53 protein-coding genes and 2 tRNA genes (1 of these 55 running past the window's edge) are annotated in these 57,671 nt (G+C 56.3%); 27 read left to right on the top strand and 28 right to left on the bottom strand.

Annotation, left to right across the window (positions count from 1 at the left end; all coding sequences use genetic code 11):
- Positions 1 to 212, top strand: a 212-nt coding sequence (locus AB1644_01505) for a hypothetical protein (GenBank protein MEW6049726.1), incomplete at its 5' end; no start/stop codon positions are given.
- A gap of 376 nt (positions 213 to 588) precedes the next feature.
- On the opposite strand, the gene AB1644_01510 is transcribed toward AB1644_01505, so the two are convergent.
- On the bottom strand, positions 589 to 1,035 hold the full coding sequence (locus AB1644_01510) for a VOC family protein (GenBank protein MEW6049727.1): 447 nt from the start codon (positions 1,033 to 1,035) through the stop codon (positions 589 to 591).
- A 317-nt stretch (positions 1,036 to 1,352) separates the two neighbouring features.
- On the opposite strand from AB1644_01510, the gene AB1644_01515 reads away from it, so the two are divergent.
- From AB1644_01515 to AB1644_01545, 7 genes are all read left to right on the top strand, one after another.
- Positions 1,353 to 2,060 carry a hypothetical protein gene (locus AB1644_01515; protein ID MEW6049728.1) on the top strand — a complete coding sequence of 236 codons (708 nt, stop codon included), beginning with the start codon at positions 1,353 to 1,355 and terminating at the stop codon, positions 2,058 to 2,060.
- Positions 2,024 to 2,866 carry a PAS domain-containing protein gene (locus AB1644_01520; GenBank protein ID MEW6049729.1) on the top strand — a complete coding sequence of 281 codons (843 nt, stop codon included), beginning with the start codon at positions 2,024 to 2,026 and terminating at the stop codon, positions 2,864 to 2,866. Before AB1644_01515 ends, AB1644_01520 begins: the two co-directional genes overlap by 37 nt.
- Before the next feature lie 15 nt (positions 2,867 to 2,881).
- On the top strand, positions 2,882 to 3,442 hold the full coding sequence (locus tag AB1644_01525; GenBank protein MEW6049730.1) for an ATP-binding protein: 561 nt from the start codon (positions 2,882 to 2,884) through the stop codon (positions 3,440 to 3,442).
- Complete coding sequence (locus AB1644_01530) at positions 3,408 to 3,854, top strand: response regulator (protein MEW6049731.1); 447 nt, start codon at positions 3,408 to 3,410, stop codon at positions 3,852 to 3,854. Before AB1644_01525 ends, AB1644_01530 begins: the two co-directional genes overlap by 35 nt.
- Positions 3,855 to 3,856: 2 nt before the next feature.
- Positions 3,857 to 4,177: a response regulator gene (locus tag AB1644_01535; protein MEW6049732.1), complete on the top strand. Its 321-nt coding sequence runs from the start codon at positions 3,857 to 3,859 to the stop codon at positions 4,175 to 4,177.
- A gap of 111 nt (positions 4,178 to 4,288) precedes the next feature.
- Positions 4,289 to 5,002 carry a HAMP domain-containing sensor histidine kinase gene (locus AB1644_01540; protein ID MEW6049733.1) on the top strand — a complete coding sequence of 238 codons (714 nt, stop codon included), beginning with the start codon at positions 4,289 to 4,291 and terminating at the stop codon, positions 5,000 to 5,002.
- Positions 5,003 to 5,182: 180 nt separating this feature from the next.
- Positions 5,183 to 6,277, top strand: a complete 1,095-nt coding sequence (locus AB1644_01545; GenBank protein ID MEW6049734.1) for a FlgD immunoglobulin-like domain containing protein — start codon at positions 5,183 to 5,185, stop codon at positions 6,275 to 6,277.
- Positions 6,278 to 6,280: 3 nt separating this feature from the next.
- On the opposite strand, the gene AB1644_01550 is transcribed toward AB1644_01545, so the two are convergent.
- Together AB1644_01550 and AB1644_01555 are read right to left on the bottom strand one after the other, a co-directional pair.
- Complete coding sequence (locus AB1644_01550) at positions 6,281 to 8,305, bottom strand: ATP-binding protein (GenBank protein ID MEW6049735.1); 2,025 nt, start codon at positions 8,303 to 8,305, stop codon at positions 6,281 to 6,283.
- A 426-nt stretch (positions 8,306 to 8,731) separates the two neighbouring features.
- A complete protein-coding gene (locus AB1644_01555) occupies positions 8,732 to 10,159 on the bottom strand; it encodes a hypothetical protein (GenBank protein MEW6049736.1) in 1,428 nt (475 codons plus the stop codon).
- 247 nt (positions 10,160 to 10,406) lie between these two features.
- Between AB1644_01555 and AB1644_01560 the strand changes: the two genes are divergently transcribed.
- From AB1644_01560 to AB1644_01570, 3 genes are all read left to right on the top strand, one after another.
- Positions 10,407 to 12,497 carry a tetratricopeptide repeat protein gene (locus AB1644_01560; GenBank protein ID MEW6049737.1) on the top strand — a complete coding sequence of 697 codons (2,091 nt, stop codon included), beginning with the start codon at positions 10,407 to 10,409 and terminating at the stop codon, positions 12,495 to 12,497.
- A 12-nt stretch (positions 12,498 to 12,509) separates the two neighbouring features.
- Positions 12,510 to 12,794 carry a two-CW domain-containing protein gene (locus AB1644_01565; GenBank protein MEW6049738.1) on the top strand — a complete coding sequence of 95 codons (285 nt, stop codon included), beginning with the start codon at positions 12,510 to 12,512 and terminating at the stop codon, positions 12,792 to 12,794.
- Between the two features lie 154 nt (positions 12,795 to 12,948).
- Positions 12,949 to 14,889: a S9 family peptidase gene (locus AB1644_01570; protein MEW6049739.1), complete on the top strand. Its 1,941-nt coding sequence runs from the start codon at positions 12,949 to 12,951 to the stop codon at positions 14,887 to 14,889.
- 88 nt (positions 14,890 to 14,977) lie between these two features.
- On the opposite strand, the gene AB1644_01575 is transcribed toward AB1644_01570, so the two are convergent.
- A complete protein-coding gene (locus tag AB1644_01575) occupies positions 14,978 to 15,610 on the bottom strand; it encodes an SPOR domain-containing protein (GenBank protein MEW6049740.1) in 633 nt (210 codons plus the stop codon).
- 173 nt (positions 15,611 to 15,783) lie between these two features.
- Here AB1644_01575 and AB1644_01580 point away from each other — a divergent pair, with 173 nt between their 5' ends.
- Positions 15,784 to 16,773, top strand: coding sequence for a cysteine synthase family protein (locus AB1644_01580; protein ID MEW6049741.1), 990 nt, complete (start codon positions 15,784 to 15,786; stop codon positions 16,771 to 16,773).
- Between the two features lies 1 nt (position 16,774).
- Complete coding sequence (locus AB1644_01585) at positions 16,775 to 17,464, top strand: DUF1573 domain-containing protein (GenBank protein MEW6049742.1); 690 nt, start codon at positions 16,775 to 16,777, stop codon at positions 17,462 to 17,464.
- A 261-nt stretch (positions 17,465 to 17,725) separates the two neighbouring features.
- Here AB1644_01585 and AB1644_01590 read toward each other — a convergent pair whose 3' ends face one another.
- Both AB1644_01590 and AB1644_01595 read right to left on the bottom strand, forming a co-directional pair.
- The gene (locus AB1644_01590) at positions 17,726 to 17,911 is read right to left on the bottom strand and encodes a 4Fe-4S binding protein (protein MEW6049743.1); all 186 of its coding nucleotides are present in this window, start codon (positions 17,909 to 17,911) and stop codon (positions 17,726 to 17,728) included.
- Between the two features lie 387 nt (positions 17,912 to 18,298).
- Complete coding sequence (locus AB1644_01595; GenBank protein MEW6049744.1) at positions 18,299 to 21,157, bottom strand: hypothetical protein; 2,859 nt, start codon at positions 21,155 to 21,157, stop codon at positions 18,299 to 18,301.
- 336 nt (positions 21,158 to 21,493) lie between these two features.
- Between AB1644_01595 and AB1644_01600 the strand changes: the two genes are divergently transcribed.
- Positions 21,494 to 21,931 carry a hypothetical protein gene (locus AB1644_01600; GenBank protein MEW6049745.1) on the top strand — a complete coding sequence of 146 codons (438 nt, stop codon included), beginning with the start codon at positions 21,494 to 21,496 and terminating at the stop codon, positions 21,929 to 21,931.
- On the top strand, positions 21,931 to 23,319 hold the full coding sequence (locus AB1644_01605) for a M64 family metallopeptidase (protein ID MEW6049746.1): 1,389 nt from the start codon (positions 21,931 to 21,933) through the stop codon (positions 23,317 to 23,319). Before AB1644_01600 ends, AB1644_01605 begins: the two co-directional genes overlap by 1 nt.
- A 39-nt stretch (positions 23,320 to 23,358) precedes the next feature.
- Here the strand turns inward: AB1644_01605 and AB1644_01610 are convergent.
- The 8 genes from AB1644_01610 to AB1644_01645 form a co-directional block, all read right to left on the bottom strand.
- Positions 23,359 to 23,430, bottom strand: a tRNA-Cys gene (locus AB1644_01610).
- Between the two features lie 11 nt (positions 23,431 to 23,441).
- Positions 23,442 to 23,514 (bottom strand) — tRNA-Gly (locus tag AB1644_01615).
- Between the two features lie 97 nt (positions 23,515 to 23,611).
- Positions 23,612 to 25,495, bottom strand: coding sequence for a hypothetical protein (locus AB1644_01620; protein ID MEW6049747.1), 1,884 nt, complete (start codon positions 25,493 to 25,495; stop codon positions 23,612 to 23,614).
- 120 nt (positions 25,496 to 25,615) lie between these two features.
- Positions 25,616 to 27,520 carry a hypothetical protein gene (locus AB1644_01625; protein ID MEW6049748.1) on the bottom strand — a complete coding sequence of 635 codons (1,905 nt, stop codon included), beginning with the start codon at positions 27,518 to 27,520 and terminating at the stop codon, positions 25,616 to 25,618.
- Positions 27,521 to 27,538: 18 nt separating this feature from the next.
- A complete protein-coding gene (glgA, locus tag AB1644_01630) occupies positions 27,539 to 29,014 on the bottom strand; it encodes a glycogen synthase GlgA (GenBank protein MEW6049749.1) in 1,476 nt (491 codons plus the stop codon).
- Positions 29,007 to 30,053, bottom strand: a complete 1,047-nt coding sequence (gene galT, locus AB1644_01635) for a galactose-1-phosphate uridylyltransferase (protein MEW6049750.1) — start codon at positions 30,051 to 30,053, stop codon at positions 29,007 to 29,009. Before galT ends, glgA begins: the two co-directional genes overlap by 8 nt.
- Before the next feature lie 111 nt (positions 30,054 to 30,164).
- Positions 30,165 to 31,439 (bottom strand): putative sugar nucleotidyl transferase, encoded by a 1,275-nt coding sequence (locus AB1644_01640; GenBank protein ID MEW6049751.1) that lies wholly within the window; start codon positions 31,437 to 31,439, stop codon positions 30,165 to 30,167.
- Between the two features lie 108 nt (positions 31,440 to 31,547).
- The gene (locus tag AB1644_01645) at positions 31,548 to 32,108 is read right to left on the bottom strand and encodes a DJ-1/PfpI family protein (protein MEW6049752.1); all 561 of its coding nucleotides are present in this window, start codon (positions 32,106 to 32,108) and stop codon (positions 31,548 to 31,550) included.
- Between the two features lie 181 nt (positions 32,109 to 32,289).
- Here AB1644_01645 and AB1644_01650 point away from each other — a divergent pair, with 181 nt between their 5' ends.
- On the top strand, positions 32,290 to 32,658 hold the full coding sequence (locus AB1644_01650) for a VOC family protein (GenBank protein ID MEW6049753.1): 369 nt from the start codon (positions 32,290 to 32,292) through the stop codon (positions 32,656 to 32,658).
- 19 nt (positions 32,659 to 32,677) lie between these two features.
- Here the strand turns inward: AB1644_01650 and AB1644_01655 are convergent, their stop codons facing one another.
- The 3 genes from AB1644_01655 to AB1644_01665 form a co-directional block, all read right to left on the bottom strand.
- Complete coding sequence (locus AB1644_01655; protein MEW6049754.1) at positions 32,678 to 32,872, bottom strand: hypothetical protein; 195 nt, start codon at positions 32,870 to 32,872, stop codon at positions 32,678 to 32,680.
- Between the two features lie 103 nt (positions 32,873 to 32,975).
- Positions 32,976 to 33,791 carry a QueT transporter family protein gene (locus AB1644_01660; GenBank protein MEW6049755.1) on the bottom strand — a complete coding sequence of 272 codons (816 nt, stop codon included), beginning with the start codon at positions 33,789 to 33,791 and terminating at the stop codon, positions 32,976 to 32,978.
- A 68-nt stretch (positions 33,792 to 33,859) separates the two neighbouring features.
- A complete protein-coding gene (locus AB1644_01665) occupies positions 33,860 to 34,819 on the bottom strand; it encodes a YafY family protein (protein ID MEW6049756.1) in 960 nt (319 codons plus the stop codon).
- 237 nt (positions 34,820 to 35,056) lie between these two features.
- Here AB1644_01665 and AB1644_01670 point away from each other — a divergent pair, with 237 nt between their 5' ends.
- Genes AB1644_01670 through AB1644_01680 form a run of 3 tightly spaced genes read left to right on the top strand, consistent with a single transcriptional unit; the run spans position 35,057 to position 40,096 of the window.
- A complete protein-coding gene (locus AB1644_01670; GenBank protein ID MEW6049757.1) occupies positions 35,057 to 37,102 on the top strand; it encodes a hypothetical protein in 2,046 nt (681 codons plus the stop codon).
- Between the two features lie 12 nt (positions 37,103 to 37,114).
- Positions 37,115 to 38,359 (top strand): DUF5723 family protein, encoded by a 1,245-nt coding sequence (locus AB1644_01675; GenBank protein ID MEW6049758.1) that lies wholly within the window; start codon positions 37,115 to 37,117, stop codon positions 38,357 to 38,359.
- Between the two features lie 15 nt (positions 38,360 to 38,374).
- Entirely contained in the window at positions 38,375 to 40,096 is a 1,722-nt protein-coding gene (locus AB1644_01680) for a M6 family metalloprotease domain-containing protein (GenBank protein ID MEW6049759.1), read from the top strand.
- A 71-nt stretch (positions 40,097 to 40,167) separates the two neighbouring features.
- Here the strand turns inward: AB1644_01680 and AB1644_01685 are convergent, their stop codons facing one another.
- The 3 genes from AB1644_01685 to AB1644_01695 all read right to left on the bottom strand — a co-directional run bounded on the left by AB1644_01685 (position 40,168) and on the right by AB1644_01695 (position 44,378).
- Entirely contained in the window at positions 40,168 to 40,377 is a 210-nt protein-coding gene (locus tag AB1644_01685) for a zinc-ribbon domain containing protein (protein MEW6049760.1), read from the bottom strand.
- 128 nt (positions 40,378 to 40,505) lie between these two features.
- A complete protein-coding gene (locus tag AB1644_01690) occupies positions 40,506 to 42,515 on the bottom strand; it encodes an MXAN_6640 family putative metalloprotease (protein ID MEW6049761.1) in 2,010 nt (669 codons plus the stop codon).
- 312 nt (positions 42,516 to 42,827) lie between these two features.
- Positions 42,828 to 44,378, bottom strand: a complete 1,551-nt coding sequence (locus AB1644_01695) for a hypothetical protein (protein ID MEW6049762.1) — start codon at positions 44,376 to 44,378, stop codon at positions 42,828 to 42,830.
- A 214-nt stretch (positions 44,379 to 44,592) separates the two neighbouring features.
- Here AB1644_01695 and AB1644_01700 point away from each other — a divergent pair, with 214 nt between their 5' ends.
- The 8 genes from AB1644_01700 (at position 44,593) to AB1644_01735 (ending at position 52,453) form a co-directional block, all read left to right on the top strand.
- The gene (locus AB1644_01700) at positions 44,593 to 46,344 is read left to right on the top strand and encodes an ATPase, T2SS/T4P/T4SS family (GenBank protein ID MEW6049763.1); all 1,752 of its coding nucleotides are present in this window, start codon (positions 44,593 to 44,595) and stop codon (positions 46,342 to 46,344) included.
- The gene (locus AB1644_01705; protein ID MEW6049764.1) at positions 46,328 to 47,542 is read left to right on the top strand and encodes a type II secretion system F family protein; all 1,215 of its coding nucleotides are present in this window, start codon (positions 46,328 to 46,330) and stop codon (positions 47,540 to 47,542) included. The genes AB1644_01700 and AB1644_01705 overlap by 17 nt, the downstream gene beginning before the upstream one ends.
- Positions 47,543 to 47,626: 84 nt before the next feature.
- Entirely contained in the window at positions 47,627 to 48,058 is a 432-nt protein-coding gene (locus tag AB1644_01710; protein ID MEW6049765.1) for a prepilin-type N-terminal cleavage/methylation domain-containing protein, read from the top strand.
- Positions 48,059 to 48,072: 14 nt separating this feature from the next.
- On the top strand, positions 48,073 to 48,543 hold the full coding sequence (locus tag AB1644_01715; GenBank protein MEW6049766.1) for a prepilin-type N-terminal cleavage/methylation domain-containing protein: 471 nt from the start codon (positions 48,073 to 48,075) through the stop codon (positions 48,541 to 48,543).
- A gap of 11 nt (positions 48,544 to 48,554) precedes the next feature.
- Positions 48,555 to 50,153, top strand: coding sequence for a pilus assembly protein PilM (pilM, locus tag AB1644_01720; GenBank protein ID MEW6049767.1), 1,599 nt, complete (start codon positions 48,555 to 48,557; stop codon positions 50,151 to 50,153).
- Positions 50,150 to 50,710: a hypothetical protein gene (locus tag AB1644_01725; GenBank protein MEW6049768.1), complete on the top strand. Its 561-nt coding sequence runs from the start codon at positions 50,150 to 50,152 to the stop codon at positions 50,708 to 50,710. Before pilM ends, AB1644_01725 begins: the two co-directional genes overlap by 4 nt.
- Positions 50,707 to 51,150, top strand: a complete 444-nt coding sequence (locus tag AB1644_01730; GenBank protein MEW6049769.1) for a hypothetical protein — start codon at positions 50,707 to 50,709, stop codon at positions 51,148 to 51,150. Before AB1644_01725 ends, AB1644_01730 begins: the two co-directional genes overlap by 4 nt.
- A 4-nt stretch (positions 51,151 to 51,154) precedes the next feature.
- Positions 51,155 to 52,453, top strand: coding sequence for a secretin and TonB N-terminal domain-containing protein (locus AB1644_01735; protein MEW6049770.1), 1,299 nt, complete (start codon positions 51,155 to 51,157; stop codon positions 52,451 to 52,453).
- Here AB1644_01735 and AB1644_01740 read toward each other — a convergent pair.
- From AB1644_01740 to AB1644_01775, 8 genes are all read right to left on the bottom strand, one after another.
- Positions 52,450 to 52,896: a MauE/DoxX family redox-associated membrane protein gene (locus tag AB1644_01740; protein MEW6049771.1), complete on the bottom strand. Its 447-nt coding sequence runs from the start codon at positions 52,894 to 52,896 to the stop codon at positions 52,450 to 52,452. The two genes, AB1644_01735 and AB1644_01740, sit on opposite strands and share 4 nt — an antisense overlap.
- Positions 52,884 to 53,399, bottom strand: a complete 516-nt coding sequence (locus AB1644_01745) for a rhodanese-like domain-containing protein (protein MEW6049772.1) — start codon at positions 53,397 to 53,399, stop codon at positions 52,884 to 52,886. Before AB1644_01745 ends, AB1644_01740 begins: the two co-directional genes overlap by 13 nt.
- 77 nt (positions 53,400 to 53,476) lie before the next feature.
- A complete protein-coding gene (locus AB1644_01750) occupies positions 53,477 to 54,217 on the bottom strand; it encodes a ZIP family metal transporter (GenBank protein MEW6049773.1) in 741 nt (246 codons plus the stop codon).
- 173 nt (positions 54,218 to 54,390) lie between these two features.
- Entirely contained in the window at positions 54,391 to 54,564 is a 174-nt protein-coding gene (locus AB1644_01755) for a hypothetical protein (protein MEW6049774.1), read from the bottom strand.
- 210 nt (positions 54,565 to 54,774) lie between these two features.
- Complete coding sequence (locus AB1644_01760) at positions 54,775 to 55,092, bottom strand: LuxR C-terminal-related transcriptional regulator (protein MEW6049775.1); 318 nt, start codon at positions 55,090 to 55,092, stop codon at positions 54,775 to 54,777.
- A 16-nt stretch (positions 55,093 to 55,108) separates the two neighbouring features.
- Positions 55,109 to 55,651, bottom strand: coding sequence for a hypothetical protein (locus tag AB1644_01765; GenBank protein MEW6049776.1), 543 nt, complete (start codon positions 55,649 to 55,651; stop codon positions 55,109 to 55,111).
- 180 nt (positions 55,652 to 55,831) lie between these two features.
- Entirely contained in the window at positions 55,832 to 56,872 is a 1,041-nt protein-coding gene (locus tag AB1644_01770; GenBank protein MEW6049777.1) for a hypothetical protein, read from the bottom strand.
- Between the two features lie 111 nt (positions 56,873 to 56,983).
- Positions 56,984 to 57,671 carry the 3' portion of a glycosyltransferase family 2 protein gene (locus AB1644_01775; protein MEW6049778.1) on the bottom strand. 26 nt of this gene lie beyond the right edge of the window, so the window shows 688 of its 714 coding nt (coding positions 27-714); its start codon lies off the right edge, out of view; its stop codon occupies positions 56,984 to 56,986.

The raw sequence follows: 57,671 nt of genomic DNA on the forward strand, positions 1-57,671 counted from the left end.
CGGGAGTTCTTGGCGAAGGTGTAATCTGCCATGTTCCGGCAACCGTAATCCCACCGCAAGCGGTGGGGTACCCCGCTCCTTGGGGCGGGTTGGTGGCCAGAGTGGCACGCAAAGATGTCATGTGTGACGTCGGGCGTCCTCGCCCGACGCTACTTGTTGCTGCCGAGATCATCTGCCTGACCGGCCAGGGCACACATGATTGGGCCTGTTGAAAAACTATGCCGTTCCGAAGTCAGTAGCAATTGTTCGTTGTGGCGGGTCTTGCGGCCGCACGTTATATCATCGCCGCACTTCGACTTCGCTCAGTGCGACGATGACGGTGTATGCTGGCGTTGAAGCGCGGCCGTGTGACCCGCCACTTTTTCAACAGTCCCGATTAGCTGTGTTACCTCATCGTTGGATGCCCTGTCCAATCTGTCCCTCGGCCTATTATGTAAACGATGTTACCGGTTTGTACCAATGTGTAAACGGTAGACGTCCTGACGCCGTCCCATAAGTCGCGAAAATCAGTTGCGTCAGTTTCTGCGACCCCGACGCAATCGGGGTCACGTGAACTGACGCACTTTGTCTCGAAAAAGATATGGCGTATTAAGACTTTTGCTGGGCGAACTGTTCAGCGGCCCGGCGTTCCAGTTCCGCCAGGGGGACTTCCTCGACACGTGTGGCGATCCACCATGAATTGCCGCTCGGGTCGACCACGCCGCAGCAACGGTCACCCCAGAACTGGTTTGCCGGCTCAGCCATGGATGTCCCGCCGGCCTGCAAGGCACGCCTGTAGACGGTATCGACATCGTTCACATAGTGATAGAGGCACGACGGCATCGGCTTGTGAGGCCCTGTGGCATCCGAGAGCATCAGGACCGAATCACCGATCCGGACCTCGGTGTGCCCAACGGTCCCGTCCGGGCGCATCATTTTCTCGGAGACTTTGCCGCCGAACGCACCTTCAAGAAACTCGATCAGTTTGACAGCACCTTTCACGACCAGGTATGGGGTGACGCTGTGGTAGCCATCAGGGATAGGTTTCACTGTCATATGTCTCTCCTTTCTTTGGACCCTTGTGAAAACTTGCGGGTGTAACGCCACTGGCACCAAGCCACACCCTCTCCTGTGCCCGGTGAGTTGAAGATTACACTATCAGGGATGGTGGCGCAATCACTTTCGGAATGCGTTCGATAGCTCCCCTTTGGGTTGCTAACAGTTCAGTGGGGCAGATTACCATACGGCCCTGCTGAAGAAATGGACAGACTTTGCCGATTATTTCTTGTAGAGAATGTAATTCTCGCAGTCCCGATTGACAGTCTCCCAGCTGTCACGATTTGACGCACGCTTGGACGTCATGGGCTGTCGGTATGAGGGAACAAAACAGTATCATGACTGCCGGAAACAGAACTTCAAGAGACATCAGTTGGCTGACGGTCGCTTCCGCTGCCTTCGGTGGCACAGCCGCCGTTATTGGACTGCTGGCGTTGGCTGGTTGGGCATTCGATAATGCCGTGCTCAAGGGTTTCCATCCGAGCTTCGTGACGATGAAACCGAATACCGCAGTCGGTTTAGTGTTCCTGGCAGTTTCCATCGTTCTCTTGAGCCTGGGTCGAGACCGGAGGTTTGCACGGAGGTTGGCGGGCACGTTGTCGTTGCTGGCTGGCGTCCTCGGTGTACTCTCACTTGCCGAGTCTGTATTCGCATTCGACATCGGTATCGATCAGCTTCTGTTCAGAGAATATCCAGATGCCATCGAAACTTGGAGCCCGGGACGCATGGCTTTCATCACAGGCGTCTGCTTCCTGATGGCCGGCCTGGCTATACACGTAATAGCTGCGTCATACAAACGGGTACAGCGTCTTACGGACCTTCTGCTCTCAGCTACTGCCCTGGTCGCAGTTTTTGTATTGGTCGGTTACCTTTTCGATGAATCCGGGATGCGGGACCTGGGGATGCACGGTTCGATGGCCCTCAATACGGCGATGGCTTTTTTCTTTATCTGCCTTGGGGGGTTGCGCTTGAGCCGGACCGGCGAATCATGGCCTCGATGTTCTCCAGTTCTCCGGCCGGCATAATGCTTCGCTGGATTCTTCCCGCGGCGATAGCCGTGCCTATCATGGCCGGCTGGCTGCGCTGGGCAGGGGAGCGGCACGGTTTGTACGGCACGGGTGTTGGAGTAGCTTTATCAGTAGTCACAACCATTACGCTGTTGGTAGTACTCATTCGCATGGGAGCAGGTGCGATAGACCGCGCACAGTCTCAACTCGACCGTCTGGAGAGATCGGCGCGCGAGAACGACCAGCGCTTGCGAGCGCTGCTCGACGCCGCTCAGACCTCGATATACATCTTCGATCGAGATGGAAAATTCGTCTACACGAACCGGCAGGTTGACGATCTCTACCAGGTAGGCACGGGCGGACTGATCGGCAAGACATTATTCGATCTGTTTCCGGCCGATCGGGCTGTCATCTATCACAACCACAATGAGCGTGTATGGAATTCCGGGGCAGCGATTGAAGTGGAAGAGACGGCACAGATTCCGTCCGGTTCCAAAACGTACCTCTCGCACAAGTTTCCCATCTGTGACGAAAGCGGGAGTATGGTTGCCCTGGGGGGAATCTCGTACGACATTACGGAGCGAAAACGAATGGAGGAGGAGCTGCGCCAAAGCGATGAGAATGTCCAGGCTCTGTACGATGATTTGTTGCGACAGAATGTACGACTGCAGTCAACCAATGCTGAGCTTGAGTCATTCAGTTACTCGGTCAGCCACGACCTGCGGGCGCCTCTTAGAGCTATTGACGGGTTCAGTCTCGCCCTGATGGAAGACTACGGCGACAAGCTGGACGGAGCAGCGAAGGACTATCTCAAGCGGGTGTGAGGCGGCGCTCAGAGGATGGCTCAACTCATCGACGATCTTCTCCGACTGTCGCGAGTCTCTCGCGCCGAACTGGTGGTCAATGAAGTAGATATCAGTTCTCTCGCGCGGAGGACTGTCGAGCAATTACGAACCAGCGAGCCAAACCGGCAGGTTGAAGTCCATATCGAAGATGGATTGTATGTACAGGGGGATCAACAACTGTTGGCGGTACTGCTTGAGAATCTGCTCGGGAATGCCTGGAAATTTACCGCGCGCAAGGCACGGCCCGTGATCCGACTTGGATCGATGATACAGGATGGCGAACGAGTGTTGTACGTGCGGGACAATGGCGCCGGTTTCGACATGACGTATGTCGACAAGCTGTTCAATGCCTTCCAGCGCCTGCACACGGAAGGCGAGTTTGCGGGTACCGGGATCGGCCTGGCGACAGTCCGACGAATTATTCGGCGACATGGCGGCGATGTCTGGGCGGAGGGAGCGATAAACGAGGGCGCGACTTTCTTTTTCACATTGGAATCAATCAATTGTCAGGGAGGTGTTTATGCACCACAAGGTCATACTGTTAGTCGAGGATAACGACGACGACCTGCAGCTTACGCTGCGGGCACTCAAGCAGAACAATATCACGAACGAAACAGTGGTGACGCGTGACGGCGCCGAGGCGCTTGATTACCTGTTCGGCGGCGGAAAGTACGCCGGTCGATATCCGGCTGAACTGCCCCAGGTAGTACTTCTGGATCTGAAGTTGCCGAAGATTGATGGGCTGGAGGTACTTCGACGCATCAGGGCGAATGAGCGGACGAAACTGCTGCCGGTGGTCATTCTCACCTCATCGAACGAGGAAGTGGACCTGCTCAACGGCTATGGGTTAGGCGCCAACAGTTATGTCCGCAAACCGGTGGACTTCAACCAATTCACTGAGGCGGTGCGCTCTTTGGGGTTGTACTGGCTTCTCTTGAACGAGGTCCCTGCCCTGCAAGTGAGGTAGCCATGTCTGTTCCTCTTCGCGTTCTCATAGTAGAAGATTCAGAAGCGGATACGCTTCTGCTGCTCCGGCAGTTGACGCTCGGCGGCTTCCAACCCACCCATTCTCGCGTGGAAACAGCAGGCGCTTTCAGAGAGGCGCTCAATGACGAGGCCTGGGATATTGTCATAGCGGACTACCTCATGCCAAAATTCACGGGGATCATGGCATTTGATATTCTCCGGGAGAGCGGCAAGGATATCCCGTTCATCATCGTGTCCGGTTCCATCGGCGAGGAGATCGCAGTCTCGGCCATGAAGGCAGGGGTCCAGGACTACGTCATGTAAGGATACCTGGCTCGCCTGGTTCCCGCGGTTCAGCGAGAACTGCGTGACGCGGCCGAGAGGAAAGCACGACGCGCAGCCGAAGAAGAAGCTCGCAAATCCGAACGGTTGCGCATGGTTGGAGAGCTCACGACATCACTCATCCATGATCTCAAAAACCCGTTGTTGGTCGTGCAATTGGCCGCCGACCTGTTACGCAAGCCCAACCTCGGATTGTCCGATCACGAGAAATACTGTACCGTCATCGAGCAGCAAATCCGCCGGATCACCGGGATGAGCCAGGAGATCATGGAATTCGTGCGCGGCGATTCCAATCTGTCGGTGCAGGAAACCAACCTTCGGGAACTCATCTTGGACCTGATCGGCACATACGCCGAACCATTCGCCAACGACGGTATAACGTTGTCGCTGGATATCGGGAATTCTAAAGATGACGATCTGATAGTGCCGGTCGACGCCGACAAGTTGGCTCGTGCACTGCTGAATCTTGTCAACAACGCGCGCGACGCCGTGACCGCCGGGGGCAAGATCAGCGTTTCTATCAAGTCACTCAACGATCAGGTCAAGATTGCCGTTTCGGACACCGGCGCGGGGATTCCCGATGAGATTAAGGAAACGATCTTCGAGCCGTTCGTCACGCACGGCAAATCATGCGGTACCGGCCTCGGCCTGGCCATAGTGAAGCGAATCATCGACGCTCATGGCGGGGGGATCAGTTTTGAATCCACCTTGTCTGTTGGGACCACGTTCAACATCACGCTGCCGCGCAGGTCGCCCGTGCAGCCGGCAACAGCGGACCTGGGCAAATCGCACGCCATGATGGCCTGAGATCGCTTCTGGCGACCATTTCCAACCCTCTTCGACTCCTTTCACGACGGCAGGCTGTTACTGGACCGTGACGCCACAGCCCTGAGAATCGGACAGGCGCATCACCCGTATCTTTTTTCTTCAGTCCGGCCCTTTCCTTACCGATATTATGGACATATCAAACCATATCCGGGAGCATATATGCGCAAAGTAATCCTGTTTATTGCTGTGGCCGCAGCCGTGCTGGCGTCCTGCTCGTCGAGCACGGGGCCGAGTCCGGTACAGGCAGCCGCAATTGTCGCCGAACACCAGATCGTCAACTCGTTTGGAAATATCCCGGCGGCAACGATCAACCAGATCAAAGCCAACTATCATATTTTCTATGGGCACACCTCCCACGGCAGCCAGGTGGTCACCGGCAAGAACATGCTGGCCACCGAAGACACGCTATACACATTCAACGGGTTCGTCGAATACGGTGATGATCTGGGGACACAAGGTGACACGAGCTGGGTGCCTATCACCCGCCAGAGACTGAACGAAGCCGGTAACAACTTCAACGTCGTCATGTGGTCCTGGTGCACCGGTGTGTCGGACAACACGGAGGCGGGGATTAACATCTACCTTCAGGCCATGGCGCAACTCGAACTGGATTACTCCAATGTAATCTTCGTCTACATGACCGGCCACCTGGACGGCGGCGGTCCGACCGGAAATCTGTATGTTCGCAACAACCAGATCCGGCAGTACTGCCTGGCCAATAACAAGGTGTTGTTCGATTTTGCGGATATCGAAAGCTACGATCCGTCCGGGACCTACTACCCGGATGAAACCGATGCCTGCGCCTGGTGCAGCGCCTGGTGCGGGACGCATACCTGTCCGAGTTGTGCATCATGTGCCCACTCGCACTGTTTCAATTGTTATCAGAAGGGGAAGGCATGGTGGTGGCTGATGGCCCGACTGGCGGGCTGGAATGACCCTACCGGGTTCAGCGGAGGTGTCGAAACGCCGCTGCCTGTCGGGGTCGAGCTTGAACACAATTATCCCAACCCATTTAACCCGAGCACCACTATCAGGTACACGCTGACACAAAACACCGATGTAGTGCTGGCAATATTCAACACGCTCGGACAACACGTTCGCACGTTGGTCGATGGCCGGTCGACAGCCGGGGAATATAGCGTGGAATGGGACGGACGCGATGGCCACGGGCATCAGGTGTCATCGGGGATCTACTATTATTGTTTGACGGCCGGGAATCGCACGGTGAGCCGAAAAATGGTGCTTTTGAAGTAACTGTCAGATCGAAGGCAGTGATATCACAAAGGCGGCGCCGCCGAGCGGGCTCTCCCCTATCGCGACTGTGCCGCCAAGGTCGCTGATTATTCGATGAACGGTGGGAAGTCCCAGACCGGTTCCGACCTCTTTGGTTGTGAAGTAGGGCGTAAACACTTTTTCCCTCAGTTCGACCGGAATGCCGGGGCCGCTGTCATCGAATGAAAGCAGTACCCGATCGCCGTCGCGGCGAGCAGCAAGTGACATCCGGCCGGGGTGTCCGCCAAGCGCTTCTTTGGCATTGTTGTACAGATTCAATAGCACCTGATGCAGGGAGTCCGCAGCTCCAGCGACATGCAGATCAGTATCGACGGAGAGATCAATTCGGATATCCAGTTTTTCAGCCTCGGCTTTGACCAGCGCTGCAAATGATGCGATGACGGCCGACAGATCGACGGCACCACTTCGTTTTTTCTCCTCGCGCGCCAGCGCCAGGAAGCGAGTGATGATGTCGTTGAGCCGTTTGGTCTCGGTGCGAATCTTCTCCGTGAACGCCGCATATTCCTCGCTGCGCTCAGATGGAGAAAACTCCGAGGCCAGGCGCTGAGCGGCGATAGAGATCGTGTTGAGGGGATTGCGTATCTCATGGGCAACGCCGGCCGCCAGGTTGCCCATCTCGGACAGCCGTTCCCGTCGCGCCGCCTCCTGCTCGTACTCGCGATAGCGCGTGATGTCATAGGTCACGGCCACAACGCCTGTACGGCGGCTATCTTCGTAGATGACCTTTGAGCGGGCCACAAGGAGCGTCCGTCGGCTGTTGTTAACGGTGATATGGGTCTCGAACTCATCGGCTCCGAGCTGCCCGGTCATAAACGAATCGAACTGAAGAGGATTCAGTCCGGCAATCTCCTGGCGCGGTCGTCCAACCGCCTGAGAAATTCCCATCGTAGCCACAAACGAGTCATTGGCCAGGCGAACGATGCCGTCCTCGTCACAGGCAACCACGCCAACTTTCATCTGTTCAAATATTCGATCGGTGAGGGTCTTGATATCACTGAACTGACGGCTGATCTCACGACGTCGGTGGCGGCTGTTGATGTAGAGCATCGCCACGACAACCAGCGCGAACAGTATGGCGGACATGACGATCATCTGGCGGTCATAGCCGCGCGACACGCGATAGAAACCATCGAGAGACATACCGATCCGGAACAGCCCGAACGGATACCGCCGGGTGGCAAAAGGACGGACCAGCTCAAGCACCCTGGTCCCCTGAAAATCATAGAGTCGATTCATGATTGTATCGCTGTCGAGGGCGCTTTTCAAAAAGGGGTCAGATTCGATCGCGAGCAGATCGCCGACCTTCCGCGAAGAGAAGATGATCCCTCTGGTGGACTGGTAGATGATGTACTCTACGCCTTTCTCCTGGGCCATCCGCTGGGCCAGGAATCCGATACCGGTCTGGCTGAGCGCTTCGTTGTACGAGCGGGCATCGCTCGAAAACACGATCACCCGGTCGAGTTCGTTGGCGATCTCGAGATAGTACTGGACATTTTCACCCGTCTCCTCATTGGCTTCATTCAGGAGAACCGAACGCGTCACCGGATGAGCGATAAGCGAGCGAACTTCTTGGTCGATCCATTCGGGCGGTTTCAGGCGTTCTCCGCGAGCGGTGCCGGCAGCAGTCAGTATCGAGTCGGCGCCATAGAGGTAAATGCCATTGAGGTCATGGGCGCGGGCATAACTGGCCAGCATGGCATTGGACGGGGGCCGGGTATCAAGCGCGAACAGCTCGCCGGCAAGGTCCATATAGCGGCGCTGCGCCAGGCGATCATAATACATTTCGGCGGCGATGGCATTCTCAGAGGCCTCGGCCAACGCCTCGGTAAACGCGGTCCCTTGAAGCACCAGCAGTCGGAAACTGTCGTTGCGGCTCTCGCGGATACCGATCCACGTGACCGCCAGCACGGCCGCCGCGATAATCAGGAAAATGACAACCAGCGATCTCTGGCCGAGGCGGGTTTCGATTGTAGAGGCGCGGCTCGACATGTCCGAAAATTATCGGCGCGAGCGGGCTGCGGCAAGGTAAAGATGAGGGTCGGATCCGCCGGGGAACAAAGTAGGGAGTGGTGGAGGGGGGATGCCCGACTCTAACGTCAGGTGGCTGGCGAACCAGCACACACCACTCCCTATATTTGTATACGCTTCGGCCACCCGCGAATTTGGGGCCGTTGGAGATTCAGTGCAACCGCTGTGCCGGCCGGTGGCAGCGCCAGGCCGGGCGCCTTAAAGGCTGAAAACGGGCGAGGCAGGCTCAGCAGACCCCGTGAACGTCAAGCGAAGAGGGCGTTGGTCCGCAAGAGGTTTACCGGATACGCAACTACGTGCACAAACCCGCTTGTGATCAGCCAGTTCGCAAGACAGACCAAGGCCGGCACTACAACGTGCCGGCCCGATTCAAATCGTCATAGCAGATCAGAAACGATCAATGCCAACGGAAACTATTGGCAAGCCTTGTAAATCTCCACGCAGATGCGAAGACTTATTGAACATATTCAGCGACACGGTATTAGTGTCAGAAATGACCGACCGGTCGGTAGGTAACGACCGCAACATGACAATTAGCGGGAAATTGGTGGTTGTGTCCGGATTGTTGATCGGTTCCAGGCTTATAAATGCCGTGCCGGGGGCACCAATGAAGTCGATCGAACTTATACCGAATCTCGCGCTCATGGCAGCAGAGTTGATAAAGTCGCCGCCCGGATACGGCGGAGTAACCGGGTACATGGATGACGCAGGTTTCGGAAAACCGAAGGGGTTGCCATCATCATCGGGCAGGTCGATATGGGAGAAGGTCCCGGTTGACATCAGACCTCCGTCGTCGCCAGGAATATAGTTGAAACTGACCCCTTTGTATACCCAGGCAGGCGGTGAGAAGGGTCCGACGGCTGTTTTCGGTATCGCGTTTGACACTACCCAGCCCTTGTATTTCCAGCCCCACGGGGTGAAGTCAGGCAGGGCAAAATTGTCCTGCGTGAAAATATGCAGCTCGGCCAAAACCGGAGTTGTTTGATACACAAAATCGTAGTCCGGCCGCTGATACGGCGGAGCGGGCACACACAAATCAAAATCGTAGCGAACGGCAACCTTCTTCAGCGTGTCGCTGCTGTAATATAAAGTATCCGGCCCGAATGCGACCAGAGTCGTTTCAACGCGAATGTTCCGGAGGTTGCACACGTAGAGACTCTCCGGCTTCTGTGCCGCAGGAGGGATTTCGACCATCGTGGATGAGGTGTCCAGATCTATGGAATCGAGATACTCGTGGATCGTGTCACGGTAGATCGAGAACCAGATACCACTGCCATCCCCCACATTCCCGTCCCGGTCGGACACCGTTTCCATATTCATGCGCACTGTCGACAGCCACATGGTGTCGCTTTCCGGAAACACCAAGTCGAGCGGATCGATTCCTGGGTCCGTTATATCATCAATGAGCATAATCGGGCCGTGCGGTGCGGCATCCGTGGGATAGGTCTCCACGGAAATAAACAGTGACTTGTACTTGAGCGATTTGTTGCCGTTGGTGACCATGTATTTGAGGATATCATCTTCAAAAAGAAAAACGTTCGAACGGGTCATCCAGGTGCCACCCGTCCCCGGCGTTGCGAATCGCGCATTCCTGTTATCCCAAAAGAATTTCCCGAGGGAAATAGTGTCGCTCGTACCGGCGACCCAGAGCTCATAGATCATGCCGTCCGGCGTGGTGGGCAGACGCTCCACCGAGAGAGTAAGGGTAGTCGATGTAATTGATGTCACGACATCTTCGGGCTGTGAGCAGCCCAGACTCAGGGCCAGCATGGCGGCTAAGACTAAGAAAGGCAGGTGGTTAATTCGCCTCAGCATCTATTCCTTCCTCCTCCCGGACGAAGCCGGAACGGGTCTTTAGAATCTTCCCAACAACAGACGGCCAGTATATAGGGCCAGGCAAGGGGTGTCAAGCCCATATTTGCAATGGAGTTGACCGAGTGGAGACGAATGGCCGGACCGGTTTATTTAAAGAAATATAGCCCTAAGTCGATATTCTGATTAAAACGGATTCACCAGCTTGTGAAGGGGAAACGTGTCGCTAAACAGGTGTCCAAACTGCAAGGTGGAACTCCTCTTTGAGGGTTCTGAATTTTGCGAGCATTGCGGCGTCAAGCTCGACCGCGAAGCTCTCAAAGCGAGTGAACCGCCCGCCGGCGATGATGACCTGGATTTTGTCGTCACGGAAGGGCATGAAGATTATTCACAGCATGTGGTCGGGAACAAGAAAGAGAAGTCCGAGGATCTGGGCCTGCAATCCAGCGCCGAGATCATGGAGCATATTTCTGACACGGACCAGCGAACCGCGCCGACCTCTCCCTCAGTTCCGTCGGCCTCTGGGACACAACCGATCCAGATAACACCCGGGTCCGTCCCAGCCACTAGTGGTACCGCCGTCAAACAACCGGGGCCGGACGATACGGGCGGACTGCGACGGTTATCAGTCGACGAAGTCAAGGCGATCGAGAAGAATCTTTACAGCGGTTCGTCATCGTACTTGAGTGAGGATGAGAAGCGGAATTTGCTTAAGAACATGTCTTCAATTGAACAAGCGGCCAAAGCGCCCGATAGCGCCGCCATAGCCCGGAAACAGGCAGTCAGCGCAGCCCTGAACGGCGGTGTTTCGCCGACGAGCAAGGAAGCGACTGGTGAATTCCCTAAAGCGCCGGTGGCCAAGCGTGGACGCGGAGTAGCGTTCTTTTTCAAGAACTATATCAGGCTTCAGGGACATCTGGAACTTCACGACCACGATGAGCTACTGATAAACGAGCGGGTGTTTGTTCTGCGCAAGAAGAACTTCAGCCCCAAAGTGACGTTCAGTGTGGCAGCGGGAGTTTTCACGCTGGTACTCCTCGTCCTGGCCAGCCAGTTTCTGACCGGCAAAGGGAGCGGCAAAGGCGAAGTGGTGGGGTTTATCCTCGACGAGCAGATGCAGCCGTATTTGTCGGGTGCCACGGTTCGTTTTCCGGATCTGGGCAAAAAATACACCAGCAATTCGCAGGGGTTCTTCAAAACCGATCCCCTGCCACCTGGAAGCCATAAGATCGAATATGCTCTGCCGGATGGACGGGTGGCGGTTGATTACGCCACGGTAGTGGGTGGCGATATCACCACGCTGGTACTTCGTTCCGAGCCGGCCGGGGAACAGGAAATAGCGGCAGAGATTGAACCGACACAAAGTGCGCCGGTGACGACACGGCCAGCCCGCGAGCGAGACCGCCAGACGGAAGCTCCGCCTCAGCAACCGGCGAATGTGGTGCCCGAAGTGACGAGAGCGAACGCCCGGGTGACACTGGCAGCGAATGTCGAGGGGGCACGCTTGGTGATCGATAATACAGTCCTGGGGGCCGGCAATCTCACCTACGGGCGTCTGAAACCCGGGAACCATCAGTACAGTGTCTCGAAAGAAGGGTACCAGACAGCTACGGGCACAATCGACCTGACCGGAGGTGAGACTGCTGTTCTGGCGGTGACACTCAGCCCGTCACAACAGAAACCGGCAGCGCCACAGTTGAATCCATCGGAGCAGGCATACAACGACGGCCAAACCGCCATGAACGCACAGAACTACGCAGCGGCGATCGGCAGTTTTTCAACGGCGATAGAGCAGAACGCCAATTATATCGCGGCCTATATGGCAAGGGCAAAGGCATATGCTGCTACCGGACAGAAGCAGGCGGCCCACGACGACTTTCTCAAGTCGGCGGAAATGTACCGAATGAAAAAGAACTACGATCAGGCGGTGCAGGCCTACAACAAGGCTATCGAGGCGAATCCCAAGTCCGGTGCAGCGTACCTAGGCCGGGCCGACTTATATCTCGACAAAGGCGAAGAGATCGCCGCTATTGCAGATTACGAAACGGTGACGCGTCTGGACCGCCGCAACCCCCAAGCCTACATGGGACTGGGGGAAGCCAGGTTCAACCAGGGGAATTTCGAGAAGGCGATCAAGTACTTCAAGGATGCCAAGGACCTCGATCCCAACAACGCCGAGGTGTACGAGCATCTGATGCTGAGCTATCTGGCGAACGGTGACATCAAGGATGTAAAAAAGACCTACGAGAAGTACAAATCAATCGCCAGTCCGGAAGCGCAGAACCGTCTGGCGCGAGACAATCGCTTCAGCGCGGTGATGAGTCTGGTCGGCAACGAGTAGCGGTGGGGGCCGATGGACGGGAAGTTGAACTGCTGGCAGTACAAGAACTGCGGTCGCGAAAAAGGGGGACTTCTGGCAGAGATTCTGGGGGAGTGCCCGGTTTCGTCGGAAATGAAATATGACGGTGTGAACGGCGGACGCGGCGCCGGACGGGTTTGCTGGGCGGTGGTCAACGCCGGTTGCTGCGACCCGCGTGGCGGCACCCCTATTAGTTGTCATACCTGCGACTTCTATCGACGAGTCGTGTTCGAACAGGCCGACGCTGTGAGTTGCAAGTACTTCTCAGTCACGGCGTAAGGCAGACGCGCCGCCGCCGGTGAATGCCAAGGCCCCTCCCCTGCCGCCGGCAGGTGAGCGGGTCTTTTTGCTGTTGCCCCCACAACCTTTGATCTCTATAATCGTCCAAGAAATGATGACTTGAAATCTCAGCCGTCTGGAGGCCGATGTGCATATGCGAGTCTTTCGAAGCACCGCACAGCTTGCGGTAATGTTGGCATTGACTACCGGGGCTATTGCCCAAACTGCGACAATCGAGCAAAGGGTCCTGCGAAAGCAGAAATATATTCCGGATATCGCCACGTTTCTCCAGATTGGCGGATCATCGGCGGCGGGATTGAGCTGGGACGGGAAACAGGTGTTCTTTACTTCCTCCATGTCGGGGGCCAACCAAGTGTACCGGTTGACTGAGGCCGGCTGGCCGTATCAACTGAGCATGTTCGAGGATGGCATCGATTTCTTCACATTGTCATACGGCAGTGATATGGCGATCGTGGGAGCATCGGTGGGAGGGTCGGAGCAGTCACAGCTTTTCTTGATGGACACGCAAACCGGCCAGGTCACCCGGCTGACCAATCTGCCGAAAGTACAGTTCGGGTCGGTGACGTGGGCGAAAGACGACCGGTCGATATACTACCGTTCCAACGAAGAGAATCTCAAGGACTTTTTCATCTACCGGATGAGCCTGGCCGATGGTCAGTCGGTCAAGGTCTTCGGAGACACTGCCGGCGTGCGGGGTAGCAACTCCATCGCCGATATTTCGCAGGATGGAAACAAGCTTATCGTTTCGAACTATCGGTCGACTGTCGACAACGACCTGTATCTGGTTGACCTGAAGACTGGCGGTCATCAGAAGTTGACCTCGGATACGCTCGATGTCATGTACTCCTCTCCCACGCTGATGCCCGACAACACGACGATATGGGTGCTCTGCAACGACAACCCGGATGGTATTTCGCGGCTGGCGAAGATGCGGGTTGGCTCGCCGGAGGTGGAATTTGTCACCGACGGTTGGGTCGACCCGAAATGGGAGGTGGAAGGGCTGGGGTTCTCGCGCGACTACAAATACCAGGCGGTGTCGATCAACGAAGACGGTTATATGCGCCTGAAGATACGGGAAGTTGAGTCCCGCACTGAACTGCCGTCTCCCCCGCTGGCCGGGATGCTGGGGGGTCCGCTTTTCGATCAGAGTGGTGCTTGCATCGTATCGTTCAACGGCCCGACCCATGCACCGGATGTATGGCGGTGGAACCCTGCCACGAAAGAACTCAAACAGCTTACCTTTGCTCCGTATGCGGGTATCGACCGCGAGTTGTTTGGTGAACCGGCGCTTGTTCATTATCGGAGTTTCGACAGTCTCGAAATCCCCGCACTCCTCTACCTTCCCAAGAACTATCAAAAAGGGACGCCGATCCCATTCCTGGTGGATGCCCACGGAGGGCCGGAGGGGCAGTCACGCCCATATTTCACGCGGAATATCCAGTATCTGATTCTCAACGGTTTCGGCATTATTCAGCCGAACGTGCGGGGCTCGGAGGGGTACGGGCGCGAGTACATCAACCTGGACAACTACAAGAACCGCAAAAATTCACTTAAGGACTACAAGGTGGCGGTCGACTACCTGATCGCCAACGGATATTCCAAAGCGGGTCAGATCGGCATTCGCGGCGGATCGTACGGAGGCTATGTGGTGCTGGGGATGATCACGGAGTATCCGGACCTGTTCGCCGCGGCAGTGGACGAAGTGGGAATCGCCAACTTCGTGACGTTCTTGCAGAACACCGCGGCTTATCGGCGGGCGCTCCGCGAAGCAGAGTATGGCCCGCTGTCCGATAGCGCGTTCCTGCGGGAGATCTCCCCTATCTGGAAGGCAGACCGGATCAAGACGCCGCTGCTCGTAGTGCATGGCGCCAACGATCCCAGAGTGCCTATATCGGAGGCGCGGCAGATCATCAAGGCGATCCAGGACAACGGCGGCGTTGTCGATTCGCTGATCTTCGCGGATGAAGGACATGGTTCGTCAAAGCGCGTAAATATCATTGCCGAGTATCGGAAGCAGGTGGAGTTCTTCGGCAAGCATCTGCGCAAGGACGAGTCGGCCCAGACCGGTCAGTAGTCCGCTTCATATCGCAGACTGATATGCGTAAGCGGCCGGAGGAGTTCCCCGGCCGCTTTTCTATATGGCCTGTCTTCTAAGTTACCTGTTATTCGGAGATCTTGTCGATCCAGGGCTCTATGGCGTATTTCGTTGCCAGCTCGTCTTTCAGGCGCATAGCTTCATCGGACGTGGGTAAGCGTCCGACGCGAATGCGGTAATGGTCACGATCATTGACAGTCACCGTGGCAATATACGGCTGGTAGCCATCGTTCTCGAGCTTAGTGACCAACGCCCGCGCCTCCACCAATGTCACGGCACTCCCAACTTGTACAGTGAAACTCTCCCCTACTGGACGACGAGGCATGGTGGGACGGGAGACAGCGGCTTCCTCCGGGATAGCGTTGATATCCGGGACCGTATCTGGTGGCACGTCCGCTGCCATCGGCTCGACAGTGACCTGGTCGATAAGGGTGACGGCGGTCTGTTCTGTCGCGGTTCTGTCGACGCCGGTATCTGCCCCGATAGGGGCTTCCATGGCGCTGTCGGTCAGGTACTCTGCATATTGGACTACTGGGGAGCTGTCCTGCAAGATGGTCGAGTATGAACTGTCGATTTGGGCGACCGTATCGCCGGACAACATTCTCTCCAGACGGGCCGCCTCCCGCTTCCGTTCCTCCGAGCAGGAAATGAGACCAACCGCCATAACACCTGTGAAAATCACCAAAACTCGTGTCGTCATCGTCATGTTACTCCGTATTCATCGAGACCCGGCCGAACCCGGCTCGGCACAGCGACAAAAACTATTGGGCGTCGACGGCAGTGTCAATGTAAAACGGCAGATTGTGGCGGAAATGAAAAATCTTGAATTCGCGAAAGCTGGTGTATAACATATGGAGGACACAAGGAGAATGAATGCGCGCATATGAAAGCATACTGGACCTTATTGGTCGGACCCCCTTATTGCGCCTGCAGACCGGAATTCCGGTCCCCGGCCCACAGGCGTACGTCAAGCTCGAGTTTTTCAACCCGACAGGATCCATCAAGGACAGGATGACGCTTCACATAATCCGGAAAGCCATGTCGGAAGGGCGCCTGAGACCGGGGGACACGGTGATCGATAATACTTCGGGCAATACCGGGTCGGCGCTGGCGATGGTGGCATCGGTACTCGGTTTGAAGGCGATCCTGGTGACGCCCGAGAAGACCAGTCAGGAAAAAGTCGACCTGATCAGATCATACGGGGCGGAAGTCATTGTCACCCCCACGGAGGCGGCTCATCATGATCCGGCGGGGTGCTACATGGTGGCCCGTCGGTTGGCCAAAGAAAAGGGATATTTCGACCTGGATCAGTACGACAGCCAGGACAACGTGGAGGCCCACTACTTGTCGACCGGGCCGGAGGTCTGGGACGATACCAGCGGCAGGATAACGCATTTCGTGGCGGGAATCGGGACTGGTGGGACGTTTTCGGGTATGGCGCGATTCTTGAAGGAGAGAAACCCCCGCATACAGGCAATCGCGGTTGACCCCGAGGGCTCCATTTTCGCGGATTATATTCGCGACCGGAAGGAGACCACCGGGTACACGTACAAGGTCGAGGGGATCGGTTCCGATGTCATCACCAAAGCGTTTCACCCGCAGTACGTGGATGCGGTGATCACGGTGTCGGACAAGGACTCGTTCAATAGAGCCCGCCAGATCGCGCGCAAGGAAGGGATCTCGGCCGGTGGATCCTCAGGTGCGGTGGCGGTGGCGATGGAACAGGTGGCGGCGAAAGCGGGGTCGGGCGCGATCATAGTAGGGATCTTCGCCGATGCCGGTATACGTTATCTCAGCAAGTGTTACAACGATTCCTGGATGCGCCAGCAGGGGTACCTGCCGATGTCAGAGGAGAAGCGCTGACATGTTGCGCTGCTGGATCATGGCCGGTGCCGGGGCAATCCTGATCCTCGCGTCATCGATTGGCGCCCAAGAGGGGCTTCGCTGCGACGAGCAGATCTATGATTTCGGGCATATCGGAGTTGATTACCAAGTCTACCATGACTACAAGCTTCATAATCCCGGCAGCCGACCGGTCAGGATCGATTCCATGAAGGTCCCCTGTGACTGTTCGACTGCTCAGTTGTCGGACTCCACAGTACGCCCGGGAGACTCGGTGACGGTCCATGTGACGTTCAGCACCCGGGATTACTATGGCCCGACGAGCAAATCTATCACGCTGTATACCGACGGCCCAGGATCGCCGAAAATCGAGCTGTTTTATCTGTCGAATGTGGGTCGATGGATAGCCGGCCTGAAACCGGAGCCGATCTCTCTATTTTTCTTGCCGGGTCACAAGGCCAAGAAAGTAACACTGACCAACACGCAATTCGAGTCGTACGGGCTCGAGCCGGCCGGCACAGCCGACAACCTGCTGACAGTGTCGCTGGCGAAGTCCGAAGTACGGAAAGGGCAGTCGTCCACGTTCGATGTCAGCGTGTCAGACAAGGTTGGGGCCGGGACGGTGAACACCTGTTTTCGATTGAAGGCGGTGGTGCCGGACATCAAAGACCCGGTATTCTTGACCATTCCGGTCAAAATTGTCCGCTATTAGATCGCCTGCGAACGTAACACTTTCGAGCCGAATGCCTAAATGTTGGCGGCAAATGGCTTGACAAAAATTCCGATGCGGGCGATTATATACGAACCGAGGGTGACTCTCTGCTGTCCCTGGGTAGTTTCCTAGCCCCCTCTACCCAACCAGATGAGCACCCTCTTTTAATGTCTCTGCTCCGCAAACTCCCACGATTCGCGAACACACCCAGCCAAAAAAAAACCGCCGGTCAGACCGACGGTTCGTTTTGATGAATCGACGTCAGGCTTTCACGATGCAGTCAACCGGGCAGACCGCCACACAATGCTGCCCATCGTCTTGATCCTCGCATTCGTTGCATGTATCCGGGCTGATAACATAGATGTCCCCCTCCGATATCGAACTGGTAGGACACTCGGGAAGACACAGGCCACAGGCCGTGCATTCTTCGGTTATTTTCATCGCCATATACAACCACCTCCGCAAATGAGTTTCGTGTTGTCACTCTCGTTCATGCGGCGGACAATATACCTAAGGGGAATACGCAGGGACAAGGGCTACTTTGAAGATTTTGAGAGCGCGGGATATCCGTCCTTGAATTCAATACAAGTTGGTAAGAATTGCGCGCCATACGAACGGACCGCCTCTTGCACGACGAAGCGGCCCTTTTACATAAAATACGCGCGGAATGAAGGTGCTACGAACACAATGGCAACGCGCCAAAGAAAAAGAATAAGAGGTAGCCAATCGGCATGATCTGCAACGCACTGCCAGACTCACCGCCTGACTGAGAGCAGGGACCGAGAGGGTCCCTGCTTTACGCAAGTGATCGCACTGTCTGTTCTTCGAACTATCTTACGGACAGCTCGGCAGCGCGACGCCGAAGAACAGGAAATCAACCAGTGCGCTCAGATCGGAAATATCGACGGTGCCATCTTTGGTCACGTCATTCTCGGTCGGGCATCCCGAAATGGAGCCGCCTGAGAACAAATAGTCAACCATGGCGGACAGATCGGAGATATCGACCAGGTCGGCGGGATCGCCATCGCAGTTGCCGGTGACGTTGATGCAGCAGCAGCTGTCGCCGATACCGTCACCGTCGGTGTCCTCCTGCAGGGGGTTGTAGTCGTACGGGCAGTTGTCACAAACATCACCGACTCCATCCAGGTCACCATCCTCCTGACCCGGATTGTAGTCAAACGGACAGTTATCCTGATCATCGGGAATTCCGTCGCCATCGGTGTCCGGCACAACCGGACAGATGACGATGGCATACTCGATGAGCGTGTGCATTGGTCCGCCTTGATACTGGTGCTGCGCACCGGTCGGGTCAAATGCATTCTGGCCATAGAAATTGACCGGATCGACCGGATAGTTGGCCAGCTCGCAGCTAAACGGAGGCGCCTGCAGCGGCATGCAGCCCGCGGGGATGACGTTGTAGCGGTCGTGATGCATGGTTCCGTGCGGACCGGAAACGTACTGGGCATCATTGTGCACGTTGGGGGCGTGCCCGACCCCTTCGTTGTTGTCGAAGTACGGATCGGAGATACAGAGCGCGGAATCGAGCGGGTTGGTGCATACACCCGCGACGGTCACAAAGTGGCCGCCGACGCGCTCACAGACCATGGTGGTCATCTCTTCCCAATAGCCCAGAAGCAAGATGACGTTCTGGCTGAGCAGCACCTGCTCCTTGATGAATCTGAATCCAAACGCCGGATCGATCGGCACAACCTGAATATTGTACTTGGGAGTCAGACCACAGCTGTCAATCCACTGCTGTGCGGCTGTTGCCAGATCGAACACGTTGGTACCTGTCTTCCCACCCTGATTGGTCAGGGCGTACTTGGCCAGAGTGTCTACGAATGGCAGGACGTTTACGGGATCGTGGTCATCCAGAACCGGCGGCATTGTCGAGAACCACCGTACCAACGGATAATGATCGTTGACTGTCGGCGGCGGGATCGGAACTGTCTCGAACTTGGAGTCAAACCACCAGAAGCAATTGGCGAGGGCCAGCGGACCGCAATGCGTCCACTGCTGCACTGGCGGCTGACCGACCATCACAAACCAATTGTCTTGTTTCTGGTCGAAATCGGGCACTCCTGCCGGTGCATAATCGACATAGGCCGGCTTGTAATATTCGCAGGTGTCCAGAGCGTGCTCGCCGGTCACGACGACTGTGGCGCTGAATTCCGATGTATTGACATTCAGATCAGTTGCTGTTGCCGTCACCGAATCACCAACTACCAGACCGAGTACGGTAAGGCTCCAGTTTCCGAGGGCATCGGGGTTGGTGGAACCCAGGTAGGTCTTCCCTTCGCCGAAGCCTGTTGGGTCAAGTGCCGCCTTGAAAACTTCGACCGTGGCCTGCGTGGGGTCAGTGTCAATGCCGAGCGTGCCGATTATTGGCGTACCTGCAGCGGCATAGACGGCAGAGGTGATGACCGGGTAATTCAGTTCTTCGTTAGGGCCGGTATCCAGATCGCCGAGATCGTTTATGCCCACACCGTTGTGCTGATGGTCTATGCCGATTGAGGCGTTATCGTAGAGCGAGTTCTGTGTAATCCGGTTCTTGTCGGCATTCGTGGCGTTGACGGGGTCCTCCCAGACCACGACTCCTACGCAACCGTTGGTGGCGATTTTGTTGTCCGGGCCAATCCGATTTCGATCAGCGCATCCCCAGAATGCTGGTCCGTACATGCCCACAGCCACGCCGTGCGTACTGTTCGGCAGAGTCGCGAGGGTGATGGTGAGCCCTATGATATTCGAGTCGACTATATTGTTGTAGGTCTGGATTGGTGGTGCCTGGTACTGGACGTTATTAAAGCCGTTGATAGAGACGCCGTCGTAGTCGTTACCGGAGCTCAGGTTTCCGCGAATGAGGTTGTCATGGGTCCCCTCGGCCAGAGTGACGCCGCAGTGATCGTTGCCGAGATCGACCGTGCCGGTGATGTCGGTACCGAGATAGTTGTAGGTTACCCGGTTGTTCCAGACATCGCCGGGCTGCATCGGACCGATGATAGCGACACCGTCGGCCCAGTTGCCTGATATCAGGTTCTTATTGACGATGTTGTCGCAGGTGTAGGTGCCGGGGAGGTTTTTGATCATGACGCCAGCCCAGAGAGTCGGCACACTGAGGCCGTTCCCACGGTCAATTGTGCCGGTCATATCGGTGCCGATAAAATTGCAGTAGATGATGTTATAGCAGGCCTCGCCCTGCGGTGCCTCGATGCGAATGCCGTCCTCCTGGAAATCGTTTATGATCAGTCCCTGAATCACGTTGAAGTTGGACTGGATCCATAGGCCGCAGGCGGCTCCGGCAAGACTGCCGTCGATCTCCATTACCAGAGTGGCCGTAGACGGAGGATTTGCACCGGGCGCGGCACCGGCCTGGCTCAGGCCGTCAATAGTGACACCTGAGGGATCGGTCAGGGGCGGGAGCTGGGACAGCGGCATAATGGTATATGGGGGTATTCCCGGAGGCATTATGGCGAAATTGATGAGGTCGTTTCCCGGGCTGCCGTTGGCGGCCTGGATGGCCGCTCGAAGCGTGCCGGGACCGGCGTCGGCAAGACTGGTAACAGTGAAGATGAGCCCAGGTCGTGCCGGCGAGATGTTCTGCGCCGACGGCGGGCCTGCGCCGTCGAAGAAAACTGCGAGCAGAACCAGCAAGAGCCCTCCCACTAACGCTGGCATTAGCGTGTGTCGTTTCATACGACCTCCCGGACAAAGGTTTTGTCAATGAGCAACGACATCCTTGCATTCGCTGCCGATGGACTGTACTGATATATCGTCGGGCCGAGCTGACAAGCGCGGAGTTGGACCAGCCCGTTGTGGATGAATCTGTCTATAAATTATCTCATTTGGTGCTATCTGTCAAGAACTTCCGTCATTCTCACCTCAAATTGTTGTTGCGAGAGGTAAGTGTCGGGCCTATATTAGTCGTGAGAGTTCCCCAACTCGTCCCACCTTCTACCGCCGCGCATGAAAGGAGCAAGGTTTACGCGCCCTCGATTCCACACACTCGCCTCTGCCCTTCTTCTGATACTGATGCTCGTTGGCTCGACGCTGGGTGCCGACAATGCAGCCACCCGCGTCGCTTTCCTCCAGATACATGTTGATTCCTCCGGAGTGAGGCTTGAAAGCGCGAAGGTGGTCAAGGGAGCGTTCAAGCAGCCAAGGGGTGAATCGAACCGTTCCGGTATTCTCTACGAGGTCGTTCTCGACGATGGCTCTGTCTTAACATCGGGCATTGTAGCAGATCCGCTCATTAAGAGATTCGAATACGAAGATCCGGATCAGCCCAGTCGACTCAGGTCGAAGGTGGTTGCATTGGATGAAGCAGTGTTTACCGTTCGCATTCCATACAACGATGCTGTTGATCAGGTCGTATTTTCTCGTGTAGCCCTGTCAACTGATGTTTCGCGCAAACAAGTGGTACGGCGGCTCGGTGCTATCCGCCTTGACGACCTGCATGGGGATAAGTGATGAGACGGGTCACGGCCTTATTCATGTTATTCTTCGTCACCATCAGCGTCTCCCCGGCGCTGTGTCAGGTCGTTTTCAAGCAGCTTGTCGATAACGGTCCGCGCGAAAAGCGCATCAATTTCGTGATGCTGGCCGATGGGTACACGAGTGCGGAACAGAACAAGTTCGATGCCGACGCGGCCGTGCTCCAAAGCTATCTGTTGTCATTCTCACCGTTTTCCGACTATGCCGAGTACTACAATGTCTTCACTATTTACGTTCCATCGGTTGAATCCGGGTCTGACCATCCGTTCTCAGGAATCTATCGCAACACCTATTTCAGCAGTTCGTTTGATTGCTACGGTATCCAACGGCTGGTAACGATCCCACCGAACGACTGGGATCCGGATTACAGTCATGGGGCCGGGAAAGTGTATTCGTTGCTTGGCACCTGGCTTCCCGAGTATGATATAATAGCCGTAATAGTCAACGATCCGGAGTATGGCGGCTCTGGTGGAGACATTGCGGTACTGTCCAACCATTCGGCGGCACCGGAGGTAGTTGTGCATGAGCTTGGGCACACGCTGGCGGGGCTGGGGGATGAATACGAGGACGCGTATCCGGGCTACCCGGATATCGAAGAACCGAACACTACGCAACAGACCGTCCGCGAGTTGATAAAATGGAATCCCTGGATACTTCCGAGCACTCCAATCCCGACTCCGGAGAATTCGGGCTATAGCGGCGTAGTGGGTCTGTTCGAGGGGGCACATTATCACACAACCGGATGGTACCGCCCGCGCCTGAACTGCGAGATGCGCTCCCTCTATCAGCAGTTTTGCGATATTTGCAAGGAGCAGTTGATTTTGGCGAAATACGCAAGAGTGGCGCCGATCCAGGGGTTCTCCCCCACCGCGCCGGCTCTGACCATGACGACGGTCGAATCGCAGAATCTCGGAGTTACGACCATGATGCCAAATGGTCTCCCGCTATCCTGCCAGTGGCATCTGGACAGTATTCCGATACCAGGGGCTACGGACACGAGTCTTGTTGCTATAGGTTATCAACTTGGTTTGGGCACACATCGCATTCAGGCAAAAGTATGGGACAACAGCAGCTCTGTTCGGATGGACCCACAAGGATTGCTCGACGAATGGCACGGCTGGACGGTGACGGTAACGGGCTGCTGCCGGGATCGAACGGGGAATATCGATGGTGACATTGATGACCTAACGGATATTTCGGATCTGACGGCGCTGGTCGAGTACCTGTTCAACAGCGGAACGATCTCCCCTTGCGATCCGGAGAATGATATTGACGGCTCCAGTGCGATCGATATCAGCGATCTGACGCTGCTGGTGGATTACCTGTTTTTCGCAGTGCCGCTGCCGGTGTGTCCGTTGCCGTGACGGCGTTTCCCGACGTCCGAGATGTCCCGCAGAAGAAAGAGGCGCCACCCGGATTCGAACCGGGGAATAAAGGTTTTGCAGACCTCTGCCTTACCACTTGGCTATGGCGCCCGAATAATAAAAGCGGGAAACGAGACTCGAACTCGCGACAGCCACCTTGGCAAGGTGGTGCTCTACCAACTGAGCTATTCCCGCTTACATATCATTGTATGGCGGTCAAAAATATATACGGTATCGTATAGGCTGTCAACTTCTTTTGAGACACTATCCGATGGCTCGTCGCTCCGGTCTCTCAGCCCGATTCTCCCTGCCTGATATCGGCTTGCGCGGCCACGGAATCCAGTCGCGGCAAATACCACGGGCCATATTTTGCCAGCCATTCCCGGTGCGGGCTGGCGCCGGTTGTATCATGGTTGAGCATCCGGTACAAATACAAATCGGCATGAGCTCCGAAAACCAGCGAATCCCGCGCCAGGACACTGTCCATGAGCTGCTGAGCCAGCGGACCCTGATTAAGGCCGCCATAACAATAGGCCATGAGATACAACATTTCCGGGTACGGCGGGCATCCGGGCACCGCCAGCGCCAGATTAAATGCATTGATCGCCACCGCAAACTTGCGTGCAGTAAGCGCCTCGCATCCCGCCTTGTAATACTCCACCCATTTCAACGGATACGTGCGGGTTATCGGCCCGCGGATCGGCCGCATTTTTTTGAACGCGCTGATCAGACGACCCGATTTCGGATTCGATACCGACTGATAGTACCAGCCGACGCTCCGATACGACTCCACGAATTGAGGGTACAACAGGAGCGCTTGTTCGGCCGGTGCGGTTGGTTTCATACCGGTCGAGAAAACTATGTAATCGGGAGCGCGCTGCAACAGGTACGGCGTATTGTAGTTACTCTCTTTCCAGGTGATGGTCATGCCGGGGACCGGTTCTTCCGGATGGCGCGCTATGGTCGAATCGGTGAGTCCCACCATATCTATCAAATCGTGGCCGAGCAGTTCGTAGCCGATGATCCCGATCGTGGGAACAGATAACGAGAAAGACGTGGAATCCGTCAGTTTCATCGCGCTTGCGGTCGCCGACATGGTCTCGGTGAGACCGGTTCCGAAATAATTCGCTGAGTGGACCTCTTTCCGAGGGAGGTAGTAGGTCAGAGCCATGAGTGCGAGGCCGCATATTCCCAGCACGACATGACGTGCCGTTGTGGGTAACCACTGGGTCGTGAGGATCACTGACGCTGTGATCAGGATCGCCGAGGCGCCGAACAACGGCAGAAAGAATCGGTACAGTTTCAGACCGTCGCCGCCCACAACGACGATGTATGCCGTATAGAGTATCGTGAATAACCAGACAGCTATCAGGTCCCTGGTCAGTTTCCGCGCAAACAGCAGGGGAACGACCAAACCGAGTCCAACGAACCCCAGACGAAGAAAATAGTCTCCCGCGTATGCAAGACCGCTCTGGAGCTGTTCGATAGTGAATCCGGTCTTGGCGTAGAATGGGTTTGGAAAGATGGATCCATAGTAGAGGTACTTGAAGACGACATATGGCAGTGAGAGCACAAATGCCACAGCCGAGCATCTCAAAGTGAAAAGCGGCAGCCGTCGTTCGACAAGTGCCTCCACCGCGATGAGCACAGCCGCCGCCAATCCCCCCTCGGGACGCATCCACACCCCCAGCAGCAACGAGGCAATGAGCAGGTGATTTCGCTTTAGATAAAGATACAACGAGAGCACTGCAAAGAATGCGAATGCCGCTGTCTCCAGGCCGGCGGGGGCCCAGTAGGCCAGCGGGAAATTGACGGCCAACACATACACGGGGACGACCGCGTACCATTCATGATGACCGGAAAGAAGACGACGGGCGGTCAGAAAGGTAACAATGATGGCCCCGGCCCCAAACAGCAGACCAACGATCTTGGAAATAAGAATGTAGTCAAGACCGAACTCGCCCCAGAGAATGCAGAAAATGACCCATCCGAAATTGGTGAATCCTTCAACGCGTTCACCAATATTGAACACCAGTCCGTGCCCGTCCAGAAAGTTGGCTACATAACGGTAAGAGATGTAAGAGTCATCCTGGGTGTAATTCAGGTAGTAGCAGATTACCGTGTAGATCACCAAGGCAGGGAGGATCGGAAGCAAGAACTTGGTCAGATTTCTCAACTGTCTCTCCATAGGCTCTCAGTGATCCACAGGCCGACTACGGTGTCTGTGACTATCACAGCGTTCAATCTTAATATACTGTCGATTTCAGGCTGTCAACCGCTTTCGCCCCGAATCAGTCTATCGAATCGGTTGCACTGATTGACCGGCTCGATGCTGTGTCTCAAGTGCTTGAGAAATGAGATAATCTGCCCGCGAAAGATACCACGGAACGAGCCTGCGAAGCCATTCGCGATGGTACTGGCCGCGCTCATGGTTACCGGTGACGCTGTAGTACAGATAGAGGTCGCGGTGGGTCATATATGTTGCGGAATCAACCGCCAGCGCGCGGTTCATGGCCGTCAGTGCGGGCTCTTCCTGTTTGAGACGCATGTAGCTGAATCCCAGCGAATTCAGAAGTTCCGGGTAGTTGGGGCTCGAGGGTGCGGCCAAGGCGCGTTCGAAGCAACTGACGGCCCGGCGGAAGTCCTGCGAAGAGACCGCTTCTTCCCCAGCCTTGAACTGCTGCACCCACTCAAGCGAATACGCAGGCACCGCGGAATGCGGCAGGTCTTTCATTCGCTTGAACGCACCCACCATCATGCCCCGAGGCGAATATGTGACATCCTGGTAGAACCAGCCGGTCTGGCGGTATCCCATCACGAATTCCGAGTAAAGCATGAGCGCCTGTTCGGCGGGAGCGGACGGTTTGACACCGGTTGAAAACACGACGTAGTCCGGTTTCCGTGATAGCAGATACGGGGTATTGTGATTGCGTTCTTTCCAGGTTGCTTTCAAATCCGGGATCGGTGCCTCAGGGTGACGGGCTATTGTTGAGTCGGTCAGGCCGACCATATCGATGATCTGATGACCAAGAAGCTCGTATCCAAAGATGCCGATCGTGGGGAGAGCCGCGGAAAACGGGCGGTCGTCTGATGATCTCATGAAATTCGCCAGTGCCGCCATCTTATGGGTGAAGCCCCGCTCGTTCCGGTTGAACCGGATCACGGTGTCGTACGGCAGATAGACAGTCAGACCTGTCATGATGAGTCCCGCAATAACTCCTGCCACCAGTGTTGCCTTCGGAGTCCGCCTCCGAATCACGGTGCTTATGCTCCAGGCCGCCAGTATTGCGAATGCCCCGGCGACCGGCAGGAAGAACCTGTGGACTTTGAGCACATCACCGCCTATCACCACGATGTACAACGTGTATAGGACGGCAAGCCACCAGACGGCCTGGATTTCTTTGGAGAGCTGTTTGATGAAAACGAGCGGAAGAATCAGGCCGAGACCAACAAATCCGTAATGCTGTGCGAATTCAGCCGCGTATTCGAGGCCGGAGACCAGTTGATCCAGCGACCAGCCGGTCTTGGCGTAGAACGGGTTCGGAAAAATCGAGCCGTAATACAGGAGTTTGAACAGAGCAAGCGGAACGGAGACAATCGATGCGCCGATCGCGCAGAGGAGAGTGAAGCGAGGGAACCGCCGTTCGGTGAGCGACTCGATGATCACGAACAATCCGGCCAGGAGTGCCCCCTCGGGTCTGACCCACGCTGAGATAGCCAGACCGGCCATCAGCAACCAATTGTGCGTCACGTACCAGTGAAGACACAGTACAGCCAGGAAAACGAAGGCTGCAGTCTCCAGACCGGCAGGGGACCAATAGGCCAGCGAGAGATTGGCGGCAAGGAGATATGGCGGCAAGAGGGAAAACCAGCGCTGGTCATCCGGGAATATTCTGCGCGCTGTCAGATACGTTACCACGATCGCCCCTGCGCCCAGAAATGCGCCAGTGATCTTTGATATGGTGATAAGATCGATGTGAAGCGCGCCCCATACGAGCAAGTAAACGAGCCACCCGAAATTGGTGAATCCCTCCACCCTCTCCCCTATGTTGTACACCAAACCATGCCCGTTCAGATAATTGGCGGCGTAGCGGTAGGTGATATAGGCATCGTCCTGGGTGAAATTCAACCAGGCGGCCAGCATGCCGTACAGCAGAAGCGCCGGCAGTACCGGCGCGATGAGACGTAATGCGCTCTTCACAAAGTCCCTGACGTGAGTCTATTCCCTGGCCGAGAGGTCTTTGAACAATGACGAGTACTGTCGGGCGGAGGTGGTCCAGGAAAAATCCTGTTTCATGCCGGCTTTCATGAGGCTCATCCAGGTCCGCTTGCGAGCAAACAATTTCACCGCTCGTTGAATCGCCTCCAGCAATGCCTCAGGTTCGTACTTCTCGAATACAAATCCGGTACCGGTGCCGGTGTTAAAGTCATAATCATCGACCGTGTTCGCCAGGCCGCCGGTGGCACGGACCACCGGCACAGTTCCGTATTTGAGAGAGTACATCTGGTTCAGGCCGCACGGTTCCCAGCGAGACGGCATGAGAAAAATGTCGGCGGCAGCTTCGATCCGGTGCGCCATAGTGTCATCGAAACCCAGGTACACTTTCACTTTATCCGGGAATTCGGATTCCAGTGACGTGAACAGCTCATGATATTTCTCGTCTCCCGTACCCAGCACGACGAACTGAATGTTCATAGCCAGCAGTTTTTCAGAGATCGCTTCGACCAGGTCGAGCCCCTTCTGGTCCGTGAGCCGCGTGATCATGCCGATGAGAGGGGCGGATTCGCGAATCGGCAACCCTGCCGACCTGAGCAACTCAATCTTGCTTTCGCGCTTACCGGACAGGTTGGGGATCGTGTAGCGATGTGGGATAAGCTTGTCGCGCGACGGAGACCAGACCGTGTAATCGACACCGTTGAGTATGCCAACCAGATCGGTCGCGCGTTCCTTGAGCACTCCTTGCAGGCCGCAGCCGAACTCCTCGCCGGACTGGATTTCCTCGGCATACCGCGGCGAGACAGTGGTCAGCTTGTCGGCGAGGCGGATCGCCCCTTTGAGAAAATTCACTTTGCCGAAAAATTCAAAAGGTCCGGTCATGGCGTAGAACAGCTTTTCCGGCAGCCCAAGCCTGGGGTACCGGTCACCGGCAAACAGCCCCTGGTATCCGAGATTGTGTACGGTCAGTACTGTTCGGGTGTCTGCAAAGAAGCGGTCGGCTGCGTAGATCGTTTTCAGGTAGGCGGGAATCAACCCCGCCTGCCAATCATGGACATGGATGATATCCGGTCGCCAGTCGAGCTGTTTTACCGTCTCCAGAACCGCGCGACAGAAGAAGGCAAAGCGATCATCGTTATCGGGATAGTCTTCCTCGGTAGACGGGTCGCGATAGAAATCCGGACGGGAGAACAGATCCTCGTTACCGATGAACAGGTGCTCTATCCGTCGACGTGAATCACGCACGCTGGACACCCGCAGCGCGGCTTTGGTCTCGCCTGCCGGAGCTGAAGAACTCCAGTCCAGCGGAGTAAGACGGTCCTGTTGTTTCAGGAAGCCATAATGCGGGAGACAGACTTTGACCTCATGGCCAAGCGCCGCGAGCGCCTTGGGCAGCGCGCCGAGAACATCTCCCAATCCTCCGGTACGGGCATACGGAGCGACCTCGGAGGCAACTTCGAGAATGCGGAGTTTAGGCATCGGTGCCGGCGGCTTCCGGCCGGATCAGGCGCCGCGAGCCGTTCAGGTCGATCCCGCGGAGAAACGTGGCAGCTTCTTCCGGCGACGTGGGATTGATATAAAAGCCGGACCCCCATTCGAAACCGGCCACTTTGGTCAGTTTAGGCATGACTTCCACGTGCCAGTGGAAAAAGTGGGAGGAGTCCGGTGAGATCGGCCGGGTATGCAGGATGAAATTGAAGGCCGGGTCGTTCAGCGCCAGTTTAAGGCGGAGCAGGGTATCTTTCATCGCTGACGCCAGATTGAGATATTCGGCATCGCTCATTTCCAGATAGCTCGATTGATGTGTCTTAGGGATAATCCAGGTCTCGAACGGAAAGCGCGAGGCGAACGGCTGGAACGAGATGAAGGCATCGTGATCCTTCACGATGCGCTCGTTTTCCATGATCTCCTGGCGTATGATATCGCAAAAGATGCAGCGCTCTTTGAATTCGTAATACCGTTTGGCTCCCTCGAGCTCCTCGGTAACCCGTTTGGGAATAATGGGCGTGGCGATCAACTGGCTGTGCGCATGTTCCAGCGAAGCGCCGGCGGCCTCGCCGTGATTCTTGAACACCAGAACATATTTGAAACGGCTGTCTCGTGCCAGGTCGAGCATTCGCTCGCGATAAGCCCAGAGAATGTCCCGGATCTCTTCATCGGCCATATCCACCCAGTCGCGCATGTGGTCGGCGGTCTCGATGATCACCTCATGGGCGCCGATGCCATTCATGCGGTCATAGAGACCTTTGGCCTCGCGATTCAGACCGCCCTCGATAACCAGGGCCGGGTATTTGTTGGAAATGACTCGAAGGCGCCAGCCGGGCCGGTTCCGCTCCGTCTGCGGTTGGCGATATGCCATGATCTCGGGCGGAGTGGCGCTCTCATTGCCGGGACAGAAGGGGCACATGGTGGCCTCGGAACGACGAGAAACAGAACTGAACGAGGTAGGACGCTTGCCCCGTTCCGTGGAGATGATCACCCAGCGCCCGATGATAGGGTCTTTGCGAAGTTCAGGCATGCAGTCAATCTCAATCGCCGTTGTATGAATACGGCGCATCTACTGGTTTGTCAAGGGCAGGCCGCGGTTTCTTCATTTCTGCCGAACTGAGCATGGTCCGATCACCACATTTCACAGGTCAATGACTCCCGTGCGGTCGACCCGACCTTCGTGGATCGCTTTCAGAAGGTCCGCCTCACGTCCGGAAAGCGAAGTGTTTCGCCGTTCCGCCACGACGCGCACGGTTTCGAGCGCCTTATCGAGCGCGAACTTGCGGTAGCTGCCGGTGTTGCCCCAACTGAACGAAGCGATCTCTTTGTCGCTTGTCAGACCGCCGCCGAATATATTGCAGCATGCGCCAATATTGATCCCAGTGTTCAACAATGTCCCGATGCCGAACTTCGTATGATCGCCAATGAACGATCCGACCTTCTGTGAACCGGTGTTGAGAGACTCGCCGTTGACGGTCGATCGAATTGTCGAATAGTTATTTTTGAGATCGGAGTTAGTGGTCATCGCGCCAAAATTGACCCAGGGACCGACATAGCTGTGGCCGATGAAACCGGCGTGGTATTTATTTACGTAAGCATGGAACACCGATTCTTCTACCTCTCCCCCAACCCGACACGTGTGCCCTATTGACGAGGCCTTGATCTTGCCGGCCAGCACGACAGAATTAGCGCCGATGAAACAGGGGCCATAAATGGCCGCATGGGCTTCTACTCGGACATTGGCACCGATATAGACCGGTCCTTTGGAAGCATCGACGAGCGCAAGCGGCGCGATCTCGACATCGTTGCCCATAAGGATATTCTCATTATTGACCAGGTAGGCGCCTTGATACACACGGATGTTCTCGCCGGGCGGGGCAGTGGTTTTCATCCGGCCGAAATCGGCGACAATCTCCGATTCAACGTCGGCAACAATCTCCCATAAGTAATTGTAAAGGGTTGCCGACGTGCTCAGGTCCGGAAATTCTGATGCTTCATTCTGGTAGGCGGCCATGTAGATCTCCGGAGTGGCCAGCGCCGAGACAGTACTCATCGACTCAGGTTTGAAGAGGATAGCCACGGTTTCGCCGTCATGCTTGAAAACGGTGGAGAGACGCGCCTCTTTGACGAGATTCGGGAGGTCACCGAAACTACGTACCCGACCATTCAGAAAGAGAACGTCACTCCCCTTCTCCCGCTTGATGATATTGACCGGATAGTCTTTGAACTGCTCGGCCAACAGGGCAGCAACCTGTTCGCGCGAGACCAGACAGAGTTCGGAATCAACGAACATCCGTCCCGCCCGCCTGAAGAGCGGCATTATGCCGGCCCGAAGCGTATAGACAGGGCGGGTGAGTGTCAGCGGATTGAACTGCGTGAATTTCGTATCTTCGTAGACACAGATTCTCAACGCCATAGCCCAGACACCTTCAGAGACAATACGATTCCATTCGTTCCCCTGTTATCGGCAGGGACCGACCGTCGGTTAATGCCGTGGCAGGAAGCCGTTGAATGCACTGGTGTGTTATCGTGGTATGCCCCATTTGACCGCAAAACTGTCGGCGACTTCATTGCTCACCAGGTACTCGGCGAGAGCGAGAGAAAATGGGATGGCCGCACCCGGACCCATTCCCGTAATGATGTTATTGTCACGCGTCACCGGTTGACCGGTAACGATAGCCCCGGCGGCAGCCAGGCGATCGTTAAACGCGGGATCACCGGTAGCACGTTTCCCTTTGAGAAGGCCGGCGGCCTCGGCCAGAACATGGCTTGGCGCCGCACAGATGGCCGCCACCAGTTTTCGTTCGCCAAAGTGGCGGCGGGCTGACTCGACCACCCGGCGGTCGACGGCCAAGGCAGCGGCATTCCTGCGACCGCCCGGAAACACGATGGCGTCAAACAGTCTCCCCTCCCAGGCCACACCGGCATCGGTCATAAGGGTAGTCCCGTACGCCCCTTTTGTTGGACGATCGGTGAGTCCGACCACGGTTACCTCCACGCCCGCGCGAGTAAGAACATCGATCGGCGCAACTGCCTCGATATCTTCAAATCCCTCAGCGAGAACCATGAGCGCCTGTTTAGACATTGTGCACTCCTTCGTGACCGGCCTGTCCGAACCTACGTGCCGACATTAGCGACGCGCCTGTCGCAAGTCAACAGAAAAGAACCGGCCGCCGAGGCAGGTGGTCAAGCGTTGACAATTATAGTCTACATTTGTACATTGCCAGCAGTCATCACGCAACAATTGAAATCGTCAGGAGGCAGTCATGTTTCGCCCCATGCACTTTGAAATTCACGCCGATCAGCCGGAGCGGGCGGTTCGGTTCTACAGCGAGGTCTTTGGCTGGCTGTTCAGCAAATGGAGCGGTCCCCAGGATTACTGGCTCATCACCACCGGCGCGGTCGACCAGCCGGGCATCAACGGCGGCCTTATGCAGAGGCGTGACCCCGGCGGCGCTACGTACAATACCGTCGATGTTCCTTCGGTCGACGAGTTCCTGATCAAGATCACGTCGCACGGCGGGACGATTGCGTTGCCCAAGATGGCCATACCGGGTGTCGGCTGGCTGGCGTACTGCAAAGACACTGAAGGGAACATCTTCGGGATCCACGAGGCGGACCCTAGCGCTAAGTAGAAAGTAACGTCAGCGGTTATCAGAGAAATGTCGGTTGGTAATCGGCCCAGTTCTCGCGGTCTATCTTGTAATCGTACTTGTAGCGGCATTCGCCGGACCGACAGGTTCGAGGGCGCGAACGAGAGAGGTGCTGAAACGAACGCCCACAGACCGGACAGGTGTTTCGCTTCCACGGGAGGTCAGGGAGCTTGATATTGGCGGGCGGTGTTTTCATACAGCAGGCTCGTTCATCGCTGCGCCAGTGTAGGGGATTCATAAGCCGCGGTCAATGATTTCCTGCGATGATATTCTACGCGTCTGCCCGAGAAATTGACGGGCTACAGCACAAAAAGATCAGAGCGGCGCTGCAGGAGCGCCAGGAGCGGTAATCCTATCAGATAACAGGCGATTAGCTCCCCCACACCGATCATCTGCACCGCGAACCAGTAACTCACGCCCATGAGGGGAGCCAGGTACAGAGCGACGCCGAAAGCGTTCAATATGACCGGTGGAAGCGGCGCTAACAGGATGTTCGGTGGCAGGTCACGGGCCCAGATGACGCTCAGGCCCCAGGTCACCACCCAAGCGGCCAGAAGCGACAGTCCGCCGAGCAGGAAGAATCTCCCCTGCGCCTTTCCCGAGACCAGATACAACAGAAGCAGAGCCAGTGCGAAGGACAGAATCCGCACTGCCAGCACCGTCAGATCGCGCCGCGGTGAGCGGCTGCCCCACTTCACCGAGAACACCAGCAAGCCAACCGAAAGCACGACGCAAACGAGTGTCCAGGGGGACGGATGTTTACTGTCCAAAAGGAAGATGGCGGCCCCCCACAGGAGCAGAACTGGTATGGCCATCAGCGATATGGTCCAGGGACGGCTCGGCAATTTTGCGGTGAGATGGGTCAGGAAGGCCGCCGCAAGAGTCAGGAGCGAGCCGAAGACCACATCCTGCCAGCCCATGCCGCCAAAAATATTGGCCAAGAGGCAGCCGACGAACAGGCCAGGGATGGCCGCCCGACTGAGGAACGGGAGTACGGTCAGGGCCTCCGCTACGCGAACCTGATAGACGCCAAATGAGATTGGTAAGAACGCCAGAGTGGCGACGACATACACTGCCGCCACCAGGCCTGCTACCGCCAGCTCTTTTAGCCTCAATGGGTTCACGCCAAGAGAGCTAAGCGTGTAATAGTGGGCCTGTCAACTCTTAATTTTGCGCGAATCGGCTATTCGCCCTCAGTGACGACGTACCGAGCGGCCGTTTCCCGAGAAATCTGCCCGATACTTTCCCGCAACCGCGACGGCGACACAACGAGCGCTTCGGGTCCAAATCCCAAGAGCCATCGCCGGATCTCCTCAAGACCTCTGACCGTGACGGTGTAACGGACCAGTCCTCCCTTGAGCGGCTCGACCCGCTCTCCTACGTGATGAGTGCCGGAGGCGATCACGCGTGCTGCGGCTCCGGTGAATTCGACCACCACGGTGAGGGATTCGCCGCTATAGACCTCCCAACTCCCCTCGAAATATGACTGCGCGGTAATCCCCTGTTTCGGACGGAATTTCTCTCTCAATGGTGTCACGGCCAGCACCCGATCCATCCGGAACGTGCGGAAATCCTGACGCGAGCGGCAATAGGCCACAAAATAGAACGCCCGCCCGCGAAACACGATGAAGTATGGTTCCACGACGCGGGTGGTTCGACCGGATTGTATAGAATCATAGTCTATTTGAAGACAGGTCAAATTTCGCACCGCTTCCTCGATAAGCCCATAATACAGCTCGGCGCGTTCTCGTTCGAGCGACACGGCGATATCGATATAGGTCGACTCGACGGCCGTTTTCTTCTTCTCCCTGACGATATCAGACAATCCTGCCTCGATCTTCGCGCGTATGCGCTTGAGTGTTTTCGTATATGTGCCGGTCTTCTGCAGCGGCGTCGACTCGATCGCCATCTTCAGGCACGAATATTCCTCGAAATCAAGATTCAACGGCGGCAGAAAATTGTCGGATGCGAGTTTATAGCCGTTGTCGAAGTAGATTGGAACGTTTGCCTCCGACAGACTGATGATATCCCTGTAAATCGATCGTTCGGTGACGCCGCATTCCAGTGCCAGCCGAGCCGCGTTGAGATTGCGGCGCGTGCGCAGCAGATTAAGGATATAGAGCAGCCGGTCATACTTGGTCATGCCCATCACAATACCTCCGCCAGTTTGCATCAGCATATGCGGTTTTTTTGAACGGAAATCAATATGGTGTTTGCCCCATAGTCCGGTCAAAAAGCCTGTTCGGCTTAATCAGGCGGCGTCTCATCTTTCCCTATAATCTATTGTGACGCAAACACTTGGCAAAGCCTGACGGCTCGGCACCCGCTTTGCGAATAAGTCGGCAGCGAACACGGGGAAACACTGAAATGAGGAGGTCATATGGCCCGCAGACGCACGAGCAGACGTCCCGCCGAGCCGACCAACTTCTGGGACTCGCTCTTCTTTCGATTCGGTTCCAAGCTGTTGTTTGCGGTGGCGGTGATCGTCGTGGTGCTGACCCTGGCTCAGTGCACGATAAAGAAGCCGGAGGCTCCCACCTGGGAGACCCAATTAACCGTTCCGCTCATCAACCGCACCTATCCGATGGCAGAGTTGATCCGGCGCGCCGACCAGGATGGGATCGAGATGATCGGAGACACGATCCAGTACTCGATCACCTACGGTCTGGACACGTTTCGGTTGGACCAGAGCAATCTGACCACGCCGGACCTGACATATAATTTCTCCAAGCAGGTCGGGGTAATTGAACTGACGCCGCCAAGCTCCACACCGGTCACGGTGGCGGCTTCGAGCATTCCCGGCCTTTCCGCTTTCATTCCCGGCAGCGTGCCGCCGGTATCGTTCACGGTAACCAATGCCGTGCCGGCCATCGCGTCGTTCACGAGTGTCAGCGTGAGCAACGGGCAAGTGTACGGCATTGTCACGAACACCCTTGGGATCGATCTCGACACGGTGAGAGTCATCGTGATCGATGTCATCGCAGGTGCACCAATCGACACCGCCTGGATCATTGGCGGTCTGCCTGATGGCACCAGCGATTCAGCGTTGATCGACCTGAATGGCAAGACCATCTTCAACCAGTTCCAGGTCGATCTGGCCTGCCACACGCCCGGCGGAACGGTGTTGTCATCTTCCGGGAAGGAGATCGTGACCGCCATGCGGTTTGCGTCACCGTTCACGGCGAACAGCGCCGTAGCGCAGGTGCCGTCGCTGTCGCGAACAGACTCGCAACAGGTCACACTGAACGAGCTGGATCCCATAAGCGATGCCGTTATCAGCGGCGGCTCACTCAACGTGACGATCAGTAACAACACGGCGCTTTCTGCCGACGTCCAGATCTCGATGCCGCAGCTTTTGCTGTCCGGCGTGCCGCTCGCGATTACGAGTCCGGTGATGGCCAATGCCACGACTCCGATTTCAATTAACCTTACCGGATATCGACTGCAACCGATGGGCGCAGGCGTGCCGCAGGCGGTAGCTGTCATCGCGGACCTGGCTTCCCCCGGTAGTGGTGTCCAAACAGTAAGCATTGACCAGAGCAATTCGTTCTCGGTCGATGCCATGCTTTCAAATCTGGTGTTCAATTCAGTAACCGGTGTTTTCGCCAACACGGCAGCAACGTTCACGCCGGTGGTCGAAAACATCGATGTGCCGCTGGGATTCGAGGGGATCCATCTATCGCACGTCGTCCTGAGTCTTGAAATTACCAACGGCGTCAATCTGCCGGGTCAACTGGATGTCACTCTCGACGGCAACAACGGGCGAACGCTTCAGTTGCAGGATGCCGTCGCAGCCGCGACACTGAGTACGGCGGCAACGACATTCATAGTTGATACCGGCGCGGCAGCTTTCCTTGATCCGATCCCATCGCAGATCACCATCTCCGGCCAGGCGGCGTTCGGCGACGGCATAACACCGGGAACTATCCGGTCCGGCGATTTTGTCACGGGTACAGTCAGTCTGACGGCCCCCTTGGAGATGATCCTCGATCGGACGCCGGTTGAAACAGACATCGAGCGTCAGGAGGTCAAGCAAGATGATATCGACAAGATCACCGATCACGTACTTGAAGCATCGTTTATCTACAACGTGGTCAGCCGCCTGCCGATAGGCGCTACTCTGAATATCTATCTGGGGGCTGATTCGGCGACCCTCTATACCAATCCGCAACTGTTGATCGACAGCATTCAGGTTCCGGCGGCACCGACTGTCGGTGGCATCGCCAGCGATACTATCTCGACCGGAGACCAGAATGTGGTACTCGATAGCGCGGATATCCAGATCCTGAAAAACCCCATCCTGTTTGTTGGTCAGGAACTGGTACTGGAAGGGTCTGGTGGTCAGGTGATTCGGTTAACGCCAAGCGATGCCATCACCCTCACGGGACGAATCGAAGTCAACTACCGCTTTGACGGTGAGTTTTGAGGAGGTGCAACCATGAGACGCACAAAAATAATCGCAGGAGTGCTGCTTGCCGCGCTCGTCGCCTCTTCGGCACTGGCGGGCGGGCAATCTTCGGCGCGAAGTGTCGCCATGGGCGGCGCACATCTGGGGCTGGCCCGTGGAGTGGAAGCGGGGCGTTACAATCCCGCCAACCTTGGGTTGACCGGCTACAACCGTTCCGGTCTGGAAATCGTGGGCGTGGGCGCCAATGTCGCCAACAACAGTTTCACCCTCTCGGACTATAACAGGTATAGCGGTGCGTTTTTGACCGACCAGGACAAGGCGGACATCCTGGACAAGATCCCTGTTGAGGGGCTGAAGTTATCGGCTGATGTCGAAGCCACCGCACTGTCGACAGCGATCGGTGCGTTCGCGTTCAATGTTACCGGCGTCGGCCTGGCCGACGTGAACATGAGCCGCGACATATTCGAGCTGGTATTCAACGGCAACACCTATGCGGATACGATTGATGTCACCGGCTCGTACTCAGATGCGGTCAGCTATGTGTCAGCCGGACTTTCGTACGGCCATTCGCTGTACCGCTCCGGTTCCCGTGAACTCGCGGTCGGCGCCACCGCCAAGTACCTGCGCGGCGTGGCGATGGAGCGGGTGACGGAGCTTGAAGGCATGATGGCCACTTATGCCACGGGTTTTGCCGGGGAGGGCCACATGGTGGCGCGAACGGCAACCGGCGGATCCGGCTACGCACTTGATCTGGGCGCTTCACTGCGACTTAACAACGATTACATCGCCGGCGTGGCGATCCAGAACTTCATCAGCCGACTCTCCTGGAATCGCGAGACCCAGGAGCACGGATATAATTTCTCGTTTGATACCATGACGGTCGCCAACATGGGAGACGATTACATCGTCTCTGACGACTACAGTGTCGATATCCCGAGCTTCTCCACGAACCTGCCGTCGACCATGACATTCGGCCTGGCCAACACAACCGGCAAGTTTGTCTGGGCGATAGACTACCTGCAGGGGTTCAGGCAGGCGGCAGGCGCATCCAAGAATCCCCGGCTGGCGTTCGGCGCTGAATGGACCGGATTGCCGGTCGTGCCGCTTCGCGCGGGCTATGCAACGGGTGGGGGCAAAAACAGCTCATTCTCATTTGGTTCCGGTCTGAGCTTCTCGGTCTACTATCTCGACCTGGCTGTCGTGACCGGCTCCAGTTTCTCCGGATATTCATCCAAGGGTTTGAATTTCGCGGTGTCCACCGGGCTTCACTTCTAAGCAGAGGGCAGTACCATGAAACGGATCATTTCGCAAGCACGAATTGTCGTCAGCAGCCTGATAGCTCTGACGTGCGGCCTGACGTCCGGATACGCCATGCCGCCACACCCTGGCGGCTCCGGTTCGGACGCCGCTCCCAAGGTACAGGAATCATATTACGTTCAGCACCTGGACGAACTGCACGCCCGCGGCGTGTGCAGCGCGGACGATTTCTTTCTGAACAATACGGCCGCCAAGCTGACCGACGGCAAGGCGCCGGCGATCACCGGACCGTTCCGCGTGCTGGCCATATTGGTCGAGTTCTCGGATGACACCAACAAGGTGGCAGCAACGTATTTCGACTCGCTGGTTTTTGGAACCACCGGCAGCACGGTGAAAAACTACTTCAGCGAAGTATCGTACACGCAACTTGACCTGCTCACGGTCAATTTGCCAAGTGCTCTCGGCTGGCGGACGGCGCCACAGACGTACGCGTATTATGTTGGTGGTGCGCAGGGGTTGGGGAGCTATCCCAACAATTCACAAAAGCTCGTGGAAGACCTGGTGGATCAGGTTGACCCGGTGGTGAATTTCGCGAACTACGACAATGATGGTGACGGCTACGTCGATGTGCTTTTGGTCATCCACGCCGGCACCGGCGCGGAGTTCAGCGGCAGCGCCAACGATATATGGTCACACAAATGGGCTATATCACCGCGCTCGAAAGACGGCAAGTTCATCAGCGACTATACCGTTCAGCCGGAGTACTGGCAGAACCCCGGCGACATGACGATCGGCGTCTATTCGCACGAACTGTCGCACGGTTTCGGGCTGCCGGATCTGTACGACACCGACAACTCGTCCTACGGCGTTGGCCGCTGGTGTATCATGGGATATGGTAGTTGGAACGGACCCGGCGGCATGGGCGGGTCGCCATCGCACCCATGCGCGTGGAGCCGCGCCCAGATGGGGTTTGTAACCCCGACCAACGTAGCTGCCAATATAACCGGACAGTCGATTGCCAGTGTGGAATCGGGCGGACCGATCTTCCGGCTATGGACGTCAGGAGCGCTGGGAACGGAATATTTCCTCGTGGAAAACCGGCAGCGTACCGGCTATGACACCTACCTTCCGTCCGCCGGATTGCTGATTTGGCATATCGATGATCTTAAGACCGGCAACGCCCAGGAGTGGTATCCGGGGCAGCCGGGTGCAAACCACTCGCTGGTGGCGTTGGAGCAGGCGGACGGTTTGTTCGAACTGGAACATAAGACCGATATCGGTGATGCAGCGGATCCATTTCCGGGTTCCGGCAGTGTCACGGCGTTCAACGCGGTCTCAACGCCGAACAGCAATTCATATCTGAGTGGCAATTCGTTCGTGGCCGTGAGCAATATTTCGGCTTCGGCACCGACAATGCAGGCTGACTTGATCGTCGGTCTGGCGGCCGGAGCGAATGATCCGCCGGACCAGCTGCCGATCAGCATCGACCTGTCACAAAACTACCCCAATCCGTTCAACCCATCGACGCAGATCGAATTCTCGCTGTCGGACAGCGGACCGGCAAGGCTTGAGATATTCAACCTGCTTGGTCAGAAAGTACGCACGCTCGTCGACGGACGCGAGTTATCCGGTGGAAGCACAGTGGTTTGGGACGGCACGACCGATGCGGGTACCGAAGTGTCTTCAGGCGTATATATGTACCGCCTGACGGTTGGTGATCGCTCGATGGTTCGGAAGATGATGCTTGTCCGTTAGGGACAATGGTACTCCTCACCCCCGTCCAAGAGAAAACCCCAGTCCGCACTGGGGTTTTTTCATTGTGCCGCTCAGTCAGGCTGCTTCACGCCGTCGTGAAGGGTCGCGTGACCATGCGGTTGACGCTGCATTCGTTTGTGCTGGGTGTGGCAGGACCTGCATCGCTTGGGATCTTCCGTGTACCCACGCTCCGCGAAGTACTGCTGTGCTTCCGCCGTAAACGCGAACTCCTCACCACACTCACTACAGATCAGAACCCTTGGTTGGAACCGATGGTCCATTCGGGTTCCCCCTCTCTATGTTCGGTTCAGCATCCCTGTGCGCCGAACACAGGCTAAAGTTCATGTGACGGACCATCTATAGCGGAGCTATGTGATGGTGTCAAGAAAAAACTTGTGAATGGACCGTTTTAGAACGGATTGCAGACCGGCCCGCTGCCGGATGCAAACAGGTACTCCACTATCTGCGTTAGATCGCTGATATCCACCGACTCAACGCAGTCGAAATTGCCCGACTGAAGTACGGGAAGCGGCGCCGGACCGGACGCGAACAGGTACTCCACGAGGTAGGAAAGGTCGGAGATGTCAATGTACCCGTTGTAATCAGTATCCCCCACCTGCAGCACAGTTATCGCGCTGACATTCTGCATGGTCTGGACGGTGGTATCATTCTGCGAGATGCCGCGGAACGTGAGTATTGATTGCGAGCCGAGAGGTATCCCCGCCGGCGCCTGCGCTGGGAAGGTGACAGTAGTGCTATCACCCGGATACAGTAACACAGCAACCGTGTCCGGGACTATCCAACCATGATCGTCACGAGCGATGATATTGACAACGTCGCCGAGCGCAGACGTGTTGTTCACCTGATAGAGATATGTCCTCGGCGCGCCGCCATAAAGCAGGCTGTCGGTGAGCACGTTGGATGACAATGAATACGGCCGCCGGACCAACGCCGAATAGGTAAACGATGCTGAGGTCGAGAACTCGGTCACGTTGGCGGCAACCATCGTGATTTTAGTATAAGTCTGGAAATCAGGTATTTCGATCGTATCGATGTAACTAACCGGGTCAAGTGTCAGCTTCTCGATCTGATACGAAGTCGAACCCTGTGTCTTGATGAGAAACACTGCCCACTGACGGGCGTTGTCGCCATCAAACGTCAGTTTGAAATTGCCGTTGGAACTGCCGGGGAAGAAATCGATGTACACTGAGCCGTAGCCGGCCGGGCTCTTGGGCCCGGTAGTGGAGTTCACGGGATATGCGTTGTGGGTGCGGTCAACCATGATCAGCGGATACGATATCCCTTCGCCATAGTGCAAGCCATCGTCACGGCCCGAAGTCATATAATTCCAGGTGACAAATTCACCAAAGGCGGAATCCTGAGACCAGCCATAGCGGCCGAGGAGCGTATCGGACGTGGTGTTGAATACGGTGGCGCTGTAGCGGGCGCCCTCCCAGACCGCGCGCAGCAGCGACGTATCGAACTTCTCGGCCAGGAACATGCCCCAGATGAAGCTGGCGTACATGTGGATGCTGTTGGTCATGAGTGAAAGCTCCGGATCGTTCATGAAATCCGGCAGATAATTGTAATTGTCATTCACCTGGTCGTAGACAATATCTTCCATGTATGTCGCATCCAGTTCCATAAACCAGCTCGCCTCATTGGCATCATAGGCGAATTGCACGCAGTGATGAAACTCATGCGCCGCGGTAGCCTTGGCGGCGCCCGCTTGATTCCCCTCGGGGTCGTAATTGGGCGGGAAACCAATGAAGTTGCGATGCATCACCAGATAGCTATAATAGTCGTTCCAGGCTTGCGACCCGGCTCCTTCAGGCACAGCATACCCGTAGTAGCCCATCTCTTCAAAATAGACGTCGAACATGCTGTCACCGCCCCGGGTACCGTCGGATGGAGGCGCCAGATAGCCGAGCGTAAGATGCATGTCGAGTGATGTATCACAATAGGCCGCGACTTTCTCAACATAATCGGGCACACCGTCGACATCCAAATCGGCCGTGGGGACCGCGTTCGTACCGGTAATGTCATAGTGCATCTTGAAGAAGCCGCCCGGAGAATTGAACGTGTACACGGTGCTCCACCGAGTGAGCGCTTCGTTCACCGAGGCCTGAGTCTCCGGGGTCAGCAGGTCGAAATTGAGCTTGATATCCCTGATAGCTAGCGTCGCGCTCCGCGAGGCCGACCGCCCGGTGACCGGATCGAGCAACTGGTATTGGGCTGGAAGTTCAGTCGGGTGCTTAATCGCTTTGATCACCATCAAAGCTCGTTCGTCAGGAGTAAGGTGTCCCTGTGCATAATCGCTTTCGATGGCGCTGATCGGGTCAGCCGGCCGAGCGGTGGTATTGCCGGCTGCCGAGAGCTGTCCGGCGGTGAGAAGAGCCCCGAGGAAAAGTGTTGTCACTAACAGGCGATTCCAACGCAGCATATGACTCCCTATGTCGTACCTTCAGGCAGGCTGTTCATTCACTCTTATCGGCCCGGCCGCACGATTTTGTGAGACGATCTCGGGCGTGATCACTCAAACCATTTGGCCCGCGAGCGGGTCAAGCAGTGGCCCCAATGTGAAAAAGGGCGGACTTGGCCGCCGGGCGCATATTCTGTTGAAGTAACCTGTCGAACGGGTAACTAAGTCCAAGTTGTGACCAGTCAATATCATAGAATCCGGTTCGACCAAATCTAATTTATTGATTTCCAATGAATTGTCAAGAGCAAATCAGAAGTACTGGCCGGTACCAAAGCCGAGCTCGGCCGGTCCCTCATCAGGCTTGATCACGTCAATGCGAATGAGGTCCGTCTTGGTGATATTCTTGAACGCGATGCGTAGCCCCGCACCTGCTGCGCTGTGCCATCCCTTGAGTTTCCAGACCTCCTTCGGCTCCCAGGCGCGGGCGATATCTGCGAACAGCACCCCGCCCACCATCGCCGACATAATGTCGATACCCGGGAAGAAACGTGCCTCGAAGTTGACAACCGTGGCCCGGTCCCCTGTGTCCGCAAAGCGGTCGTGCCCGCGGAGGCCGTTTTCACCATCGACCACCAGCGCCATCGCGCCGTCTCGTCTCCAATCCGAGCGGTACAGACAGCGAAACGCAAACGTAAGAAAGCTGATGCGGTTGTTATAGAATCGGAGGGAGACGGTGCTCGTGCGACGGACGTCTATGCCATTCGCTACCCAGAACATCGGCGAATAACCGAGTTGCACTATGGAAGCGCCCCGTCGAAATCCAAACGAAGACTGAAACGAATAGCGGTCATAGACAGCTTGGTCGAAACCAGGCCGGAGTGCACGGGCATATCCGAGCGTGATATCGGCTCCCAGGGTGAAGTCCTCGGTGTAGTCGAAACCGTTGATACGAAGCGCCGTGATGAATACCGGGTGGACGAATGATACGCTCAGGCCCAATTCATGATAGACGGAGTCCCGGGAGGTAGTTACCCGGCCAGAATCGACCGGGCTCAGAATCACCGGGTTGGAGTTAGACTCATACACGTATCGATAGGAACCGCCCAATCCGATCTTCTCGTCGTACCGCCCAAAGCGATATTCGGCGCCAAAGTCCACCTTTTGTCCCGAATATCCGGATTCGGCGATTCGTACCGTATCCCGATACTGATCTCGCCGACCTTTGGTACTGCCGACGGTGGCGAATGTCGAGAACCGTTGCGACAAGTTGTAGAACGGACGCGAAACGCCGATCGACCGTCGGTCATCCAGCGGATTATTGGTGTAGGCCAAGTCGAGCCGCACCGGGGCCCCCATCAGGCGCGAATCCCGAAAGGCGGTGCTCCAGTAGCTATCGCGGTTTCCTGGAACATAGCGATACACGGACACGAACTGGTTATAGCCAAGGAAATTCAACTCTTCCAGACCAAAATGGTAATCGGTGACGTTGGCGTCGCGCTTGATTCGGAACCCACCGCGCAGACTCCACTGGTCGATCGTGGTCACGCGGAGCACGGCATGACCGCTGTCCGTCTCAAAGGCCTCGATCCAGGCGTCGTACAGGGCGTATCGCAGGCGAAGGTTGCGCGCCGTCTCCTCTACCAACTCGTGAGAATACTCGTCCCCGACTTTGAAGAGCAACTCGCGCCGGATCATGCCCAGTCGTGTCCGTACCCGCAGCTTATTGGCGGTCCGAAACAGGAAGTTGTTGTACCGGGGTATGGCGGTATCATAGACATTGCGGTTGTCGATAATGATGCTGTCGATTATCCGGCCCTGAAACGCCGCCGCCTGCGCTATGCTGTCGGGTTGTAGCCCCAAAGCGCTCTCAGCCGCGCGACCAGGTGCAGGGGCAAACCACGCCACAATCAGAAAACCTATCAGTCCACGGGCGAGGGTCGTTGTTCCGGGGGGCCAATGGGATGACTTCTCAGGACGGCGCGGTAAGACCATTGGTACAAGGATAGCTCCGGGCGCCGGGATCGCAAAGTTAAAAAAGCGATTGCGCCGCCGATACAAGAAAGAGCGGCCTAACATGAGCACAAGACAATCGGTTACACGCAAGAAGATCGGCGATCTGCTGGTCGACAAGGGGTACATTACCCCTGCCATCCTGCATGACGCGCTGCGCGAACAGGCCACCAGCGGCAAGCGCCTCGGAGCGCTGCTGGTCGAGCGCGGGTTGATCACCGAAGACCAGCTTCTGGACACGATTTCGGAGCGACTGGCCATCCCCAGAGTAACCGTGACGTCGATGGTCCTCGACCCCAATGTCGTACAGTTGATCCCGGTGGAGGTAGCGCGCCGGTACCTCCTCATCCCCATCTTCGCCATCGGCAACACGCTGACGCTCGCCATGTCCGACCCGCTGAACATTATCGCCATCGACGAGATCAAGTACCTGACCGGCCGCGACGTCAAGCGTGCGGTTGCCAAGACCTCGGAGATTAAGGAGGCGATCGACCAGTATTATTCGGTGGCGGATTCGCTGCACGAGATCATGGGGACACGCCGCGAGCCAAGCGAGGTGGCCGAGCTGGCAGCGATCGAGGTAAAGACGGGCGAAGCGGAAAGTCCGATCATCAAGCTGGTCAACCTGATTATCGCCAAGGCGGTCCGGGACAGGGCCAGCGATATACACATCGAGCCGGATGAGACCACCCTGCGCATTCGGTACCGCATCAGCGGCGTCATGCGCGAGGAAGCGGCCCCGCCGAAAAGCATGCAGAACGAGCTGATCTCGCGCACGAAAATCGCCGCCGATCTCGACGTATCCGAGAAACGGCTCCCTCAGGATGGGAGATTCGCGGTGAAGGTGGATGGCGCGCCGGTCGATTTGCGAGTCTCTACCCTACCCACGATCCATGGCGAGAAGATCGTCATCCGGATACTCGACCGCCGCAATCTCCTTTCGTCGTTCCGTCAGCTCGGGTTTCGGGAGCAGCTTCAGGATCGGTGGAGCAACATCATTCGCAAGCCGGAGGGTCTGGTCCTGATTTCAGGCCCGACCTCAAGCGGCAAGACCTCCACGCTCTACGCGACGCTTCAGGAGATCAACTCCATCGAGAAGAACATCATCACGGTAGAGGACCCGGTTGAGTATTCGCTGCCGCTTATCAACCAGATACAGATCAATGAGAAGGCCGGGCTGTCGTTCCCGACCACGCTGCGGTCGATGCTCCGTCAGAACCCCGACATCATCATGATCGGTGAGATCCGGGATCGCGAGACGGCTCAGATGGCCATCCGCTCGGCGCTGACAGGTCATCTCGTGTTCTCCACCATTCACACCAACGACGCACCCTCTGCGATTACCCGGCTGATCGACATGGGGATCGAAAACTACCTCGTGGCGGCTGCGATAAAAGGCGTCCTGGCGCAACGGCTAGTGCGCTTGAATTGCCAGAACTGTCTTGAGACCTACCGTCCAACCGAGGCGATGTTGCGTCGGGCCGGATTGATGGAGTTGGCCGACGTGGTCGAATTCAAGCATGGCGTCGGGTGTCCTCAGTGTCGGAACACCGGCTTTCACAAGTTAACCGGCGTGTTCGAATTCGTGGAGATCACGCCGGCGATCGCCGATCTCATCATCGCCAACGCATCACTCAACCGGATCCGGGAGGAATCACGACAGTCCGGTTACGTGCCGCTGTTCGAGGCCGGCCTCGAGAAACTCACGCAAGGGTTGATCTGCCTCGAGGAACTGCTCAAAGAGACCAGCAGTATTGAGGAATATATCCCCGAGACGCGGTTGAGAGAGGCTACACTGCATGCAGGCACAGTATAGATATAAGGCTGCTTCTCAGGACGGCGCCGTCAGGCAGGGGACCATCACCGCACACAGCGAGGAGGCGGCCGAAGAGTTTCTGGCCGGTCAGGGGCTCATTCCGCTTGAAGTCCGTTCGCTCGAAGGCCGCCAGGCACTGACCCTGTTTGGTCTGCTCAAAGGGACTGATTATGAACAACTGATCATGTTCACCAGCCAGCTTGCGACCCTTCACCGGGCTGGTGTGCCGCTGTTACGGGCACTGTCAATCATTCGCATCGGCAAACCGGGTGGCCGGTTCAACCAGGTTATCGACCAGATCCGCCTCGCGGTCCAATCCGGCAAATCGCTCTCCGAAGCAATGAGCGACCATACCGATGTCTTTTCCCGCGTGTACACATCAAGTGTCGCTGCCGGCGAGGAATCCGGCAAACTCGAACATACGCTCGATGAACTCTCGGCCATGCTCGAACGGGAGATGGAACTGGGTCGACAGATCAAGACCGCGACCCGGTATCCGTTGATCGTGCTTGGCGTGATCGTCCTGGCGATTATCGTAGTTATGACCTTCGTCATCCCACGTTTCATCGCGTTCTACGATGCGTTCGGCGCCCAGCTTCCGCTCCCGACCAGAATCCTGATCGGTATCAGTCGGTTCATGACCCATTACTGGCCGATCCTGCTTGGGTTGGCGGTTGTAGGCGGGTTCGGCATCCGGAAGATCCTCGGAACAACCGGTGGTCGACACTGGCTGGACCGCCAACTACTTCGCCTGCCGATATTCGGAGACTTGATTGTCAAAAGCAACGTTGCCCGATTCACCCTACTCTTTCGCATGATGTTTCGTGCCGGACTGCCAATAATCAGATCGCTTGAGATCCTGTCGACGGCGATCCGTAACACGGCGATCTCTGCGGAGATTCGCAGACTCGAAGAGCTGTTCAGACGCGGGCGGGACCTATCGGGATCAGAAGGAGAGTTCCGGTTCTTCCCGGACCTGGCCCTTCAGCTCATGTCCATAGGGTTCGAGTCCGGATCGCTTGACAACATGCTTCAGGAAATCGGCAGTCATTACATCAAGGAAGTCAATTATCGCGCGCGTCAACTGACCGCCGTGATCGAGCCTATCCTGACTCTGGTTCTGGGCTGTTTCGTGCTGCTTCTGGCCCTGGCTATGTTCCTGCCAATGTGGAACTTGATCAAGGTTTTCCGCGGCTGAGGCTGGTCAAGATTTGGACCATCTGGCCGATAATTATTCAAAAAAGGACTTCGTCACCTTTTTCACTAAACCAGGAGGACAGAGATGCATTTGAGCGCTCTCAAAAGCAACCGAGGGTTTACCCTCATCGAGTTGGTGATCATCATCGTGATTCTGGGAATTCTTGCGGCCGTCGCTATTCCCAAGTATCAGGACATGTCGGCGCAGGCGAAAGATGCTGCCTGCCGCGGCTCGCTGGGCTCACTGCGGTCCGGTATCACCATATTCTATGCCAACCAAGCGGTAACGACAGGCACGGCTACATGGCCGACTCTCGTGCAACTCGGCACCGTAGGTACCGTCATGGCTCAGGCCATACCCAAGAATCCGTACCAGACATCTACCAACGCCCCTGACTCGATCGTCACCGGCGTGACCAAGGGCGTGATTGTCGGTACGCGCGGTGGCTGGGCGTACAACGCCACCACCGGCGAAGTCTGGCCGAACACCAACACAGTCGGCGAGAACAATCTTTAAGATCGGACAGCCCAATGGACACTGGGTTGACGCAAACCCGGCATGAGCTCGATCGGGGCGGATTCACCCTGATCGAGCTTATTATCATCATCGTGGTGCTCGGAATTCTGGCGACCGTGGCGATACCCAAGTTTTCCAACATGTCGACCAGCGCCAAGGTCACGGCCACGAAAGAAGAGCTGAACACGCTCAAGAGAGCGCTGGTCGGCAATCCATCGGTGGTCGCGGGCGGCACCTACGTGGATCGCGGTTTCGAAGGGGATGTGGGATACCTGCCTTCACAATTGGCCGACCTGGTGGCCAAGCCGGACTCGATTGCCGCCTACAACCCGTTGACAAGGCTTGGTTGGAACGGGCCTTACGTTGACGGTTCCAACGGCGATTACCTCACGGACGCCTGGGGGGTCGGTTACGCGTACGATCCGGTCAACCGGTTGCTTCGCTCGACCGGCGGAGGTCCGGACAGCGTTAGAGCGAGTTTTTGAATGGAAATGTCATGCCAAGTGCGCTGATCCAAAAGATGTTCCGCAGGTCGGCACCGCCGGAGCAGGTGGCTGAGACGCCGGCTAAATCGGTCTTGTTTGAGACCCCATTGGCGCCCCGCAAACATTTCGAGTGGGGGACGCGTCTCGGATTCGCGGTCGATCAAACCGGCATCCAGATGGCTGCGGCTCGGCACACGGCCGGCAGGGTTGCACTGGTCGATGCCCGCAAGGTCTATTTCCCGGCCTCCGATTATGCCGACCGGGGTACCTTCATCACCCAGACGATCTCTGAGTTCACAGGACGTTTCACCAGACGAAATTTGCCGGTCTCGCTGGCCGTGACTGGACCGGAGACCGTGTTCAGAACGTTCCATGTGCCGAATCTCCGGGCGGGCGCTTTTGATGCGGCCGTTCAGTTCGAAGCCAAAAAACAGATCCCGTTTCCCATCAAAGACTGCCAGTTCGGGTATCGTTCGACGTACCGATTGGGGACTGATTCACGGTTCCGGGTCAAGGTAGCGCTGCACGCCGCCAAGAGCTCCTTCGTGCAGGAGCAGATGGCTCCATTCGAGCAATGCGGACTTGATGTCGGCCACGTGTATCATTCTCACGACGCGCTTGGACACCTGCTGTGCTATCTGCCGGATTTCAGTGAGGACAAATTATACACGCTGCTTTCGGTGGAGCGACAGCACGCCGAACTGTCGTATTTTCGCGGATCGAATCTTGAATTCTTCCATATCTGCTCGGTGGGATCGTCGTTCTTGGCCCGCCGTTCCGATCCGACCATTTTCGAATATTTTGCCGAGGCGCTGGCCGGCGAAATTCAGAACTCGCTTGACTATTACACCGGACAGTATTCTTCGCAGTTTTCCAATCGAATCTACATCCATGGGGATCTGTCGTACAGTGACGAACTGATCCGTCTGTTAACTGACCGCTTTGGTTTTGAGTTCGCCAGGTTTCCCGGAGAGACACTCTGCCTGCCCGGCAGCGATCGCGAACCGATCTCGGCATGCCTGCCCGCCGTGGCGGCGGCCACGTGCAACGTGCGTCTGGCCGACCTGTTGCCTCGCGATCACGTAGAGAGGCACAGGGCCCGCTTGATGAATCGCGTTGCCCTGGCGGCGGCCGTCGTAATTCTCACGACCCTTCTCGGCATCTGGCTTTTCGACCGTCACGATCTGGCCGACCAGCAGACCCGCCTGGACGCCTTAACCGTCGAGATGGAGAACTTCAAAGCATCGAATCTCTACGACACGTATAACATGCTCAAGCGGGAAATCGCAACGAGTCGAACCTATCTCGAAAAATGCAAGCCGACGCCAGGCTTTTTCAGCGCCCTGGTCCGCGATCTGTCACAGATAACGCCCTCGCCGATCCGCCTGTCAAATCTGGACTACACCGGTTCGATAGAGACCATGAACGTGCATCTTCAGGGACGGGTGCTTTCCGACGCCATCCCGCCGGAAGTCCTTCTCGCCGAATATGTGGAAACACTTAATGCCTCTCCCCTTTTGGACAGCGTGGTCGTGCAGCAGTACAGCAAACGTCCGGAGAAAGGGAGTTTTGCGCTCGATTTCGTGCTCGACATGAGGTATCTGCAATGAAACCGCGCGTCATTCAGCTTGCCGTCGCCACAGTAATGCTGGCTGCAATCTGGTACGTGGTATTGTTCCTGCCTCTCCAGCGCGAGCACCAGGCGATCGGGGCACAGATTGCTGAAGCCGAAGCCCAGATGGCAGACTTCAACGGCACGATCAGCCAGTTGCCGTCATACCTCGAGACTCGTGACGAATTGCACAAACGTATGGCGGATATGAACTCCAAACTATACGCCAAACAAGACGTCCTGAAGCTGCTCGACCGCCTGAAACAGGATGCCGCCGATTATCGACTCAGGGTAGTCGAAGTGATTCCACCGGTCTCAGAACTGCTGCAGTTAAGTCGCACACTACCGGTGGCCGGTGAACCGCAGTTTTTGAACGTGACGTTGAAATTGACCGGCAGCTATGTCTCGTTTGGAGAGTTCACCGGCGCGCTGGAACATGAGGAGTTTTTCCGCGGGGTTACCGCCTGCCATATAGGAACGCCCGATGTGAACCTGCCGGTGCAGTATGCAGTAACATTCAGAGCCCTGCTCGGAATAGGTACGGGGCGATCATGACTGAGACTCGCCGCAAGCAGGTCGTCTATTCGGCGCTGGTACTGGCCATGATCTACGGACTGTGGAATTTCACGGTTGGTCGCAAGGCCGAGATCGCCCCGGAGGCGGACGAGCCGGTGACCCGGACCGACAGCCTGATACCGAAACCAGCCCGGCCAATCGATGTCTCCGATATCATGGCGCGACCCTGGGGGCGCGATCCGTTCAGCGGCGAGACTGCCAGGCTCCGTCTGCCAATCAAGGCGCAGACCCCTGACCGGTTCTACTGGATACTCTCTGGCATAATCTACAGCGACAAACGACCGATGGCGGTCATCAATTATACGCCGGTTGCGGTCGGAGATATCGTCGGGGGCGCCCGCGTGGTGAAGATCGAAAAGAGCAAGGTTACCCTGGAGCAGAACGGGAACCGATTTGACATATTCGTGACGAAGGGTTGAAGCCGTGAAAAAGATACATCTGATGACACTCGGCCTGCTGGCCGTATTGGCGATAGAGACTGCGGCCAATCCGCTGCAGACGGGACAGAAGATCAGTTTGTCGCTCGAGTCGGTTCCGATGTCCAAGGTGCTGCGCATGATAGCCGACCAGAACGGGCTGAACCTGGTGATGTCCGACCAGATCGAGGGGGCGATCTCGGTCCAACTGGAGAACGTGGACCTTCAGACGGCGCTTGATGCCATCCTGACGGCCAACGGGTACAGCTATTCCGTCAGAGAAAATATCGTCGTCATCAAGGCCCAGGAAAGCACCGACTCCGGCGAGTTGACTTCGCGCACGGTGCTCCTCAAGTACCTTGACCCGGTGACCGCCAAAAAGGCGCTCGAGTCACGCAAGTCACAGAAAGGACAGATCATCATTCTGGACAACAACGGCGGCGAAGGCACGCCGGCCACGAGCTACCGGGCGAACCGGATACTGATCACCGACTACCCGTTTATTGTCGATCAACTGGTGCAACTGGTCAGCGACATGGATGTCCCTGAGCGGGTCATCCTTATAGAAGCGAAGATCCTGGAAACCAAGGTGGATAACAAATCGAAGCTCGGTTTCCTGTGGCCCAGTTCGGCCTCGACCAAGCTGACGGGCGTGAGCGATGGCACGACAACATCGAGCTCCTCAAGCACGACGACCACCACCAAAAACTCCTCCGGCGCCTACCAGCCACAGAACGGCAGTTGGACCTGGGGGACGCTCTCTGTGGGCGAATTGAGCGCAGCGCTCGATTTTCTTGAACAGAACGGCAACAGCAAGCTCCTGTCGGACCCGCGTATCACGACGCTCGAGAACAACGAGGCGGAAATAAGCATAGCCACGGTGATTCCGATTCAGACCATCAACCGGTTTACCGAGGGAGCGGCAACACAGGATATCGTGACATTTCAGGACATTGACGTTGGCATCTCGCTGAAAGTAACGCCGCGGATCAACGAAGATGGCCGGATCACGCTTGATGTACAACCGAAAGTGGAAGACATCATCGGCTATGTCGGCACCGGTGGGAATCAGAAACCTATCACTTCGTCACGATCGATCAAGACCAGAATCACAGTCAACGACGGTGAAACGGCGGCACTCGGCGGACTTTTGAAGGAAGACGAGATCAAGACAGTTCAACGCGTGCCACTGCTCGGCCACATTCCTCTCTTGGGAAGCTTGTTGTTTACCAATCAGGCCAAAGAGAAAAGCACGACCGATCTTATCATTTTCATCACGCCGCATATTCTCCCGGCCGGGGATTAAGACTCGGCGAACGTCCACCGCCGCGAGCGACTGGCAAGCAAGTGGACAGCCGGGATCAAGGCCGCCAGATCAAACAGGATCGCCTTCCAGGCCGAATGGTTCGCCTGTTCGGCCGCCTTGAAACAACCACAATCGATACTTATCCCGCGCACGATGGTCGTTGAGAGGGCGATCACGAAGACAATCAGAAGCAGGTTGCTCCACAGCGCTGCACCGCGGTACCCCAGACCCAGAATCAATGCCACCCCAATCACAACTTCCAGCCAGGGTATAATCACGGACATGAGATTGATCAGGTACCCCGGCACCAGGTGATAGTACCAGATAGAACGGGCGAAATCGGACGGTTCGAGGATCTTGTACCAAGAAGCGACGAGAAACATGCCCCCGATGAGCAGCCGCGAGAGCATGGTCAGGAGGTCATTGTCGATCAGTTTCCGCACTGCTTCCTCCTTTCCATCGCAAACCCGAATTTCTCCCATTCCCTGGCGCCGCCGAAGAAGATGGCCAACTGGGTGTACCCAAGCTGCTTCAGGTTGCGCGCCAGGTGGAGCGACAGGTCGCATTCCTCCCCGGAACAAAAACAGACTATGCGGTGGTCTTTTGCCACTTTCCCCAGTGCCGAGTCCAGGTACGGACCAAGATCACCATCGGGGAGCTGCTCGAACGGAATATCGATAGCACTCGGAATGGTCCCGCATGCAAACTCTTCCGGGTTGCGGGCATCGACAAACAAGCTTTGCCCCAGACTATGTTCCATCTGGGCGGTATTGACGTCTATGAAAGGCGGGTCGCCTGCCTCGGCCGTAGGCGGAACGATTGGTCCGGAGCCGCTGTGCAGGTCCCGGTAAGCGCCAATGAGAGGTATGCGGTTTGGGGAGAGCAGATTGGCAGCCAGACCCAAGACCGTCGAGATCGCGAGCAGAATAAACGTCTGTCGAATCATGTGGGGTCCCGTTGCATGAGCCAGAGGTTTAACTGAATCTTATACACGTGCAGCTGCTGGAGTTTCATTCGCTGCTGTCAATGTTGATGTACATGCTCGAATCCAAAACTCACCAGCGCCATCACCAGCACCCCCACGACCAGCACGCCGAGGTTGCCCCACCGGCCATGACGGGAATGGAACGCCTCGGGCAGGAGGTCGCCGGTGGCGACATAGAGGAATGTGCCTGTCATGACCCCGGCGAGGATAGCAAAAAGAGGGTCGGAGGCACTGGAGAGCATTGGCTCAAACAAGAGCGCGCCGATCATCGGCATAGCTGAAAACAATAATACCAGCCAGATGAGCTTGCCACGACCGAATTTCCCAAGGGTCAGTAACGATGACACTGAAAACGAGGCCGGTACGTGATGGGCCAGGATAGAAAAAAAGACGATTCTCCCCAAGCGTGGATCGAGGGAGCCGACAGCCAGGCCAAGACCATCGATGATCGAATGGACCGAAAGGCCAGTGAAGGCCGCGATGGAAGTTACCTTGTGACCATAGTCGTAGCCCCCATCGCCCCGGACCATGAGAATTTTCTCGACCGCAAAAATGGCGAGGTAGCCGACAAGGATGGCGACCCCGACCGCCCGGTTGTTTTCATGCGACATCGCTTCGGGAAGAAGCTCAAAAAAGACCGCGCCGAGGAATATCCCGGCTCCGAAAGAGATGAACATGTGGAGGAGGCGGTCCGACCAGCTTCGCGCGCATGCCACCAGCCCCGCCAAAAATGCGGCAGCCGTAATGGTTAGACAGTACGTGAGGAGCTGACTGCTCATGGGTGAGGCAATAGAAGACCAGGAACTCGGCACTGTCAAGCGAATTTGTGGTGGGACAACGACACATAGAAAACGGGGATGTCGTAAGGACAACATCCCCGGAAATCTCGTGGCTGCAACTGTCCAGTGCCCGGACTGCACTGGCACACCCTTGCGCCGGGCGTGCAAAACATCTAAACGGCAGCCCTGTCCTGCATTCTGGAGTTGATCAGCACGTACTGACCTTTGAGTATATTACCGACCACTTGAGCAAACCGGCTGGTGGATAACGCTTGCAGGCTGTAAGAGTGCCAGCAATCTTTCGATCCAGTTGCAGCGAACTTCTCGGCCTCTTTTCTCTTTGGCATCAAAAACTCCCTAAATGCTTTTCCCCTCTATCTTTCTTTCGTGAAGTAGTTACCAAGCAATATATCAGATAGCAGTGGCATTAGGGATATGCGCTTCTGTGGACTTCTCACCTCCTTCAAACGTTTGGCCGGATTAAATGTGCTGTCGTGTGCGATGGAGCAGCACCGGCCCAGCACCACTCACTCAATAGATAGAGGTTTGACATACACCTACCGAACCATTAGTGCCTGCAACCTCTTTATAGCTCTCTGCTTATAAATATTGACGACCTGCTGTGTGATCCCGAGCGCTACAGCGATCTCCCGCTCTTTTTTGCCGGACAGATACTGCTTAATCACCTGCCGTTGCCGAACTGACAGGGAGTGGCTAATATGCCAGGCTAACCTGCCGCGAAACTGATCGAGCATTGGGCCCCGCTTGACCTCGGATTCAGCACCATGGTACGCAGATTGTTCATTGGCAAACGACTCAAGAAACAGCCGGTCGACCAGAACTTCGGCAAATTCAAACTCTTTTCGTGGCGTCATGGCCCCGCAACCGGTCTTAGTTTGTCAGCTTAACGGCCTGACAGATCTTGTCCAGCTCGTTCATCGTAATGGCGAATTTCCTCGTGGTCTCATCACGTACTTCATTCACCGCCACCCGCTTTTCATATTCGGAGAGGTCGGCCGGAAGTTCCTTAATCCGGCGACGGTAGTAGGAAAGGATCTGTTCGTGTTTCTGGGACAAGCCGGTACTGTCCTTCTGGGCCTTTATCCCGGGCTTGGATGACTGCACGGCGCGCTTTCGGTCGGCCAACCGTTTGATCTCCTGATCCTTCGACGCCACAACCTGTCCCATGGAATCAACCACTGCCTGGTAACCGGATTCAAGACGGTGCAGCGAGTCGGTCAATTGGGCCTCTCTCATCGCCAGAGCGCTGCCGAGGGAGTCGCTTCGTTTCTGGTACACGCTGAGCGCCTCTTTTCCTTCAGTCACTCCCTTGCTAAATTGGTCGGAGAGTTCCCCTTGATGCCTGGATGTCCGGTAGTACGCAATAGCCACAACTATGGCCAATAGAAGGAATGCGAGCAGTGCTTTTTTCATGTGGGTACGGTGCCTATGGAGGCGATTGTACTGAGGCTACGGAATGCCGTCAAGTTTGAACTGAACGCAAATCCGGCACGTCCAACACCCGTCCGAAATAGTACCCCAAGATCGCATAGGTACATAACATATTATGCCTCAATGCGTTACAAGCCTGAAGACCGACCGCGCTTCAGTCGTCTACTTTTTCTTGTACCCTTCCGGAATCTCGAATGAGGCCTGAGAAACCGGGGTGACGCCGACCTCAGTCACCGTGTTCGTGATGTGAAAGAGGTACTGGGGGGCATCTTGCTTAGCCGACTCCGTATTGTCATCATCCCCTTTCTTGACTTTCTTCTTGCCGAAAAGGCCTTTTAGTGCTTTGGATGCGACTGCCTTGCTGTCGGTTTCTTCTTCCGAGGATTCTTCGGCCGACTCAGCTTCCCCTTCAGCCACCGTTTGACGGCGTTCGGCGTTCTGTGTAGCGGCCGCAAGGCTGTCCCCGGCCGGAACTGCCGTCATCGTGGTCATGAGCGGGATACCCTCAAGGTCCCCCATTCTTTTCCAAATGTCCTTGTCGTTGGCCCCGAGCGAGGCCAGAGCCTTTCCGAAATTCTGGTTCGGCCCAAGGATGCCCAGTTTCTCCGCAAGCCGTTTCTGGAAGTCCACGTACTCGGTCATACCGGGGACATCCTTGCTCAGCCACATATCGAGATTCACCTTAAATTCTCCGGATTCACCGGATTCGGAATCCTTTCCTTTGAAGATGATCGTTACCAGTACCTGTTCGGCGTTGTACCCGGCGATCTGCTGGGTCTTGCCGGTCCGGTCGATCTTGACCTCCGTAGAAACATCGAGAGAGTCGTCTGCTTGTTGCTTCTTGTTCTCACCGGCTTTTCCCAGGCTTTGCTCCGCCTGCGCTCGAAAGTCCGCGAAGGTCAACTCCGTGTATTCTTTGTCTTTGGGTGTGAGCTGCCAGAAAAGCTCTTTGTCGAGCCGGGTGATCTGCACCGTTTCCTGCGGTTTGCCGGCGCCAAGCATTTTCATCGTCTTGCTGGTGGACTTCATGGATGATTCCTCGCGGGACATATCCCCGGAGATGATCATCTGCTGCGTCCCCTGCATATTCAAGAGCCCTATCGCCCCTTTGCTCTCAACTGTTGATTTAATCGTCAGGTCACCGGCCGATGCGGAAAGACACAGAGCGACCATCAACGAAAGCGTGAGAAGACTCCTTTGCATACCATTCCTCCAATACTATTGACATTGGAACATGAACTGTATCACTCGTGTGAACGAAAGCTGAGCCAGGACACGACGTTTGTCCAGAAAAAAGATATCAGAGTCCTGATTCTACTTCTTGAGACGGAGCATCAGAAACACCCACGGGCGCAGCATTGACCACCAGCCGACAAGCGGCTTGATCTTTGAGTAGTTCTGGTCCCCTTTGGGATAGACCATAGAGACCGGAACCTCGACAAATCGATAGCCGCCGGTCAAAACTTTGTAGTGCAGATAGTATTCCAATTCGTAGCGATTGAGCCAATCTTGATTGAGGTCGATCGAAGGATTATCAAAGATACCGAGTCGGTAGGCGCGGAAGCCGCAGGTGACATCGGTGTTTCTAACTCGCAGCATGACATTCACGATTAAGGTGAACAACTTGATCGCCACTCTTCTAAAGAGCGGGAGGTTCGGCGACTGCCCCCCGTGCAAGTTGCGCGAGCCCTGTACATAATCGGCCCGATCTTCGAGTAAGGGAGTTACCAATCGCGGAATCTCTTCGGGCAGCATTTTCCCATTGCCGGCCATGATAACGATTATCCCATAGTTGTTTGCCCGGCCATATGCGATGGCATCGCGGAGACTGGCTCCGACACCGAGATTCTCAACGTGTCGTATTATGGTGTGTCCACGGGATTCGATCAGGTCTGAAGAACCATCGGAAGAGCCGTCATCGACGAAAAGCAGATCATAGTTTCGGTCTGAAGGAAACCGATCCATGAGCGCCGCCAGTTTCTCCCCCTCATTGAAGGTAACG

It is taken from the genome of Candidatus Zixiibacteriota bacterium, assembly GCA_040753875.1.
Classification (GTDB): Bacteria; Zixibacteria; MSB-5A5; order GN15; family FEB-12; genus DATKJY01.

What these genes read in the sequence shown, in the direction of transcription:
- AB1644_01705 (MEW6049764.1), top strand. Translation starts at nt 46,328, where the DNA reads ATGCAGGCACAGTATAGATATAAGGCTGCTTCTCAGGACGGCGCCGTC.
- galT (MEW6049750.1), bottom strand. Translation starts at nt 30,053, where the DNA reads ATGCCTGAACTTCGCAAAGACCCTATCATCGGGCGCTGGGTGATCATC.
- AB1644_01725 (MEW6049768.1), top strand. Translation starts at nt 50,150, where the DNA reads ATGAAACCGCGCGTCATTCAGCTTGCCGTCGCCACAGTAATGCTGGCT.
- glgA (MEW6049749.1), bottom strand. Translation starts at nt 29,014, where the DNA reads ATGCCTAAACTCCGCATTCTCGAAGTTGCCTCCGAGGTCGCTCCGTAT.
- AB1644_01530 (MEW6049731.1), top strand. Translation starts at nt 3,408, where the DNA reads ATGCACCACAAGGTCATACTGTTAGTCGAGGATAACGACGACGACCTG.
- AB1644_01670 (MEW6049757.1), top strand. Translation starts at nt 35,057, where the DNA reads ATGGCCCGCAGACGCACGAGCAGACGTCCCGCCGAGCCGACCAACTTC.
- AB1644_01565 (MEW6049738.1), top strand. Translation starts at nt 12,510, where the DNA reads ATGGACGGGAAGTTGAACTGCTGGCAGTACAAGAACTGCGGTCGCGAA.
- AB1644_01640 (MEW6049751.1), bottom strand. Translation starts at nt 31,439, where the DNA reads ATGGCGTTGAGAATCTGTGTCTACGAAGATACGAAATTCACGCAGTTC.
- AB1644_01755 (MEW6049774.1), bottom strand. Translation starts at nt 54,564, where the DNA reads ATGCCAAAGAGAAAAGAGGCCGAGAAGTTCGCTGCAACTGGATCGAAA.
- AB1644_01645 (MEW6049752.1), bottom strand. Translation starts at nt 32,108, where the DNA reads ATGTCTAAACAGGCGCTCATGGTTCTCGCTGAGGGATTTGAAGATATC.
- AB1644_01555 (MEW6049736.1), bottom strand. Translation starts at nt 10,159, where the DNA reads ATGCTGAGGCGAATTAACCACCTGCCTTTCTTAGTCTTAGCCGCCATG.
- AB1644_01525 (MEW6049730.1), top strand. Translation starts at nt 2,882, where the DNA reads ATGGCTCAACTCATCGACGATCTTCTCCGACTGTCGCGAGTCTCTCGC.
- AB1644_01545 (MEW6049734.1), top strand. Translation starts at nt 5,183, where the DNA reads ATGCGCAAAGTAATCCTGTTTATTGCTGTGGCCGCAGCCGTGCTGGCG.
- AB1644_01570 (MEW6049739.1), top strand. Translation starts at nt 12,949, where the DNA reads ATGCGAGTCTTTCGAAGCACCGCACAGCTTGCGGTAATGTTGGCATTG.
- AB1644_01685 (MEW6049760.1), bottom strand. Translation starts at nt 40,377, where the DNA reads ATGGACCATCGGTTCCAACCAAGGGTTCTGATCTGTAGTGAGTGTGGT.
- AB1644_01675 (MEW6049758.1), top strand. Translation starts at nt 37,115, where the DNA reads ATGAGACGCACAAAAATAATCGCAGGAGTGCTGCTTGCCGCGCTCGTC.
- AB1644_01710 (MEW6049765.1), top strand. Translation starts at nt 47,627, where the DNA reads ATGCATTTGAGCGCTCTCAAAAGCAACCGAGGGTTTACCCTCATCGAG.
- AB1644_01540 (MEW6049733.1), top strand. Translation starts at nt 4,289, where the DNA reads ATGGTTGGAGAGCTCACGACATCACTCATCCATGATCTCAAAAACCCG.
- AB1644_01585 (MEW6049742.1), top strand. Translation starts at nt 16,775, where the DNA reads ATGTTGCGCTGCTGGATCATGGCCGGTGCCGGGGCAATCCTGATCCTC.
- AB1644_01700 (MEW6049763.1), top strand. Translation starts at nt 44,593, where the DNA reads ATGAGCACAAGACAATCGGTTACACGCAAGAAGATCGGCGATCTGCTG.
- AB1644_01520 (MEW6049729.1), top strand. Translation starts at nt 2,024, where the DNA reads ATGGCCTCGATGTTCTCCAGTTCTCCGGCCGGCATAATGCTTCGCTGG.
- AB1644_01680 (MEW6049759.1), top strand. Translation starts at nt 38,375, where the DNA reads ATGAAACGGATCATTTCGCAAGCACGAATTGTCGTCAGCAGCCTGATA.
- AB1644_01765 (MEW6049776.1), bottom strand. Translation starts at nt 55,651, where the DNA reads ATGAAAAAAGCACTGCTCGCATTCCTTCTATTGGCCATAGTTGTGGCT.
- AB1644_01535 (MEW6049732.1), top strand. Translation starts at nt 3,857, where the DNA reads ATGTCTGTTCCTCTTCGCGTTCTCATAGTAGAAGATTCAGAAGCGGAT.
- AB1644_01745 (MEW6049772.1), bottom strand. Translation starts at nt 53,399, where the DNA reads ATGATTCGACAGACGTTTATTCTGCTCGCGATCTCGACGGTCTTGGGT.
- AB1644_01590 (MEW6049743.1), bottom strand. Translation starts at nt 17,911, where the DNA reads ATGGCGATGAAAATAACCGAAGAATGCACGGCCTGTGGCCTGTGTCTT.
- AB1644_01750 (MEW6049773.1), bottom strand. Translation starts at nt 54,217, where the DNA reads ATGAGCAGTCAGCTCCTCACGTACTGTCTAACCATTACGGCTGCCGCA.
- AB1644_01650 (MEW6049753.1), top strand. Translation starts at nt 32,290, where the DNA reads ATGTTTCGCCCCATGCACTTTGAAATTCACGCCGATCAGCCGGAGCGG.
- AB1644_01665 (MEW6049756.1), bottom strand. Translation starts at nt 34,819, where the DNA reads ATGACCAAGTATGACCGGCTGCTCTATATCCTTAATCTGCTGCGCACG.
- AB1644_01510 (MEW6049727.1), bottom strand. Translation starts at nt 1,035, where the DNA reads ATGACAGTGAAACCTATCCCTGATGGCTACCACAGCGTCACCCCATAC.
- AB1644_01580 (MEW6049741.1), top strand. Translation starts at nt 15,784, where the DNA reads ATGCGCGCATATGAAAGCATACTGGACCTTATTGGTCGGACCCCCTTA.
- AB1644_01550 (MEW6049735.1), bottom strand. Translation starts at nt 8,305, where the DNA reads ATGTCGAGCCGCGCCTCTACAATCGAAACCCGCCTCGGCCAGAGATCG.
- pilM (MEW6049767.1), top strand. Translation starts at nt 48,555, where the DNA reads ATGCCAAGTGCGCTGATCCAAAAGATGTTCCGCAGGTCGGCACCGCCG.
- AB1644_01605 (MEW6049746.1), top strand. Translation starts at nt 21,931, where the DNA reads ATGAGACGGGTCACGGCCTTATTCATGTTATTCTTCGTCACCATCAGC.
- AB1644_01600 (MEW6049745.1), top strand. Translation starts at nt 21,494, where the DNA reads ATGCTCGTTGGCTCGACGCTGGGTGCCGACAATGCAGCCACCCGCGTC.
- AB1644_01655 (MEW6049754.1), bottom strand. Translation starts at nt 32,872, where the DNA reads ATGAAAACACCGCCCGCCAATATCAAGCTCCCTGACCTCCCGTGGAAG.
- AB1644_01730 (MEW6049769.1), top strand. Translation starts at nt 50,707, where the DNA reads ATGACTGAGACTCGCCGCAAGCAGGTCGTCTATTCGGCGCTGGTACTG.
- AB1644_01760 (MEW6049775.1), bottom strand. Translation starts at nt 55,092, where the DNA reads ATGACGCCACGAAAAGAGTTTGAATTTGCCGAAGTTCTGGTCGACCGG.
- AB1644_01575 (MEW6049740.1), bottom strand. Translation starts at nt 15,610, where the DNA reads ATGACGACACGAGTTTTGGTGATTTTCACAGGTGTTATGGCGGTTGGT.
- AB1644_01770 (MEW6049777.1), bottom strand. Translation starts at nt 56,872, where the DNA reads ATGCAAAGGAGTCTTCTCACGCTTTCGTTGATGGTCGCTCTGTGTCTT.
- AB1644_01715 (MEW6049766.1), top strand. Translation starts at nt 48,073, where the DNA reads ATGGACACTGGGTTGACGCAAACCCGGCATGAGCTCGATCGGGGCGGA.
- AB1644_01595 (MEW6049744.1), bottom strand. Translation starts at nt 21,157, where the DNA reads ATGAAACGACACACGCTAATGCCAGCGTTAGTGGGAGGGCTCTTGCTG.
- AB1644_01515 (MEW6049728.1), top strand. Translation starts at nt 1,353, where the DNA reads ATGAGGGAACAAAACAGTATCATGACTGCCGGAAACAGAACTTCAAGA.